53 protein-coding genes (1 of these 53 running past the window's edge) are annotated in these 57,671 nt (G+C 46.2%); 23 read left to right on the forward strand and 30 right to left on the reverse strand.

The window, feature by feature from the left end:
- Positions 1 to 322: 322 nt before the first annotated feature.
- The 6 genes from R7Z49_RS13760 to R7Z49_RS13785 form a co-directional block, all read right to left on the reverse strand.
- On the reverse strand, positions 323 to 748 hold the full coding sequence (locus R7Z49_RS13760; protein ID WP_025768316.1) for a phosphate-starvation-inducible protein PsiE: 426 nt from the start codon (positions 746 to 748) through the stop codon (positions 323 to 325).
- A 168-nt stretch (positions 749 to 916) separates the two neighbouring features.
- Positions 917 to 1,756 (reverse strand): ABC transporter ATP-binding protein, encoded by an 840-nt coding sequence (locus R7Z49_RS13765; RefSeq protein WP_005379372.1) that lies wholly within the window; start codon positions 1,754 to 1,756, stop codon positions 917 to 919.
- A 35-nt stretch (positions 1,757 to 1,791) separates the two neighbouring features.
- Positions 1,792 to 2,649, reverse strand: coding sequence for an ABC transporter ATP-binding protein (locus tag R7Z49_RS13770; RefSeq protein WP_318111749.1), 858 nt, complete (start codon positions 2,647 to 2,649; stop codon positions 1,792 to 1,794).
- 9 nt (positions 2,650 to 2,658) lie between these two features.
- Positions 2,659 to 4,485 (reverse strand): extracellular solute-binding protein, encoded by a 1,827-nt coding sequence (locus R7Z49_RS13775; RefSeq protein ID WP_017634997.1) that lies wholly within the window; start codon positions 4,483 to 4,485, stop codon positions 2,659 to 2,661.
- Between the two features lie 38 nt (positions 4,486 to 4,523).
- A complete protein-coding gene (locus R7Z49_RS13780; protein ID WP_005379369.1) occupies positions 4,524 to 5,567 on the reverse strand; it encodes an ABC transporter permease in 1,044 nt (347 codons plus the stop codon).
- A 1-nt stretch (position 5,568) separates the two neighbouring features.
- Entirely contained in the window at positions 5,569 to 6,594 is a 1,026-nt protein-coding gene (locus R7Z49_RS13785; protein WP_005384771.1) for an ABC transporter permease subunit, read from the reverse strand.
- Between the two features lie 820 nt (positions 6,595 to 7,414).
- Here R7Z49_RS13785 and R7Z49_RS13790 point away from each other — a divergent pair.
- The 13 genes from R7Z49_RS13790 (at position 7,415) to R7Z49_RS13850 (ending at position 23,428) form a co-directional block, all read left to right on the forward strand.
- A complete protein-coding gene (locus tag R7Z49_RS13790) occupies positions 7,415 to 10,015 on the forward strand; it encodes a TonB-dependent receptor plug domain-containing protein (protein ID WP_017634998.1) in 2,601 nt (866 codons plus the stop codon).
- Between the two features lie 65 nt (positions 10,016 to 10,080).
- Positions 10,081 to 10,845, forward strand: coding sequence for a DUF3450 domain-containing protein (locus R7Z49_RS13795; protein WP_318111750.1), 765 nt, complete (start codon positions 10,081 to 10,083; stop codon positions 10,843 to 10,845).
- A gap of 3 nt (positions 10,846 to 10,848) precedes the next feature.
- Complete coding sequence (locus tag R7Z49_RS13800; RefSeq protein ID WP_017634999.1) at positions 10,849 to 12,210, forward strand: MotA/TolQ/ExbB proton channel family protein; 1,362 nt, start codon at positions 10,849 to 10,851, stop codon at positions 12,208 to 12,210.
- A 9-nt stretch (positions 12,211 to 12,219) separates the two neighbouring features.
- Positions 12,220 to 12,747 (forward strand): MotA/TolQ/ExbB proton channel family protein, encoded by a 528-nt coding sequence (locus R7Z49_RS13805; protein WP_005379363.1) that lies wholly within the window; start codon positions 12,220 to 12,222, stop codon positions 12,745 to 12,747.
- A 25-nt stretch (positions 12,748 to 12,772) separates the two neighbouring features.
- Positions 12,773 to 13,180 (forward strand): ExbD/TolR family protein, encoded by a 408-nt coding sequence (locus R7Z49_RS13810; RefSeq protein WP_005379359.1) that lies wholly within the window; start codon positions 12,773 to 12,775, stop codon positions 13,178 to 13,180.
- A 4-nt stretch (positions 13,181 to 13,184) separates the two neighbouring features.
- Positions 13,185 to 13,817: an energy transducer TonB gene (locus R7Z49_RS13815; protein ID WP_005379353.1), complete on the forward strand. Its 633-nt coding sequence runs from the start codon at positions 13,185 to 13,187 to the stop codon at positions 13,815 to 13,817.
- Between the two features lie 9 nt (positions 13,818 to 13,826).
- Positions 13,827 to 15,050, forward strand: a complete 1,224-nt coding sequence (locus tag R7Z49_RS13820) for a tetratricopeptide repeat protein (protein ID WP_054579406.1) — start codon at positions 13,827 to 13,829, stop codon at positions 15,048 to 15,050.
- A 448-nt stretch (positions 15,051 to 15,498) separates the two neighbouring features.
- Positions 15,499 to 16,122 (forward strand): guanylate kinase, encoded by a 624-nt coding sequence (gmk, locus tag R7Z49_RS13825; RefSeq protein ID WP_005379347.1) that lies wholly within the window; start codon positions 15,499 to 15,501, stop codon positions 16,120 to 16,122.
- A 181-nt stretch (positions 16,123 to 16,303) separates the two neighbouring features.
- Entirely contained in the window at positions 16,304 to 16,576 is a 273-nt protein-coding gene (rpoZ, locus tag R7Z49_RS13830) for a DNA-directed RNA polymerase subunit omega (RefSeq protein ID WP_005379346.1), read from the forward strand.
- Positions 16,577 to 16,615: 39 nt separating this feature from the next.
- Positions 16,616 to 18,736 (forward strand): bifunctional GTP diphosphokinase/guanosine-3',5'-bis pyrophosphate 3'-pyrophosphohydrolase, encoded by a 2,121-nt coding sequence (gene spoT, locus R7Z49_RS13835; RefSeq protein ID WP_005379340.1) that lies wholly within the window; start codon positions 16,616 to 16,618, stop codon positions 18,734 to 18,736.
- Positions 18,737 to 18,788: 52 nt separating this feature from the next.
- Entirely contained in the window at positions 18,789 to 19,472 is a 684-nt protein-coding gene (gene trmH / locus R7Z49_RS13840) for a tRNA (guanosine(18)-2'-O)-methyltransferase TrmH (RefSeq protein ID WP_017820702.1), read from the forward strand.
- A 253-nt stretch (positions 19,473 to 19,725) separates the two neighbouring features.
- The gene (gene recG, locus R7Z49_RS13845; protein WP_238974887.1) at positions 19,726 to 21,807 is read left to right on the forward strand and encodes an ATP-dependent DNA helicase RecG; all 2,082 of its coding nucleotides are present in this window, start codon (positions 19,726 to 19,728) and stop codon (positions 21,805 to 21,807) included.
- A 232-nt stretch (positions 21,808 to 22,039) separates the two neighbouring features.
- Entirely contained in the window at positions 22,040 to 23,428 is a 1,389-nt protein-coding gene (locus R7Z49_RS13850; protein ID WP_213869975.1) for a uracil-xanthine permease family protein, read from the forward strand.
- 71 nt (positions 23,429 to 23,499) lie between these two features.
- Here R7Z49_RS13850 and envZ read toward each other — a convergent pair whose 3' ends face one another.
- The 5 genes from envZ to R7Z49_RS13875 form a co-directional block, all read right to left on the reverse strand.
- Positions 23,500 to 24,792, reverse strand: coding sequence for a two-component system sensor histidine kinase EnvZ (envZ, locus tag R7Z49_RS13855; protein WP_017820700.1), 1,293 nt, complete (start codon positions 24,790 to 24,792; stop codon positions 23,500 to 23,502).
- A gap of 102 nt (positions 24,793 to 24,894) precedes the next feature.
- Entirely contained in the window at positions 24,895 to 25,614 is a 720-nt protein-coding gene (ompR, locus tag R7Z49_RS13860) for a two-component system response regulator OmpR (protein ID WP_005379333.1), read from the reverse strand.
- Positions 25,615 to 25,743: 129 nt separating this feature from the next.
- Positions 25,744 to 26,139: a DUF1090 domain-containing protein gene (locus R7Z49_RS13865; protein ID WP_186584543.1), complete on the reverse strand. Its 396-nt coding sequence runs from the start codon at positions 26,137 to 26,139 to the stop codon at positions 25,744 to 25,746.
- A gap of 105 nt (positions 26,140 to 26,244) precedes the next feature.
- Positions 26,245 to 26,736: a transcription elongation factor GreB gene (greB, locus tag R7Z49_RS13870; protein WP_005379321.1), complete on the reverse strand. Its 492-nt coding sequence runs from the start codon at positions 26,734 to 26,736 to the stop codon at positions 26,245 to 26,247.
- Positions 26,737 to 26,853: 117 nt separating this feature from the next.
- Positions 26,854 to 28,734 carry an ATP-dependent zinc protease gene (locus R7Z49_RS13875; RefSeq protein ID WP_186584544.1) on the reverse strand — a complete coding sequence of 627 codons (1,881 nt, stop codon included), beginning with the start codon at positions 28,732 to 28,734 and terminating at the stop codon, positions 26,854 to 26,856.
- Positions 28,735 to 28,963: 229 nt separating this feature from the next.
- Here R7Z49_RS13875 and R7Z49_RS13880 point away from each other — a divergent pair, with 229 nt between their 5' ends.
- Positions 28,964 to 31,285 carry a Tex family protein gene (locus tag R7Z49_RS13880; protein WP_132936679.1) on the forward strand — a complete coding sequence of 774 codons (2,322 nt, stop codon included), beginning with the start codon at positions 28,964 to 28,966 and terminating at the stop codon, positions 31,283 to 31,285.
- A 104-nt stretch (positions 31,286 to 31,389) separates the two neighbouring features.
- Here R7Z49_RS13880 and R7Z49_RS13885 read toward each other — a convergent pair whose 3' ends face one another.
- On the reverse strand, positions 31,390 to 31,854 hold the full coding sequence (locus R7Z49_RS13885; protein WP_005379316.1) for a hypothetical protein: 465 nt from the start codon (positions 31,852 to 31,854) through the stop codon (positions 31,390 to 31,392).
- 124 nt (positions 31,855 to 31,978) lie between these two features.
- Complete coding sequence (bioH, locus tag R7Z49_RS13890; RefSeq protein ID WP_005384724.1) at positions 31,979 to 32,746, reverse strand: pimeloyl-ACP methyl ester esterase BioH; 768 nt, start codon at positions 32,744 to 32,746, stop codon at positions 31,979 to 31,981.
- A gap of 84 nt (positions 32,747 to 32,830) precedes the next feature.
- On the opposite strand from bioH, the gene R7Z49_RS13895 reads away from it, so the two are divergent.
- The 4 genes from R7Z49_RS13895 to cysQ all read left to right on the forward strand — a co-directional run bounded on the left by R7Z49_RS13895 (position 32,831) and on the right by cysQ (position 35,856).
- Positions 32,831 to 33,556 (forward strand): ComF family protein, encoded by a 726-nt coding sequence (locus R7Z49_RS13895; RefSeq protein WP_186584546.1) that lies wholly within the window; start codon positions 32,831 to 32,833, stop codon positions 33,554 to 33,556.
- Between the two features lie 97 nt (positions 33,557 to 33,653).
- Positions 33,654 to 34,238, forward strand: a complete 585-nt coding sequence (gene nfuA / locus R7Z49_RS13900; RefSeq protein WP_005379313.1) for a Fe-S biogenesis protein NfuA — start codon at positions 33,654 to 33,656, stop codon at positions 34,236 to 34,238.
- A 176-nt stretch (positions 34,239 to 34,414) separates the two neighbouring features.
- Complete coding sequence (nudE, locus tag R7Z49_RS13905; RefSeq protein WP_005379309.1) at positions 34,415 to 34,984, forward strand: ADP compounds hydrolase NudE; 570 nt, start codon at positions 34,415 to 34,417, stop codon at positions 34,982 to 34,984.
- A 44-nt stretch (positions 34,985 to 35,028) separates the two neighbouring features.
- A complete protein-coding gene (cysQ, locus tag R7Z49_RS13910) occupies positions 35,029 to 35,856 on the forward strand; it encodes a 3'(2'),5'-bisphosphate nucleotidase CysQ (RefSeq protein WP_005379308.1) in 828 nt (275 codons plus the stop codon).
- A gap of 292 nt (positions 35,857 to 36,148) precedes the next feature.
- Here cysQ and R7Z49_RS13915 read toward each other — a convergent pair whose 3' ends face one another.
- From R7Z49_RS13915 to gspC, 12 genes are read right to left on the reverse strand one after another with little or no spacing between them, the layout of a single operon-like run.
- Entirely contained in the window at positions 36,149 to 36,910 is a 762-nt protein-coding gene (locus R7Z49_RS13915; RefSeq protein ID WP_017635007.1) for a type II secretion system protein N, read from the reverse strand.
- A 1-nt stretch (position 36,911) separates the two neighbouring features.
- Positions 36,912 to 37,403 (reverse strand): type II secretion system protein M, encoded by a 492-nt coding sequence (locus R7Z49_RS13920; protein WP_005383002.1) that lies wholly within the window; start codon positions 37,401 to 37,403, stop codon positions 36,912 to 36,914.
- Positions 37,404 to 37,410: 7 nt separating this feature from the next.
- A complete protein-coding gene (gene gspL / locus R7Z49_RS13925; protein WP_053303405.1) occupies positions 37,411 to 38,613 on the reverse strand; it encodes a type II secretion system protein GspL in 1,203 nt (400 codons plus the stop codon).
- Positions 38,582 to 39,592: a type II secretion system minor pseudopilin GspK gene (gene gspK / locus R7Z49_RS13930; RefSeq protein WP_005382999.1), complete on the reverse strand. Its 1,011-nt coding sequence runs from the start codon at positions 39,590 to 39,592 to the stop codon at positions 38,582 to 38,584. The genes gspL and gspK overlap by 32 nt, the downstream gene beginning before the upstream one ends.
- Complete coding sequence (gspJ, locus tag R7Z49_RS13935; RefSeq protein WP_132936677.1) at positions 39,585 to 40,262, reverse strand: type II secretion system minor pseudopilin GspJ; 678 nt, start codon at positions 40,260 to 40,262, stop codon at positions 39,585 to 39,587. The genes gspK and gspJ overlap by 8 nt, the downstream gene beginning before the upstream one ends.
- Positions 40,249 to 40,638, reverse strand: a complete 390-nt coding sequence (gene gspI, locus R7Z49_RS13940; protein WP_017635009.1) for a type II secretion system minor pseudopilin GspI — start codon at positions 40,636 to 40,638, stop codon at positions 40,249 to 40,251. The genes gspJ and gspI overlap by 14 nt, the downstream gene beginning before the upstream one ends.
- A complete protein-coding gene (locus R7Z49_RS13945; protein WP_031779019.1) occupies positions 40,625 to 41,224 on the reverse strand; it encodes a prepilin-type N-terminal cleavage/methylation domain-containing protein in 600 nt (199 codons plus the stop codon). The genes gspI and R7Z49_RS13945 overlap by 14 nt, the downstream gene beginning before the upstream one ends.
- Positions 41,225 to 41,253: 29 nt before the next feature.
- The gene (gene gspG, locus R7Z49_RS13950) at positions 41,254 to 41,697 is read right to left on the reverse strand and encodes a type II secretion system major pseudopilin GspG (RefSeq protein ID WP_005379298.1); all 444 of its coding nucleotides are present in this window, start codon (positions 41,695 to 41,697) and stop codon (positions 41,254 to 41,256) included.
- Positions 41,698 to 41,756: 59 nt separating this feature from the next.
- Complete coding sequence (gspF, locus tag R7Z49_RS13955) at positions 41,757 to 42,974, reverse strand: type II secretion system inner membrane protein GspF (RefSeq protein WP_005382993.1); 1,218 nt, start codon at positions 42,972 to 42,974, stop codon at positions 41,757 to 41,759.
- Positions 42,974 to 44,476: a type II secretion system ATPase GspE gene (gene gspE / locus R7Z49_RS13960; RefSeq protein ID WP_005379296.1), complete on the reverse strand. Its 1,503-nt coding sequence runs from the start codon at positions 44,474 to 44,476 to the stop codon at positions 42,974 to 42,976. The genes gspF and gspE overlap by 1 nt, the downstream gene beginning before the upstream one ends.
- On the reverse strand, positions 44,476 to 46,494 hold the full coding sequence (gene gspD, locus R7Z49_RS13965; protein WP_005379295.1) for a type II secretion system secretin GspD: 2,019 nt from the start codon (positions 46,492 to 46,494) through the stop codon (positions 44,476 to 44,478). Before gspD ends, gspE begins: the two co-directional genes overlap by 1 nt.
- Positions 46,495 to 46,530: 36 nt before the next feature.
- Positions 46,531 to 47,457: a type II secretion system protein GspC gene (gene gspC / locus R7Z49_RS13970; protein WP_005379294.1), complete on the reverse strand. Its 927-nt coding sequence runs from the start codon at positions 47,455 to 47,457 to the stop codon at positions 46,531 to 46,533.
- 253 nt (positions 47,458 to 47,710) lie between these two features.
- Here gspC and hslR point away from each other — a divergent pair, with 253 nt between their 5' ends.
- The 4 genes from hslR to R7Z49_RS13990 all read left to right on the forward strand — a co-directional run bounded on the left by hslR (position 47,711) and on the right by R7Z49_RS13990 (position 53,277).
- Positions 47,711 to 48,097, forward strand: coding sequence for a ribosome-associated heat shock protein Hsp15 (hslR, locus tag R7Z49_RS13975; RefSeq protein ID WP_005379292.1), 387 nt, complete (start codon positions 47,711 to 47,713; stop codon positions 48,095 to 48,097).
- 31 nt (positions 48,098 to 48,128) lie between these two features.
- Positions 48,129 to 49,004: an Hsp33 family molecular chaperone HslO gene (gene hslO, locus R7Z49_RS13980; RefSeq protein ID WP_005379290.1), complete on the forward strand. Its 876-nt coding sequence runs from the start codon at positions 48,129 to 48,131 to the stop codon at positions 49,002 to 49,004.
- 336 nt (positions 49,005 to 49,340) lie between these two features.
- Complete coding sequence (gene pckA, locus R7Z49_RS13985) at positions 49,341 to 50,969, forward strand: phosphoenolpyruvate carboxykinase (ATP) (protein WP_017820689.1); 1,629 nt, start codon at positions 49,341 to 49,343, stop codon at positions 50,967 to 50,969.
- Positions 50,970 to 51,159: 190 nt separating this feature from the next.
- Entirely contained in the window at positions 51,160 to 53,277 is a 2,118-nt protein-coding gene (locus R7Z49_RS13990; protein WP_132936675.1) for an AsmA family protein, read from the forward strand.
- On the opposite strand, the gene R7Z49_RS13995 is transcribed toward R7Z49_RS13990, so the two are convergent.
- The 3 genes from R7Z49_RS13995 to R7Z49_RS14005 all read right to left on the reverse strand — a co-directional run bounded on the left by R7Z49_RS13995 (position 53,263) and on the right by R7Z49_RS14005 (position 55,637).
- Entirely contained in the window at positions 53,263 to 54,180 is a 918-nt protein-coding gene (locus tag R7Z49_RS13995) for a bifunctional GNAT family N-acetyltransferase/hotdog fold thioesterase (protein ID WP_005379283.1), read from the reverse strand. The two genes, R7Z49_RS13990 and R7Z49_RS13995, sit on opposite strands and share 15 nt — an antisense overlap.
- Positions 54,181 to 54,286: 106 nt before the next feature.
- Complete coding sequence (gene dtd, locus R7Z49_RS14000) at positions 54,287 to 54,721, reverse strand: D-aminoacyl-tRNA deacylase (RefSeq protein ID WP_005379282.1); 435 nt, start codon at positions 54,719 to 54,721, stop codon at positions 54,287 to 54,289.
- Positions 54,693 to 55,637 carry a virulence factor BrkB family protein gene (locus tag R7Z49_RS14005; RefSeq protein WP_318111754.1) on the reverse strand — a complete coding sequence of 315 codons (945 nt, stop codon included), beginning with the start codon at positions 55,635 to 55,637 and terminating at the stop codon, positions 54,693 to 54,695. Before R7Z49_RS14005 ends, dtd begins: the two co-directional genes overlap by 29 nt.
- Before the next feature lie 34 nt (positions 55,638 to 55,671).
- Between R7Z49_RS14005 and R7Z49_RS14010 the strand changes: the two genes are divergently transcribed.
- On the forward strand, positions 55,672 to 56,313 hold the full coding sequence (locus R7Z49_RS14010; RefSeq protein WP_005382972.1) for a DUF2959 domain-containing protein: 642 nt from the start codon (positions 55,672 to 55,674) through the stop codon (positions 56,311 to 56,313).
- A gap of 31 nt (positions 56,314 to 56,344) precedes the next feature.
- On the opposite strand, the gene R7Z49_RS14015 is transcribed toward R7Z49_RS14010, so the two are convergent.
- Together R7Z49_RS14015 and typA are read right to left on the reverse strand one after the other, a co-directional pair.
- Entirely contained in the window at positions 56,345 to 56,887 is a 543-nt protein-coding gene (locus tag R7Z49_RS14015; protein ID WP_318111755.1) for an AAA family ATPase, read from the reverse strand.
- Positions 56,888 to 56,959: 72 nt separating this feature from the next.
- Positions 56,960 to 57,671, reverse strand: partial view of a translational GTPase TypA gene (typA, locus tag R7Z49_RS14020; protein ID WP_005379276.1) — the 3' end only. Its footprint extends 1,118 nt past the window's final position; 712 of the gene's 1,830 nt are visible here — the last part of the coding sequence; the start codon falls outside the window, past its right edge; the stop codon is at positions 56,960 to 56,962.

Here is a 57,671-nt window from a genome sequence, read left to right on the forward strand (position 1 = left end):
ACCAGATAGAAGAACTTTAGTTGCAGCTAAAGTCTGGGTCTCACCTTACCCGATTGGAGTACTTATTATCCATACAATTGTTCAAGAGTGGTTCGTAATGCATTCCATTTTTTTAAGATGCACCTTCCGTAAGGCAGTTAGCCCTTGTTTGGATGATGACAAAACCGATGACACAAATCAGAACCCAATCACATGCCATAATTTAAGGCATTGTTAATTAAAAACTTTATCCTGACAATCAACATTCAGATCCAAAACATTGAATGATCTAAAAGTCATCGAGTATTGAAACAAAAAAGCCCCGCTAATACGGGGCTTTCTTTTATTCGTCTTTTTCCAAGGTACTGTTATCAACGTAGGGCCAATAATGGTGTCCAATTCTGATCAGCAAAGTAGCCGCAGCCAAAATAAACGCAGCCAGAGATAACCACACAACCAAAACCGCATCCAGTTCTTTCATTCCGAGTGTGATGTAGCGGGCGATCGCCATCATCGCGATGTAGATAGGATAGCGTACCGGAATTTTACCGTTCATCACGAACTGCTGCACCATGGCGAGCACTTCCAGATAGATAAACATCAAAAGAATATCCGTGAGTAAGACACGCTTCTCTACAAATACGTGCACAAACTCTTGCATCATGGCGTACAACGTCGCCAAGGTAATAGAGACTAATAACACCGCCTCCAAAATATGGAAGATTTTCAGGAAAGGTCGACTAAAGGATTTCGGTAAATTCGACGGCATGGTCCATTATCCAAACAAAGAAAATAGGCCTTGAGTTTAGCATGCAACGATCTTCAATCAATCAGAATAAACATCAGTGCGAATCGACTCCAAGTCCTGGCATTTGCTTATAAAAACGCTCCGCTTATTTGGCGGAGCGCTTTTGTGTTATAGGACCTGTGGCATCACTTACGCCACTTGCTGCTTTTTTTCAGCTACGCGCTTTTTCTTCCGATATTTAGGGTGAGTGATCGGAATCGCAGATAGGAGTTTTTTGGTGTATTCGTTTTGCGGGTTTGCATAAATTTCTTTAGCGCTGCCTGCTTCTACCACTTTACCAAAATACATCACGGCAACTTTGTCAGAGACATGTTTCACCACAGAGAGATCGTGAGAGATAAATATGATCGCCAAGTTCATTTCTTGTTGCAGTTGTAGCAATAGGTTCAAGATTTGCGCCTGTACCGACACATCTAACGCAGATACCGATTCATCACAAATCAGCAGTTTAGGCTTCAATGCAATCGCGCGAGCGATACCGATACGCTGCCGTTGTCCGCCTGAAAATTCATGTGGATAACGGTTTACTGCCGTTTCTGGTAATCCCACTTTGATTAAAAGCTCTTTTACCCATTGTTTACGCTCTGTTGGCGTGCCAATTTTATGAATAACAAACGGTTCTTCCAGAATCATACCGATGGTATGACGCTGATTGAGTGACTCCATTGGGTCTTGAAAGACGATTTGCATGTCTTTACGCAGCGAGCGCATCTCTTTCACAGACAATTTTGTGATGTCTTTACCTTCAAAGAAAATCTTACCTTCCGTTGGCTCGTATAACTTTAAGATCGTGCGACCAAGGGTGCTTTTACCACAACCTGACTCACCAACTAGCCCCAGTGTTTCACCTTCAGAAACAGACAGTGAAACTCCGTCTACCGCTTTGATGGTGTAGCCTTTCTTGAACAGCCCTTTACCAGAAACAAAGTGCTGCTTAAGATTTTCAATTCTTAATACTTCTTTTGCCATAACATCCTCTTTTATGACTGGTTCACTTTGCTCAGTTAACTGGCAAACATACTGGCATCAATAGGCTTGATATCGATCATCTGCTTTGGCTCATTATCTAAGCTCGGCATCAGCCCCATCAAACGCTCTGTATATGGGTGCTGTGGGTTATCAAACAACTCAAAAATTTCTGCTTTTTCGACAATACGCCCGCCATACATCACGGCAACATCATCACACACTTCTGCCACAACCCCGAGATCGTGAGTGATGAATATCATCGCCATGCCCGTTTCTTCCTGAAGATCGTTCATCAGTTCAAGGATAGACGCCTGAACCGTAACATCCAACGCTGTAGTCGGTTCATCACAAATCAGAATATCCGGCTTACAGGCCAATGCCATCGCGATCATGACACGCTGGCGCATACCACCAGATAGGTTATGGGGATACTCATTCAATCGCTTCTCTGGCATTGGAATTTTTACTTTTGCCAGCATTTCAATCGCGTACGCCTCCCGCTCCTTTTTGTCGAGCTCAGGTCGATGGAGCTCAAGCACTTCACATATTTGACGACCAATGGTGTGCACTGGGTTGAGCGCCGTCATCGGGTCTTGGAAGATGATCGAAATGCGATCGCCACGCATGGCGTACATCTCTTCCGCAGGCAAATCAACTAGGTTGGTGCCGCGATAATTCACTTCACCTTTGATAATGTTGCCATATGGCTTAGGTAATAGCCCCATGATCGACATTGAGGTTACGCTCTTACCACTACCTGACTCTCCTACCAGACCGAGTGTACGTCCAGCTCTCACATCAAAGTTCACACCATGCAGAACCTTCACTGGCCCATCATCGGTGGTAAATTCAACTTCGAGATCTTTAACACTTAGGATTACATCGTTTTCCATAACCAATCCTTACAGCTTATAAGTGTCATCTACGACAACAACAGGTTCAAAAGCTTTGCCTGACTTCATCGCTTGTTTCGTTTCTTTTTTGATATCACTATCAATCCAGTAAGTGCCATCGCCTATGATTGCACCACTGAACAGCGCCTCTGTCATGCGATTCATTGGCTTATCTGGAAACTTTAACCAGCGCCAGTGACCATAGCGGACATAAGGAACCATGTAGCCTGGGACGATAACGTGAGCATCAATGATGTCACGCTGAATCTCATGACCTAGCTGGATCTTTTTATCCATATCCATGCCAAAACGATACTCGATGATCTTTTCATCCAGTTCAGGCGTGCTGTAGTTTGTGAAAGAGTTAGTTTGCGGCTTGTTCGCATTGACTGAATGGAAGTACTCCCAATACGTTGGGATCTCAGACGTACCCATATCTAAGAAAGCCAAATCGTGCTTTTTCTCACGTACGTATTTGAACATGGATGAGCCATCAACTAACTTGAGCTCAATATCCAGCCCTGCTAGCTTGGCTTGCTCACGCAAAAATGCAATACGAGGAGTATGAACAGGTGTTCCGTAGGTCAGCTCGAAGCTTAAGCGCTCACCTTTATCATTAACACGAATACCATCAGAACCAATTTTGTTAAAGCCTGCGGCTTCGAATGCCTCGGCCGCTTTTGCGGGATCAAACTTCGGTGCCTTAGCATCTGGTAGGGTGTATTTACCATGACCATAACCGGTCGGGTTTGGTTTACGGGAGTAGTCGCCACGCATGACATTCTCTATCATGCCATCAAAGTCAATCGCGTAAGTAATGCCCTTGCGAATGTTTAAATCATCCAGCAAAGGCATCGCGGTGTTCATCCATACACCACCAGCCCCAACTGGGAATTGGTTGTAACCCCAGAACTTTTGAATGTATCCCTTTTGGTAAGGTTCCGTATTCGATTTATCATGCCATAAGCTTGGTAAAACAAGACCAAATGCGTCCAGCTTCCCTTTCTCAAAGTGCTTCATCGCGATATCACTGTCGCGAATCACTGTGATGCGGATTTTGTCGACATTATAACGATGTTGATAATACTTATTGCTGTAACCCCACCAGTCTTCACCGACATGTTTGAAGGTCACACTTTTACCTTTTTTAATGTCATCTAGGTAGTATGCACTGGTCGTTGGTTCACTTTTAAAATTGTAGTAGCGGACAAAGTTGTCATGTATACCGTCACCATTTTCATCTTTTGAAGGGTTAGCATAAAAATGTGCGGGACGTGGGCGCAGGGCCCCCATTCGTAACAGCAACTCTTCCGGATTAAACTCTTTCGCCGCCTTAACAGCAAACGTGTGAGTGTCGTACTTGATAACATCCGCAATCGTTTTGTTGTAGTAATCGTTGTACCAAGGCTCCAAGATGTCCTTGGAACGATAAAACTTCAGCATGAACACGAAATCGTCGGCAGTCACAGGTTTGCCGTCCGACCATTTGGCTTCAGGGTTGAGTTTGAAATAGACCGTTTTGTTGTCACCTGCTAACGCCCACTCGTTAGCAAGCTCAGGGATGAACTCTAAAGTATCTGGGTGGCGGACCACCAAGCCTGGTGTTTCATCTAAGATAAAAGAACGTAGCCCTGCATTAGCGTCTGGGCCAACACTACGTAACGTCTGCGGGAAACTTGACATAAAGGTGCGATAAGTCCCTCCACGTTTCGCTTCTGGCGAACCATATTGAGGCTCATCCCAGTTTGTTTGCCAGTTTAAGTCAGTCGGAAGCGTTGCTGACATTGCACCAAAACTCAGGGCGCTCAGCGTGGACGCTAAAAATAATTTCTTCATAAAACTTCCCTTTTTTATGTTTTGCTCACAATGCTCGCTTAAACATAGCGTGTGAATTTTTTCGGGTCGAAAGCCGCTCGAATGGCTTCACCAATAAAGGTCACCATTACCAGAACCAGAACAATAGAAGTCACTACTGACGCAACAATCCATGGCGAATCTAAGTTTGACTTACCTTGTTGCAGTAGTTCACCCCAACTTGGCGTTGGTGGCATCAAGCCTAAGCCTAGGTAATCGAGAGCAGTCAGTGCTGTGATGTTAGCTGCAATAGTGAAAGGCGCTAGGGTTACAATCATCACCATCGTATTTGGCAAGATGTGATTAAACAAGATACGTCCGGTCGATGCCCCTAAAGCACGAGCCGCCATTACATATTCTCGTGCCGCTTCTTTATAAGTCATGGTCCGCATGTACCATGTCATACCCATCCAAGTGAAAAGCACGTTAATAGCGACAAAGAGAGCAAACGTCGGTTGAACGATTGAGACAAGAATCATAATGACGTACAAAAACGGGACCATTGACCAGATTTCGATAAGTCGCTGTACAAACAAGTCAAATTTACCGCCCCAAAAACCCATAGCACAACCGACTGCAGTACCGATCGCGTAGGAAATGGCCATCGTAAGCAACGCAAATCCCATCGCCGTTCTGAATCCGTAGACGAGTCGCGCCAAAATATCGCGACCTATCACATCTGTACCTAAATAATGCTTATTTTCGGCACTAGGCGCTGTTGGCGGGAAATCACCACTAAAATCTTGTTCGTATGGGTTCCACGGCACAAGCGGCAAAATAACAAAGTTGTCGCCCCCTTCAGCCTCAAACGCTTTTTGCAGTACACGATAATCGGCTTCACTGGATGACTCTTGGCCGAATTCGCTACCTAAACGTACGTCACTGACAACAGGAAAATAGTAGCTACCATCGTACTTGACGACTAGCGCTTTACTGTTGATCAAAAGTTCGGCGAATAGAGAAAGGATCAACATGATAGAAAGAGCAACAAACGACCAATAGCCTCGTTTGATCTCTTTAAAGTGACGAATTTTCTTTTGAGTTAATGGACTAACTTTAATCATGTTACGCTCCAAACTTCACACGTGGGTCGACTAAAGCAACACAAATATCTGAAATGATGTTACCAATGAGCAGTAACAACGCATTAATGGCGACAATACCCATAACAACAGGGTAATCACGCTCCATGATTGATTCGTAACCCAATAAGCCAATGCCATCAATATTGAAGATAACTTCAATCAGGAAGGCACCGGTCATGAAGAACAACAAAGAGTTACCAAAGTGACTCGCGATCGGAATTAAGCTGTTACGCAACGCGTGCTTACGAACTGCTTTTTTGAAAGGTAATCCTTTCGCAATTGCGGTGCGGATGTAATCTGAGGAAAGGTTTTCCATCAGGTTATTTTTCATTGTCATCGTCAGCGTGGCAAAATCACCAATGAGGTAACAGATCAAAGGCAACACCGCATGCCACATAATGTCTTTAGCGCGTTCAAAGAAGGTTTCGTAATCGTCGAAGTCATCGCCGACAAAGCCTCCCATCGGAAACCATTCCAAGTGATAACTAAATAACGTGATCAGCAATACACCCACCACATAACCTGGTAGCGCGTAGCCTACGAAAATGAGTACTGAAGAGGCGGAATCAAACACAGAACCGTGCTTGAGCGCCTTATAGTAACCAAGAGGAATCGAGATAAAATAACTAATAAAGAAGGTCATGCCGCCATAAAACAACGACACTGGCAAACGCTCTGCGATCATATCCGAGACAGGCTCGTAGTAACGCGTCGACTCGCCAAGATCTAGCATTACCAAACGACTTAACCACTCGACGTACGCTTCCGTTACAGGTTTATCCAGGCCATAAAACGCATTCAGCTCCGCGATTTGATCGTCAGAAAGAGCCGTATTACCACCCGCAGACGTCATTGATGCGGCGCCATCTCCCTGAGACTGCATTTGTGACAACATGCGTTCAACAGGTCCGCCAGGCACGAAACGAGTGATAGCAAAGATGAGAATAGTTATCCCGAGAAACGTTGGGATAACCAACGCCAAACGGCGTAAAAAGTACGACAGCATATACAACTTGCTCCTTGTCTACTGTCCAGTTCAAACGGAGTGAAAGAGGATATTTTCCGCCCAAAATGGTGCATATTTATCTCGTAGTAACTAAAACTGTTGAAGCACACTCCCTGCGCCTCAAGAGCTAGACTTTTCTACTACTGCAATAATTTCAGCGTCATATTTATCTTGAATCCACATCAGCTTCAAGTGTTTGAAACCAAAACATGACAAACTTCCTTCGATGTCGAAAAACAGAAATGTTTTTGTAAAAAATTATAAAAAACCACAAAAATAATTCATACAGAATATCAATCTAGGCTGTTTAGAGCCAAAACCCTACATAAAAATGCACCCTACACACATAAATAGACACATAATCCAAGGTTATATTTGACCTAAAAATACGAGTGAGCCCTTTAACAGCAATGGGTATCATATTTTGATACCACCTAATAAGTTCGAGCTAACAAAGTATGGATTCGATATAAAACTCATCTCAGAACAATTCACTGGAAAAATATCTTTTTCCAGATTCAATTACCCACTAAAAAACCATAGGCAAGATAAGTCATTAAAGTTTATAAGAAACACAAAATACGGTGTTTTATTGAAATTTAATCTCGATGCATAAACCTTATTCGGTTTTTTATTCCGCCTTTTAAACAAAGCCTGGTTATTTACATCTTTTTTACATTTAAGCATCCCCGTTTACCACTGGTTTGACTTCCTTTTTTCATCTCGGTTATACATTGGCCGAACGTTAACGAAATATTAACGTCACATTTGGCCGCTATGCGGCCAGACATAGGAAATAATAATAATCGGAGCAACAAGGATGTATAAAAACACAACCGCTTTATCTGTTGCGATAAGCCTTGCTTTGGGGACAGCAGCAGTTGCAGCCCCAGCAACAGCACTGGCAGAAGAGCAGCAAGTTGAAAAACTTCAAAAGATGAAAGTTACTGGTTCGCGTATCTCCACGACGGATATGGAAGGTCCTTCACCAGTTACTGTTATTAATAGTAAAGACATTGAGTCTAAAGGCTTTAACAGCGCGCAAGACGTATTGAACAGTTTGACCCAAAACACAGGTGGTGTAATGGCTCAAACAGACTCTTTCTCGTTTACACCAGCAGCGCAGTCAGTCAACTTACGTGGCCTTGGCGCGTCACGCACATTGATTCTTATTGATGGCCGTCGTCTTCCTCAATACCCGCTAGCACAAGATGGTACATCTAACTTCCAAGATATCGGCCAAATCCCTGTCGCCGCTATTGAGCGTGTTGAAGTAATGACCGACTCAGGTTCTGCTATCTACGGCTCCGACGCAATCGGTGGTGTCGTAAACTTCATTTTAAAGAAAGACTTTGATGGCGTTTCTGTAAAAGTACGCGCGGGTGACGCGACGGATGGTGGTTACCAAAATGGTCGTTTAGACGTTGTAGCTGGCAAAAACTTTGACGACAAACGTATTCTCTTCGTTGGCCAATTTGCGGGCAACGAAATGCTAAAGCAATCTGACCGAGATGATTGGGCTGGCGATGACGGTTCTAGCCGTTCTCAGCTAAGTGGCTACTCTAGCTACGGTGCAAACTTTGAAGGCGCCAACGGAACACTTCTAACACCAGCTGATGCTGGTTCTTCCTGTAAAGAAGTCGTTGGTGATGCCGCGATTGAACGAGCGGATGGAAAGTGTGGTGTTAACCGCTCTGCATACCGAACATTAAAACCAGAAAACAAACAAGTAGACCTACTTTTACGTGGTGAAATGGACATTAACGACAATGTCACTGCCATGGCAGAAGCCCGTTTTGGCTACAAGTCTACAGAATCTGAATTCGAACCTAACCCTTACAGCGTTGAAGTTGATGCCACTCACTTCCGCGGCGAAGGCGAATACACTCGCCGTATGGTCGAATTTGGACCACGCGAAAGTAACACTGAAGCCGATTCTTTTGGCTTAACCTTAGGCTTGAACGGCCTGCTTGCTGATACGTATGATTGGGACCTATCCGCTGGTTACTCTGAGCAAAGCGTTGAAACAAGCAACCCAGCAATCTTCCTAACTCTCGACCAAGCTGTACAAAATGGTGATGTCGATCTTCTAGGGCCTATCTCTCAAGACGTTGTAGACAAATACAGCGGCACTTCAAGCAAAGAAGCTTACTCAAAGCTTTACTCTGTTAACGGCTCACTGGCTGGTGATTTGGTTGAACTTCCTGCAGGTATGTCTGGCTTTGCTGTTTATGGTGAATGGAACCGTACTGACTACAATGAGACGATTGATGCGACAACAGCAGCTGGTGGTTTCTCTGGTCTAGGTGGAACATCAGGCGGCGGTGACCGTGATCAGATTGGTCTTGGTGTTGAAGCTCTTATTCCTATCATTGAAGATTTAGAAATGACTGTCGCTGGTCGTTACGACCACTACTTCGACGACTCGGCAACTGGCGGCGCATTCACTCCTAAAGTAGCCCTAGCATACCGTCCTACTGACACCCTATTGCTACGTGGTAGCTACGGTCTAGGCTTCCGAGCTCCAGACTTGAAGCGACTATTTGGTGATCAAACTCGAGGCTTTGGTTCTGGTTTTGACCCTGTGCTTTGTGCCAACGCTGGTGGTAGCGGCCCACAAGATAAAGACAAGTACCCAGAGTGTGATACTCAGTACTTCGATACGCTTAATGGCCCTAACTCTGAGCTGAAAGAAGAAACAAGTACAAACATTAACTTGGGCCTAGCGTGGGAGCCTGTGGATGATCTTGGTGTAACTGTTGACTGGTACCACATCAAGATGGAAGACGTCGTAACAGCACCAACTTACCAAGACGTAATTAACGATCCAGGTAAATACCCGGGTACTGAAGTCGTTCGTAACCCAGATGGCACCATCAAGTCGGTATCCTATGGTCCAGTGAACCAGTCGTATGAAGAGCGTTCTGGTATTGACCTAGCGATCAAATACGCATACGACACTAATGAGTTCGGTTCATTTAACACGCGTGTTGCTGTAACGAAGATCTTGATTGCTGAATATCAAGAAAACGACAGCGAGCCTGTAACGGATGAAAGAGATTTCATGCCTGAATACACCGCAACGTTAAATCTTGGCTGGGCATATGAAGATGTCGCTATCAACCTATTTGGTAAATACCGCGACCGTATGTGTTCAAGCTACGCAAACCGTTACTACTTTGATGACTGTGATTCTGCTAAAAAAGCGGGTTACAAAGCAGAAATCGCTAGTATGACAACGTGGAACCTAACGGCTTCTTACCAATTCAACGAGAGTGGTCGTGTAACTCTTGGTGCTATCAACATGTTTGACAAAGTACCGCCTGCAGATCCTCTAAGCGATACCTCTCCATTCTATGCAACTGGGTATGACGATCCAATCGGACGTCAGCTATACGTCGAGGCATCATACGACTTCTAAAAAATATTTGGCGCGGGTTTTCCGCGCCCTTTTCGACTGACTAAAACACTGACAAGGATGCAACCATGAAATTCAAGGAATTTGGTCTCAGTGCCATAGCTGCAGCATTGCTTACTATCAGTAGTAGCTCTATAGCGGCCAACTCTGGTGCTGTCGTTTCCACACAAGCAAAAGCAAATCAATCTTCAGAAGCTTCGCAACAAAAAATCGACAATTATGCCGAAAGTACTGAAGGCATGTTGGCAGAATACAAAGGCTTACTACGTCAAATCGACAGCATGAAAGTCTACAACGAGCAAATTAACCGTATGGTTCAATCACAGCAAGGTGAATTGGACTCATTAAATAACCAAATTGCTCAGATCGATCAAACGGCAACAGAAGTAGTGCCACTAACACTTAAAATGATCGATGCACTCGATGAGTTTGTGACTCTCGATCTACCTTTCCAGAAAAAAGAACGTAATAAACGTGTCCAAGAACTGCGTCGTCTCATGGATCGCGCCGACGTAACGACTTCTGAGAAATTCCGTAAAGTGATGGAAGCCTACCAAATTGAAGAAGGTTTCTCTCGCTCAATTGAATCTTACAAAGCTAGCCTAGATAGAAATGGGGAAACCGTGACTTACGACTTCCTACGTATTGGTCGCACGGCGCTTTTATTCCAATCTCCAGACGGTGGTGAGACAGGTATGTGGAACCAACAAACACGTCAATGGGAAACATTACCGGAAAGCTACCGCATAACGGTACAGCAAGGCCTTCGTATCGCGAAGAAGCAAGCGCCACCAGCGCTAATCAAATTGCCTGTATATGCTGGGGAGGAATAAGAGATGAAAGGATTCAAAACTCTAGCCGCTGGTCTACTAGCGAGCTTATTTATGGCTTCAGGCGTACAAGCAGAAACGCCTAAAAACCTATCTGAACTACTCAAAAACGTAAAATCAGAAAGCATCGTTGAGTCAAAAGAGAACAAAGCCCGTGAAGCTGAGTTCAAGAACAACCGAGATAAGCAAGCAGCATTATTGCAACAGGCTCGTGAAGAGCTAGCTTCACAGCAAGCACTGGGCGATCAACTTAAAGCGACATTTGATGAAAACGATAAGCAGCTGACTGAACTAACAGAAACCTTACGTGTTCGCTCTGGTACTTTGGGCGAAATGTTTGGTGTGGTCCGCCAATATGCGGGCGAGTTTAAAGGCTTATTTGCAGCCTCTCAAAACGCAGTTCAGTTCCCAGAGCGTGACGCTCTACTAACGAAACTGGCTGAAAGTAAAGAACTGCCATCAACACAAGAGCTAGAAGCATTCTGGCATACCATTCTTCAACAAGTGGTTGCCTCAGGCGAGACAGCAACAACCCAAGCAACGGTTGTTTATGGCGAAGGTAAAGAAGCGGTTCGCGATGTTACTCTTGTCGGTGAATTTAACGCGATTGCCGATGGTAAGTACGTTACTTATGTACCTCAAACAGGTAAGTTCGAAGAACTCTCTCGACAGCCTCGCACCAATATTACACGTCATGTTGCGGGCTTTGAGTCAGCGTCAAACAGCTATGAGCCACTGTTTATTGACCCATCCCGTGGTGTAATTCTGTCTCTACTTGTACAAAGCCCTACCGTTCAAGAACGTATTGATCAAGGTGGCATTGTAGGTTACGTCATCCTTGGTATGGGTGCAGTTGGCGCTATCATTGCTCTAGTTTGCTTCCTACGCCTTCAAGTGATTGGCGGTAAAATGCGTAAGCAAGCGAAATCAGAAACTGTGATTCCTGGTAACCCATTGGGTGAAGTTATCCAGGCTTACCAAGAGCACAAAGGTGACAACCTTGAAGATCTGGAAGCGAAGCTGGACGAAATCATTCTACGTAACGCTCCAAGCATTGAACGCTTCATCAGTTCAATCAAGCTATTTGCTTCTGTAGCACCTCTACTTGGTCTACTGGGTACGGTAATGGGTATGATCGGCACATTCCAAGCCATTACTCTGTTCGGTACTGGCGATCCTAAACTGATGGCTGGCGGTATTTCTGAAGCTCTTGTTACAACCATGCTAGGTCTGGTTGTCGCAATTCCATTGCTGTTCCTTTACACCATCGTACACAGTAAAGGTCGTCGTTTAGTTCAAACTCTTGAAGAACAGAGTGCAGGCTTCATCGCTCGCTATCAGGAAAAACTACATAAAGCCGAAAGCTAAGGAGGCGTTATGTGGTGGTTAGTTGGAGAACTTGAATCAATTAGGCGCTTCTTGGGAATGGGTGGCGATGTACTCGTCGCCATCTTCATCCTCAGCTTTATGCTGTGGGCAGTATTGTTAGAACGTTGGTTCTATTTTGCTGCCGTCGCTCCAAAAGCCATGAAAAAAGCCGTTGGCTCATGGCAGGGGCGCTCAGAGCACCAGAGCTGGAACGCTAAGATGATCCGACAAGAAATTGTTTCTCGTCAGGACATTGAGAATAAAAAGGGCCTGCCAATCGTGAAAGTATTGATTGCGCTTTGTCCCTTACTGGGTTTGCTCGGCACCGTTGTTGGCATGATCCAAGTATTCGACATCTTAGCGGTAACAGGAACAGGAAGCCCTCGAGCAATGGCCTCGGGGATCTCAAAGGCAACAATCCCAACTTTAGCCGGGATGGTGGCTTCTCTATCAGGACTGTTCTTTAGTTCACGTCTTGATCATTTAGCCAAAGTCACAACGCAAAAGCTGGAAGATAAGCTAAAGCATATTGCCTGAGTAAATGGAATTAGAGGTATAGGTCATGAAAAGACGCTATAGCAGTGATAGCAGTGATGAAACCGCTATCGATATGACACCGATGCTCGACATCGTATTCATCATGTTGATCTTCTTTATCGTAACAACATCGTTCGTAAAAGAAGCTGGTCTAGAAGTAAACCGCCCGACGGCAAGCTCTGCGCAAACCGTGAAAAAAGGTAACATCATGGTCGCAGTTGGTGCGGCGGGTGATGTTTGGGTTGATAAACGCCGCATCGAAGTGGACGCGGTTCGCGCGAATATTGAACGTCTTCGTGCAGAAAGCCCTGATGGCGCAGTTGTTATCCAAGCCGACACAGAAGCAAATGCTGGCGTAGTCGTGAAGGTTATGGACCAGATCAAAATGGCAGGTGTAGAAAGCATCTCCATTGCCGCAACCAATAAGGATTAAGCTTATGCGGTATCTGGCCTCAATTGCACTGGCGCTCATTGTCTCCCTCGGGTTGTTCTGGGGGATGGACAAGCTAGTAAACAAAGAGCGCCACGAGTTAGTGTCGAATGATGACCTGCGTATGGTCGAGTTTATTCGCATTAAACCAGACGAAAAAATACAGGAGAAAAAACGCGAACTTCCAAAGCCACCACCGCCTAAGCGTCCGCCGCCGCCGCCAGAAATGAAAGTGACAGCGACAGTAAAACCGGTGATGGAGCAGACCCCAATGGATATGCCAAAGCTTGACCTACCCGTAAATGTTACAGGTGGTTCGGTGCTTGGACATTATAGCCAGGGTGGAGGTGCGCAACTCGCGGGTAGCGGAGGTCCAACACCTCTAGCGACATTCCAACCTCAAATGCCTAGGAAAGCTGCGAAAGCAGGAATAGAAAAAGGGGTCGTCTTATTAGAGTTTACTGTCAACGCACGTGGTGCCGTAGAGGACATCAAAGTTCTTAAAGAGCAACCACGACGCTTAGGCCTCGGTCGAGCGGCAAGAAAAACAGTCTCTAAATGGACATTTAAACCAAAATTGGTTGACGGGAAACCTGTTAGCTCGCGCCTATCGCAAGAAATAGAGTTCTCAACCAATTAAGGAGTCACGATGAAAAGTTTATGGAAAAGCAAAGTGGCTTCTTTAATTCTCTTCGTAGGAGTGGCAATGGCCGCTCCTACGATGGCAAAAGAAGCTCCTCAGTTATCAGATCGGACATTTCGAACCGTTAACAAAGTGCAAGAGTTGATCGCAACTGAAAAATATTCAGCAGCGAAAGAAAAACTAGCAAGCGCTTTAGAAAGCACAAGTTCGAAAAAATACGACCGAGCAGTTTTACTTCAGCAGACTGGCTTTTTGTATTCGCTACAAGACAATTATGTGCAAGCAGCAAAATACTTTGCCGAAGCATTACAGCTCGACGCACTTCCCGTTCCTGTTGCTCAACAAGTTCGCTACAGCTTGGCTCAGCTTTACCTAGCTGAAGAAAAGTATACGTTATCTGTAAAAACGATGAAGGAATGGTTCAAGGTTGCAGAAACAACCAAAGAGAAGCCTCAAGCTCATGCTTATATCACGTTAGCGAGCGCCTATGTTCAGTTGGAAGATTACAGAAATGCAATCCCGCCAACCAAAAAAGCCATCGCGATGAGCAAGAGCCCAAGTGAGTCTTGGTACTTAATTCTCGTTGCATCTCACTACGAGTTAGGCCAGCTGAAAAGCGTTGCCAGTGTACTCAAAACTCTGACTTCAAAGTACCCTCAGAAAAAGCGTTACTGGATGCAACTTTCTGGTGTCTACATGGAGCTAGGTCAAGAGCGAAACTCTCTAGCCACCCTAGAAATGGTTTACAAAATGGGGAAACTAGAAGGAGAGAAGGAATATTTACGCTTTGTAAACTTCTTGGCTTATCAAGGTATTCCATATAAAGCAGCCAAAACTCTTGAAAAGGAAATGGCAGCTGGAAACATTGAAAAGACGAAGGAAAACTATGACCGCCTAGCCAGTTTCTGGCAGCAAGCTAAAGAGCTAGATAAATCAATTCTCGCTTATAAAAAGTCATATAACCTCGCTCCTTCTGCTAAAACGCAAATTCAGATTGCTCGCTTAATGATACAAGACAAGCAGTATTCTGAAGCAACTCGTTTTGTAGAAAGCGCGGCATCCAGTGCCTCTAAAGAGCAAAAGGCAGAACTTGAATACATTCGCGGGATGGCCTATTTCGAGCTTAAGCAACCACAAAAGGCCTTGCAGGCGATGAAAGGCGCTGCTCAATCGCCAAAATTCAGGTCAACCGTTAGCCCTTGGATAAATTTCCTAGAGTCTCAAGGATAATTCGAAGATTAAGTGTGAGTCAGTCGCACGCCTGGGGAAGTGAAAGCTTCCCCTTTTTTCCGTTTTATCTTTATTAACCCCTATTTTTAACCAGAGTCACTCACGCAAGCCAAATCGGGACTCTAAACCTAAAATCAGCACACTAAACGGTTGTAGAAATGGTTTTAATAACAGAGTGCGCGGATGGTAAGTCCTGTACCACGCTCCTTCTTCGCTGTTTAGGAACACTCTGGCGTAAGTAACTATTTCATCTGGGACGATCACAGACAGAAAGATCAACTGGTAACAAAATAGAGATCATGATACTCTTCGCCTCCATTTTTCTGGCGGGATTATCACCAATATCCACCCCTTTGGTGGTTGATTTCTCAATGCCAGTGCTATCGTTATAAGAATGTCGAACTTTCCTTCGGCACTCAATCAATCCAATCAAAAGTGGAACAGTACAATGGGCAAAGGTACTCTCTATATCGTATCTGCACCTAGCGGCGCAGGTAAATCTAGCTTGATCTCAGCGATGTTGGAACGCAACCCAACCTACGCAATGAAAGTGTCTGTGTCTCACACCACGCGCAACATGCGACCTGGTGAAGAAAATGGTGTCCACTACCATTTTGTAGCGAAAGATGAGTTTGAAGCCCTGATCGCTAAAGGTGACTTCCTAGAATACGCAGAAGTGTTTGGTAATTATTACGGCACATCTCGTGTATGGATTGAAGAAACACTAAATAAAGGTATCGACGTTTTTCTAGATATCGACTGGCAAGGCGCACGCCAAATCCGTGAACAAATGCCAGAAGCCAAAAGCATCTTCATCCTGCCACCATCAAACGGTGAGTTAGAGCGTCGCTTGAACACTCGTGGTCAAGATAGCGATGAAGTGATCGCAAAGCGTATGGCTGAAGCCAAGTCGGAAATCTCTCATTACAACGAGTACGACTACGTGATCGTAAACGACGATTTTGATACCGCTTTGATGGATTTTAAAGCTATCTTGCGTGCTGAAAGATTGAAGGAAGAAAAGCAAGCTGCTAAATATAAAGGTATGCTTGACGCGTTGTTAGCAGAGTAACTTCAAAAAAGTCACGCTGTAAAACATAAAGAATTTCCCGTTTTTTGCCCAGTGCGAAAAACACAATAAACTACCTGAGAAAGTCCACAAACGGTGGCTTGTCTAATTGCTAGTAAATAAAGTAGTTAGGTTGTATACTTTCTCGTCATTCTAAAATTTTAGTTAACTATTTGGAGTCCTCATGGCACGCGTAACTGTTCAAGACGCTGTTGAAAAAGTTGGCAACCGTTTCGACCTAGTACTGATTGCGGCTCGCCGCGCTCGTCAAATGCAAACTGGCGGTAAAGATGCACTAGTGCCAGAAGAGAACGATAAGCCAACGGTTATCGCTCTACGCGAAATCGAAGAAGGTTTAATTACTAAAGAAGTTCTAGACGCTCGTGAACGTCAAGAACAGCAAGAGCAAGAAGCGGCAGAGCTAGCGGCAGTAAGCAGCATCGCTCACAACCGTTAATTCTGACTTTAGAATTCAACAACCTCCCGGGCCTATAATTTGTATCTATTCGATAGCCTCAAAGACGTTGCCCAAGAATACCTAACAGAGCCTCAGATTGAGGCTCTGCGTCAATCTTATGTGGTAGCGAGAGATGCCCATGAAGGGCAAACCCGCTCTAGCGGTGAACCATACATCATCCACCCTGTCGCTGTGGCTCGTATCTTGGCCGAAATGCGCCTTGATATCGAAACCCTCCAAGCTGCTTTGCTGCATGACGTCATTGAAGACTGTGATGTAACTAAAGAAGATCTCGAAGAGAAATTCGGCAACACTGTCGCAGAATTGGTTGATGGTGTATCTAAACTGGACAAACTCAAATTCCGCGATAGGAAAGAGGCTCAGGCTGAGAACTTTCGTAAGATGGTTCTGGCCATGGTGCAAGATATCCGCGTCATTCTGATCAAACTGGCTGACCGCACGCATAACATGCGCACGCTTGGCGCGCTTCGACCAGATAAAAAGCGTCGTATTGCTCGTGAAACGTTAGAAATTTACGCGCCCCTCGCTCATCGTCTTGGTATTCACAATATCAAAACCGAACTCGAAGAGTTGGGCTTTGAGGCGCTATATCCCAACCGCTACCGCGTACTGAAAGAAGTGGTTAAAGCCGCACGTGGTAATCGTAAAGAGATGATCCAACGCATTCACAGCGAAATAGAAGGCCGTCTGCAAGATTTTGGCTTGAATGCTCGCGTCGTTGGTCGTGAGAAAAACCTGTTCTCTATCTACAACAAGATGAAAACCAAAGAACAGCGCTTTCACACCATCATGGATATCTATGCGTTCCGAGTCGTTGTTGATACCGCTGATACTTGTTATCGCGTTTTAGGCCAAGTACACAGCTTGTATAAGCCACGTCCTGGTCGCATGAAAGATTACATCGCGGTACCAAAGGCGAACGGCTATCAATCGCTACACACTTCCATGGTTGGCCCACACGGCGTACCTGTTGAAGTTCAGATCCGTACTGAAGATATGGATCAAATGGCGGACAAAGGTGTCGCGGCACACTGGTCTTACAAAGACAAAGGCGACAAGTCTGGCACCACTGCGCAAGTGAAAGCTCAGCGTTGGATGCAAAGCCTGTTAGAGCTACAACAAAGCGCGGGTAACTCATTCGAATTCATTGAAAACGTAAAATCCGATCTTTTCCCAGATGAGATTTACGTCTTCACACCAAAAGGTCGTATCGTTGAATTGCCTTTAGGCGCAACGGCTGTCGACTTTGCCTATGCCGTACATACCGATGTAGGCAACTCTTGTGTTGGTGCTCGTGTTGACCGTAACCCTTACCCATTGAGTAAGGCATTGAAAAACGGTCAGACGGTGGAAATTATCAGTGCCCCTGGTGCGCGTCCGAATGCGGCATGGCTAAACTATGTCGTGACTTCTCGTGCCCGCACTAAGATTCGACAAGTACTGAAAACGATGCGTCGTGAAGAGTCGATTACTTTAGGTCGTCGCCTACTTAATCACGCACTTGGCCGTCACTCGATTGATTCAATTTATCCAGAAAATATCCAAGAAGTCTTGAATGATCTTCGCCTAGAAAGCATCGATGATTTATTGGCTGCTATTGGATTGGGTGAGTTGATGAGCATTGTGATCGCACGTCGTCTCCTTGGTGACACCGAAGAGCTCACGACAACAAGTTCAATCCCAACGGACTCGAAGAAGAAGCTTCCGATTCGTGGCGCAGAAGGCTTATTGCTGACGTTTGCAAATTGTTGTCATCCTATCCCAGATGATCACATTATTGCTCACGTATCGCCTGGTCGTGGTTTGGTTGTTCACCGAGAAACATGTCCGAACGTTCGTGGTTATCAGAAAGAGCCAGACCGTTATATGGCTGTCGCTTGGTCTGAAGACTACGATAAAGAGTTCATTGCTGAACTTAAAGTCGACATGCTTAACAACCAAGGTGCTCTTGCAGAACTGACCAACGTGATCTCGAAAACAGGATCAAACATTCATGGCCTTTCAACGGAAGAACGTGATGGTCGTTTGTACACTGTGACTGTGCTGTTGACGACGAAAGATCGTGTCCACCTTGCTGGTATCATGCGTAAGATTAAGGCAATGCCTCAAGCAACCCGAGTCAGACGCAGAAAGAACTAACCTCTATCGCCACCTACTCTGTTAGGTGGCGATTTTTTATACCTCAATAAATATGAACCTAGAACGTTACAACCGTATTCACCAAGTCCTAAAAACTCGCCAAACTGATCTGACACTTTGTCTCGAAGAAGTACATAAGCCAAACAACGTCTCTGCTGTGATCCGCACCGCTGACGCGACAGGCTTACACAAAGTTCACGCAATTTGGCCAGACAAAATGCGTACGCTGAGCCATACCTCAGCAGGCGCGCGTAACTGGGTTGAAGTGGATACTCACGATTCGATTGAAACTGCGATTACCGAACTCAAAGCGCAAGGTATGCAGGTTTTGGTGACCAATCTTTCGGACACCGCCGTCGATTTTCGCGAAATCGACTACACCAAACCAACGGCAATCATTTTAGGCAGCGAAAAGGTTGGCGCTTCGGAGCAAGCCAAACAGCTTGCCGATCAAGACATTATTATCCCGATGGTGGGTATGGTGCAGTCACTAAACGTATCGGTTGCCAGTGCCGTAATTTTGTATGAAGCGCAACGTCAACGTGAAGCCGCAGGCATGTACGACCGAGAAGAAAGCGCTCTGCCTAAAGAGACAATCAACCGTATTCTCTTTGAACGTGGTCACCCTGTTCTGGCAAAAGTCGCGAAACGAAAAGGGCTTGTTTACCCACCACTCGATGAAGAAGGTCAAATCATCGCCGATGACGCGTGGTGGCAAGAGATGCAAAGCAAGTAAAAGACTTTCGTCATTCTAAACAGCGGCGAAGGAGCGTGGTTCAGGATCTAATTCTCAAATATACAGATGCTAATAGTGTTAACTTCAGCGACATACTTGTTGGAAATAGAATCCTGATGTCACTAAAGCTCCCCGGAATGATAGGTTATCAGTCAAATCATGACACTAACTAAAGCATGACTATTTTTTCCTGTACAAAAACACAGCTCCATGGTTAACATACTGCTATGTTAACCATTTTCTTGAGCCCTCTATGTCCGCCCAAATGTTATCTGCCGTCCCATTAACCTCCCTTTCTGGAGTTGGCGCGAAAGTCGCAGAAAAACTCGCCAAAGTTGGCTTACATAGCGTTCAAGATTTGCTGTTTCACCTTCCGTTACGCTACGAAGATCGTACTCGTATTTACCCTATTGCCAAACTGCATGCTGGCCTTTGGGCGGCCGTGCAAGGTAAGGTCATGGCAGTCGACACCATCTTCGGTAAGCGCAAAATGCTAACGGTAAAAATCAGCGACGGTAATGGCACTATCACGCTGCGCTTTTTCAACTTTACCGCAGCCATGAAGAACAATTTCACGCAAGGTAAGTTAGTGCATGCTTACGGTGAAATTAAGCGCGGTGGCATGGGTTTGGAAATTGTTCATCCTGACTACAAGTTTTACGTCAGCGAGCAAAAGCCCGATGTAGAACAGAGCTTAACCCCTGTTTATCCCACCACCGATGGATTGCGTCAAATCACATTACGCAACCTTACCGAACAAGCTTTAGCCCTGCTTGATAAAACCGCAGTGCAGGAATTACTTCCAGCTGGGTTGTATGACCATCAAATCACGATGTCGCAAGCGCTGCACACCATTCATCGCCCACCACCAACCATTAATTTAGATGAGTTTGACGAAGGCAAACATCCTGCCCAAATCCGCTTGATCATGGAAGAATTGCTCGCACAAAACTTATCGATGCTGGCGGTGCGTAGCAAAGGTCAGAAGGATTCAGCGCTACCTCTCGGTCCTTGTAATAAACTAAAAACGCAGCTTTTAGCCCAACTGCCTTTCTCTCCTACAAACGCTCAAACCCGAGTCGTACAAGAGATTGAAGCCGATCTAGAAAAACCGCACCCAATGATGCGATTAGTGCAAGGCGATGTTGGTTCAGGGAAAACGTTGGTTGCCGCTTTGGCCGCAGTCAGAGCCATTGAGCATGGCCATCAGGTGGCACTCATGGCGCCAACCGAACTATTGGCCGAGCAACACGCTATCAACTTCGCAAACTGGTTTGAGAGAATGGGCATTCAAGTCGGTTGGTTAGCGGGCAAACTCAAAGGTAAGGCAAAGGAAGCCGAGCTGGCTCGTATTGCCAGTGGTGAAGCGCAAATGGTAGTGGGTACTCACGCGCTATTCCAAGAGCACGTTGAATTTCATCACCTTGCTTTGGTCATCATTGATGAACAACACCGCTTCGGTGTCCATCAGCGATTAGAATTGCGTGAAAAAGGCGCAAAACAAGGCGCTTATCCTCATCAGTTGATCATGACGGCGACGCCTATTCCTCGAACCTTAGCGATGACCGCTTACGCCGATCTGGAAACTTCCGTGATTGACGAGCTACCACCGGGTCGAACGCCGATTCAAACCGTTGCCATTCCTGATACAAAACGTGACGACATCGTCGAGCGTGTCCGAAATGCCTGCTTAAACGAAGGCAAGCAGGCATATTGGGTGTGTACCCTGATTGATGAATCGGAAGTACTAGAAGCGCAAGCCGCGGCAGATACCGCAGAAGAGCTTCAACGTAAACTGCCGGACGTAAAAATTGGTCTAGTACACGGACGAATGAAGCCGGCAGAGAAACAAGCGGTGATGCAAGATTTCAAAGACAATAAACTGCATTTGCTGGTCGCAACGACAGTGATTGAAGTTGGTGTGGATGTACCAAACTCTAGCTTGATGATCATAGAAAACCCTGAACGTCTTGGTTTGGCACAATTACACCAGTTAAGAGGTCGCGTGGGCCGAGGTTCCGTTGCTAGCCATTGTGTGCTGCTGTACCACTCTCCGCTGTCAAAAACCGCGCAAAAACGTCTCGGAGTACTACGTGAAAGTAACGATGGCTTCGTCATTGCGCAGAAAGACCTAGAAATTCGTGGCCCTGGAGAGCTATTGGGTACAAAGCAGACAGGTCTTGCTGATTTCAAAATCGCAGACTTAGTTCGAGATCAACGCCTGATTCCCGAAGTTCAGCGTATTGCGCGTCATATTCATGACAATTACCCGACTAACGCAACAGCGATTATCGATCGCTGGTTGGGTGAGCGGGATATTTACTCCAAAGCGTAATGATTGAAAGCGAGCCAAATGGCTCGTTTTTTAATGCGCCAAAAACAAAGCAAACGTTTGCTTTTTGAGTAAATCTCTCTATAATCGCGCACAAATTTTTAAGTGTGTTAGATCACACTCCACCAACCTGAGTTGACTCTGATTAACAGCAATCACAGGTAACGACGTCAACTCCACCCTGCTCTCCCATTCAGCGAGAACTAGGGAAATATTGCGACTAGCGAGACAAACAATGACAACTTCAAACCGATCTTCGGAACTGGTCTATCAACTCAACGATCGACCACCTTTGCCTCAAACTATTTTTGCCGCACTTCAGCACTTATTGGCGATGTTCGTCGCGGTTATCACTCCTTCACTGATCATCTGTCAGTCTTTGGGTGTACCAGCAGACCAAACGAATACCATCATCAGCATGTCTTTGTTTGCGTCAGGCGTGTCTTCGTTTATTCAAATTCGCACCATTGGCCCAATCGGCTCAGGTTTGCTCTCTGTTCAAGGTACCAGCTTTAACTTTTTAGGCCCTATTATTGGTGCAGGCCTATCGCTGAAAGCCGGTGGAGCAGACATCAGCACCATGATGGCTGCCATTTTTGGTACGATTTTAGTCGCATCATTTGCAGAAATTTTCCTATCTCGCGTATTGGAGCATGCCCGCCGAATCATCACTCCGCTCGTTTCAGGCATCGTCGTCACTCTTATCGGTCTCACACTGATTCAAGTCGGCTTAGTATCAATGGGCGGTGGCTACGCAGCATTAAATGAAGGAACCTTCGGCAGCTTAGACAAACTTGCTCTGGCTGGGACGGTACTTGGATTAATTGTGATTTTAAACCGCTCGAAAAACCCATACATCCGTGTGGCTTCAATAGTGATTGCGATGCTAGTGGGTTACATCATGGCGTATTTTATGGGGATGGTAGATACTTCTCAGCTAGGCGCAACCGAGATCGTAGCACTGCCCGTACCAATGCAATATGGCTTATCGTTTGACTGGTCTCTGTTCATTCCGCTGGTACTGATTTTCTTTATTACCGCACTAGAGGCCATCGGTGATATTACCGCAACATCTGAAGTGTCTGGTGAGCCAGTAAAAGGCCCAGTGTACATGAAACGTATTAAGGGCGGTGTGTTAGCAGACGGCTTAAACTCTGCAATCGCAGCCGTTTTCAACAGCTTCCCGAACTCAACGTTTAGCCAGAATAACGGCATCATCATGCTAACAGGAGTCGCGAGCCGCTACGTGGGTTACTTTATTTCTGGCATGTTAGTGATTCTTGGCTTGTTTCCTAGCGTCGCTAGCTTTGTTCAGCTGATTCCTGAGCCAGTACTTGGCGGCGCAACGATTGTTATGTTTGGTACGATTGCTGCCGCTGGTGTGCGTATTATCTCTCGTGTTGAGCTCGATCGCCGCGCAATTCTGATCATGGCCTTATCCTTCTCAATGGGACTTGGTATCGCACAAAAACCAGAGATCCTGCAATTTATGCCAGAATTTATTAAGAGTATTTTCTCAACTGGTGTTGCAGCAGGTGGCATCACAGCGATCATTTTAAATCTACTTCTGCCAGAGAAACTGGAAGACGAAGATGAACTTCCTCAGGAAGTGAAAGAGTCTTAAGATTATTGAGAATAAGAAAAGCCCAACCTATTTAGGTTGGGCTTTTTGTTTAAAGGGTGCAGGCCATCGACTTACTTGGTAGGAAAGCTGATTTGAGCGATTAAACCGCCTTCACTGCGATTACGCATCACCACAGAGCCTGAATGCTGGCTGATTATGCGCTTCACAATCGCCAACCCTAGCCCAGTGCCTTCACTACCGCGAGCGGTGTCACCACGCGTAAAGGGTTCAAATAACCTCGCGATTTGAGAATGCTCGATACCCGGTCCGTTGTCCTCTACTGAAATCCACACTAGCTGCTTATCTGCTGTCACACCAGTGCTGATTTTGACCCAGCCATTGCCATAACGTAGCGCATTCACAACTAAGTTACTGATCGCCCGCTTAATCGCAATCGCACTTCCTTTGGCTGGCGGCAAGTTAAGATTAAGATCTGTTTCAATTTCAACCTCATAACCACCTTCAGAACTGGCGACATCACTGGCAATCGTACTGATATCAACCGCTTCAAACGATTCTTGGTTCACCGGTTTGAGGTAATCCATAAACTGACTGATGATCTCATTACATTCTTCCGTATCGCTAATGATCCCCTCCGCAAGATAGCTGTCCTCAGGAGACATCATTTCTGTCGCTAGGCGAATACGCGTCAGAGGTGTTCGTAAGTCATGGCTAATCCCTGCCATTAATAAGGCTCGGTCTTCTTCTAGCTCTTGAATACCTTTCGACATTTGATTAAAGGCTCGAGTTACAGAGCGAATCTCCGATGCGCCTTTCTCTGCTAAGGGGGGCGGGATCTCACCTCGACCGACGTCTTTCGCGGCTCTCTCTAAAGCCAAAAGTGGACGGTTTTGCAAACGAATAAACAACCAACCACCTGCAATGATCAGCAGCGCCATAATCAAGCTGTTACGAAACAGCGGGGCAAAATCTTCTTCTTGCAGCTCAGATAACGGAATACGAATGATGGAGTTCGGCAACTTTTCGATGTGCATCCACAAAATGTAACTTTCATCGCCAAGCAATAAGCGCACTTCTGTGGGCGAACCCAGCTCTTGGCTCATTTCTTCAGACATCAAATCAATCGACATTGCGTGATGAAATTCAATCGCCTTATCGCTATCGAGACTATGAACCGTCACCCCTAATCTTTCTAACAATTGACGCCTTAACGGTGCATCAGACTTTAAAGGTCCTTCATCATCAAGCACCAAATTGAGCTCATGGGCGAGAATTTTATTGAACTGCTGCAAACTCGGCATCAACGCGTAGTTAAAAACGGCGTAGTAAGAGAAAACTTGGCTCGCGAGAAGCAAAGAGATGAACAGCAGAATAGATTGTGTCAGTGAACTTCGGATGCGCATGGAACGTTCCTAGTGGTCCTAATCGCGAAATTTCAGCCTTCAAAGGGAAGGTAATGAAGGCTGAAGTTGCTATAGCCAAGTGCTGGCTATGGAGTGAAGAGATTACACCTCTTTGCCGTCTGGGACGAAAACATAACCTAGGCCCCACACGGTTTGAATGTAGCGCGGCTTGCTCGGATCGTCTTCTAACATGCGACGTAAGCGTGAGATTTGTACGTCAATAGAGCGTTCCATTGCAGAATATTCACGGCCACGCGCCATGTTCATCAATTTATCTCGTGACATTGGCTCACGCGCATTCATCACGAGCGCCTTTAGGACAGCAAACTCTCCAGAGGTGAGTGGCATTGCCTCGTCACCGCGGAACATCTCGCGAGTGCCTAGATTGAGTCGGAACTCCCCGAACTCCACCACTTTTTCTTCCGTGCTTGGTGCACCCGGCAACTCTACAGTTTGGCGGCGTAATACTGCCTTGATGCGAGCCAACAATTCGCGTGGGTTAAACGGTTTTGGCAAATAATCATCCGCCCCTACCTCAAGACCTACGATGCGGTCCACTTCATCACCTTTCGCGGTGAGCATTAAGATTGGCAACATATTGTTCGCGTGGCGTAGACGACGACAAATTGACAAACCGTCTTCACCTGGCAACATTAGGTCCAGCACCATTAAGTGAAAGTTTTCGCGCGTTAGTAGGCGATCCATCTGTTCGCCATTGGCGACACTTCGTACCTGAAAACCTTGCTCAGAAAGGTAACGCTCCAATAGAGCACGTAAACGAGCATCGTCATCAACCACTAAAATTTTATGATTTTCTTGCATTGAAACATCCTTTCAGAAGCGTCTATTGTCGAAAATGTATCACTGTTTTTCCTAACGTGCTCAAGCAAATTGTTACTCTTTTTATCTTAAGCGCTTTATTCTCTCTCTAGCAGGTATTTTCAGCACCTACTATTGACCATAATTCCATTCCAGTTCACGTTTGGCCTCAAGCAGCTCTTGCTGTGCCTCTGCCAGCTTGTGACGTTTTTTCTCAATTTTGTCTGCTTTCCCTGAATGCTGAGCTTCGACTAATTCTTCCTCTCGCTCCTCAACTTCTTTAGTATTTTCTTCCACTTCTGCTTGCAGCTCTTGGCGCAGCTCACCTTCCGAGCATTCATTCTGGATAGCGGAAAGTGCTTGCTCCAAGCCTTTAATGCGATGCTCATTACCTTGCGCTTTTGCATACTCAAGCTGCTGCTCTACCGCTAACTCTTTAGCGTCACAGCCTTTCACTTCATCTTGAGCAAAAACTGAAAGTGAGAATCCTATTGTTAGTGCAGCACTACACATGACTGCTTTGTTCATTTTACTTCTCCGAGAAAGGCACCATGCCTTTATACCAAATATTCTGACGTTGAGACCCAAGTCACTTCTAGTGAACTTCATGAGACTTGAATCGGTGATAAAGCCTCAGTCTTCCGAGGCCGGTTGAGTATATTCAATTGAGTTGATGAACCACTCTTTTTCACCTTCTGGGGTGCGTACCGTGAACTCTTCATCCACTTGTTTTTTCAACATCGCTCGCGCCATAGGTGAATCGATCGAGATGTAGTCTTTCGCATCGCCGTAAATCTCTTCAGGCCCGACAATACGAAACTTTTTCACTTCTCCTGCCTCATTTTCTATTTCCACCCATGCACCAAAAAAGACTTTGCCTTCTTGTTGCGGAGAATAGTCAACGATCGTGACTTCTGGCAGGAATTTACGAAGGAAGCGGACACGACGGTCGATCTGACGGAGTAAACGTTTATTGAAGGTGTAATCCGCATTTTCTGAGCGATCGCCCAGGCTCGCCGCCCAAGTGACGATCTTGGTGATTTCCGGGCGCTTTTCATTCCAAAGGTAATCATGCTCTTGTTTGAGTTTGTTGTAACCTTCTCGTGTAATCAGCTTAGTTTTCAAATTAACTCCTATCTCAACTAAAAAATGCTGCTCTTTGGCAGCATTAAGGAGATGATATACCCAAAGATCCAATGTTGTTCAGGCTTTGGGTATCAAGGTGATAAGGCGGCCAGAGTGTTACTTTTCGTAATCCGGTTTTTGCGTCACGATGTAATTCGTATCACTCGAAACAACCGCGCCATGTTTTAGGAAGTTTTTACCTAAAATCATGCTGTAATGGAAGCGACCTCGGTCCTGTAAGTTGACTCGGATCTTCTTCTCTAATTCGCCAAGCTTAACATGCATTTCAACCACAGGGCGTACGTTCGCTTTCTCGCCTTTCTTAGCTTTAATACGCATGACATCAACAACAGGCTTGGTAAACGCCTGTTTCATGCCAAGATCGTTCTCATAGGTAAAGCTCACCATGTCTTTGCCGTCTTTCTTAAACTGCTTGATGTTCTTAGCATTGATTGAGCTTACATCTGCACCCGTGTCTAACTTCACAGGGAAAGACATCCCCTCAACTTCCGCCACTTCGATATGGCCAGCTTTGAAAAGTGGCCTTACATCTAGTAGATGGTCTGCGCGAGTGTTCAGCAACACACCACCCTTGGCTATGTCATGACCAAAGACGAAAAAGGGTTGAGTGTCACCCTCATCAAGCACATCGAGCGCAAACTTCATTGATGTGTCTCTCCTACCGAGAAGAAAGTCTCCTTCAACAACAGGGCGAACCGCGCTGCCAACCTTGAGCTTTTTCAACACTGGTTTGGTGATTTTTTCTTCTTTCCCCTCATCGTTCATTAAATAAAACGTGACGGACTCATCCTTACCTTTTTCTGTTACTTCAAACCCATTTACACGCAGTAATGGCGTTTTCACAGTAAAAGTGGGGTAAGCAGGGACGGTATAACCATCAATGGTGACCTGTTCTTCTGGTGAAACGACAAGAGGTTTTGATTTGAGTGCGCTTTTGAACGTTTTTTCTACGCCACCCAATAGATTTTCTCTGTCCGTATCAATAACAAAGTGCTGACTCGCAACGTCCCGACCTAAGCGAATTTGCGAACTGAACTTACTGCGATCACGCAGATACACCAACCAACGTTGAGTTTCATTTTCGCCGACTTTGACGGGTAAATAGACTAAAGGACGCTCGCTTTTGGTCGTTTTCAACATTCGTACCAAGGGTAATGTCATTGGATGACGCTTGCCATTCTCGCCCTCTAACATAAAAGAGACTTCGTTATGCTTTTTGTCTACCTTGATGTCCAGTGCATGGACGTTGGTATAACGGCTAGAAGTTGAGATGCTGATCTTGTATGGCACACCTTCGACTTCAACCGTCTCTTTTTTGCCAATCATTTTTGCGCTTGGCTGTTCTTGAAGATAATCGTAACCAGCGAAGACCCATGCGTTATCATCGAGATAAGTTTTACCAATCAAGATAGGAGAAGAGAATTGCGTACGCTTGGTCAGGTTCACTTCCGTATCAACGGTGTGACCAGCGATTGTCATCGGCATTTTTATTGTCGGGCGTAGGATGGGCTTTTTGCTTGTTCGACTGCGAATCGCGCTCACTCTTTCCAGATCATCGGTAATCTGTATTTCCTTCCCTGTATAAGGGTGAGGAACCGTAAAGCTAACCTTTACTTGATATGGCTTAAAGCTGTCGGCGTCCCACTTTGCCTTCGTACCACCTAAGTCATCGACAATCGCCCAAAGTAACTCGTTATCTTTCAAATCTTGGTAATCTGGGTGTGAGCTACTGACATGGATATTCTCCGCATGCATCGATGTCGTATCTGCACCAGTATCAATCTTGCCAATAAATGGCACCGCTTTTAGTTCCGGAATGTCACTGTAGTAGACGCTCTCCACACGCCCTAGTACCAATTTGTTATCGAGCTGATAAACGGGAGCTTGTGTGGTTCCTGAGATAGACTGCGCCCAACTAAGCGGGGCGGCAAGTAAGGCACTCGTAAGCGCTAACGCCAAAGACATTTTTTTCATCATGATTATCCGTATAAGCCGAGGTACATTTAGTGATATCAACAACCGTGGAATTAGGTTAGTCGATAACTGCGGATATAAGTTCTCAATTTAATTACAGTTTTGACATATATCTGACTGATGTCCACCAGCGCCCGGTAAATTTTTGCCTCGTTAATTTAAAACATTGCAAATTCTTCGAATGACCCCAATGTTCTATACAACCAAAACCGAATTAAAAGAGAAAACACGGATGAGCCAAGCTATCTGTCGCATGATTGCTCAAGAACTGAATATTCGCCCAGAGCAAGTCAACGCCGCTGTCACCCTAATTGATGATGGCAACACTGTCCCTTTTATTGCACGTTACCGCAAAGAGGTGACGGGGGGCCTTGATGATACCCAGCTGCGTACTTTGGACAGCCGTCTGTCTTACCTTCGTGAAATGGATGATCGCCGTCAAACCATCCTCAGATCAATCCAAGAGCAAGGCAAACTGACGCCAGAGCTAGAACAAGAGATCGCGCAGGCAGACAGCAAAACTCGTCTTGAAGACTTATACCTACCTTACAAACCCAAGCGTCGTACGAAAGGTCAGATCGCGATTGAGGCTGGTCTTGAGCCACTCGCAGATCAACTTTGGAATCATCCACAAACCGAGCCAGAACGCGAAGCAAGCAAATACCTTGATGCAGACAAAGGCATCGCAGACACCAAAGCTGCATTGGATGGCGCTCGCGCGATCATCATGGAGCGCATCGCAGAAGACGCAAACTTACTGGAAAAAATTCGCAACCACTTAAATCGCAATGCGGAACTGGTCTCACGAGTCGTTGAAGGTAAAGAGCAAGAAGGCGAGAAGTTTAAAGATTACTTCAACCACAACGAGCCCCTAAGCAAAGTGCCATCGCACCGCGCACTGGCGATGTTGCGTGGCCGTAACGAAGGCTTCCTGACATTGGCAATGAATGCTGATCCAGAACAGGAAGAAGGCGCTCGTCAGTCTTACTGCGAAACGATTATCGCCGACCATTATGGCGTGACGCTAAGCAGCGCACCGGCGGATACCTGGCGTAAGCAAGTGATCAGCTGGGCATGGCGCATCAAAGTATCGATGCACATGGAAACCGAGCTAATGGGCGCAATGAAAGAGCGCGCTGAAATCGAAGCGATTGAAGTATTCGCCACTAACCTAAAAGACTTGTTGATGGCAGCACCGGCTGGCCCTCGTGCAACACTTGGTCTCGATCCGGGTCTGCGTACAGGTTCAAAAATCGCGGTTGTCGACTCAACAGGTAAAGTGCTTGCAACCGAAACCATCTACCCTCACCCACCACAAAAACAATACGACAAGTCAGCACAAATCGTTGAGCAGTTGGTGCGTAAGTACAACGTGGATTTGATTGCGATTGGTAACGGTACGGCTTCACGTGAAACCGACAGCTTTGTCGCAGACGTCATCAAACGTGGCAACCTGAAAGTTCAGAAGATCATCGTAAGTGAAGCGGGGGCTTCGGTTTACTCAGCGTCTGAGCTTGCAGCAAAAGAGTTCCCGAATATGGACGTATCACTGCGTGGTGCAGTGTCGATTGCACGTCGTTTGCAAGATCCATTGGCTGAACTCGTGAAAATTGATCCGAAATCTATTGGTGTGGGTCAATACCAGCACGATGTAAGCCAATCTATGTTGGCAAAACGCCTAGATGCGATTGTGGAAGACTGTGTAAACGCGGTTGGTGTTGATGTGAACACTGCTTCTGCGGCGCTACTGACGCGCGTAGCAGGCTTATCAAGCACCATCGCGCAGAACATTGTCGACTTCCGCGATGAAAACGGTCGCTTCGAAGCACGTACAACCTTGAAGAAAGTACCTCGTTTAGGTCCTAAGGCGTTCGAGCAGTGTGCGGGCTTCCTGCGTATTATGGATGGTAAGAACCCACTTGATGCGTCTGCGGTTCACCCAGAAGCGTACCCAGTGGTCAAAGCGATTTCTGAAAAGAACAACAAAGATATCAAAGCGCTAATTGGTGATTCTAGCTTCCTAAAAGGTCTGCATGCGGTCGATTACACCGACGATAACTTCGGCGTTCCAACCATTACAGACATCATCAAAGAGCTGGATAAGCCGGGTCGTGACCCACGTCCAGAATTCAAAACGGCGACCTTTGCAGAAGGTGTAAACTCGGTATCTGACTTGGAGCCGGGCATGATTCTAGAAGGCGTGGTGTCTAACGTAGCCAACTTCGGTGCCTTCGTTGATATCGGCGTTCACCAAGATGGTCTTGTGCATATTTCTGCACTGACAGATCGTTATGTGTCTGACCCACGTGAAGTGGTGAAAGCTGGCGACATCGTCAAAGTGAAAGTGATGGAAGTTGACGTGCAGCGTAAGCGTATTGGTCTATCGATGCGTATGAACGACGAACCGGGTCAAGACAACCGCAGCCAACGCTCATCAGCAGCGCCGCGTCGTAATGACCAACCGCAGCGTCGTCAGCCTCGCCGTGATGATTCGTCATCGAACAGCGCGATGGGCGGTGCGTTTGCTGCAGCGTTTGCTAAAGCGAAAAAGTAACCTTACCTAGGCTTCACCGCTAACGAGCTTTCATAACTAAAAAGAAAACGCTCCAATCAGTCAACCTGCTTGGAGCGTTTTTGTTTGAGTAGGATATTGAGTCGTCATAATACTGCTATCACTTCTGACGGGGTATGGGGAGCGACTGCATGACCATAATGAAACTTGATCACCTTCCTGCGCTTTTCCATTAATCCTTCATTGATCGCAGCATCCAAAATGCGCTTTGGTAAGCGAAAGCGGATCGCGTAGCCTTTCCCCTGGTCTTCACTATACGATTTGAGCGCAAGCAAACTAAAAAGCCGTTCTAGTGTATCTTCCGGCTCTTCTTGATAACGCGTGTCGACTTCCGTTTCCATATCATAATCAGGATGCTCTGAAGGATCCCAAGAAGACTGACGTCGGCGCTTGTCGTCACCTTTTACTTTTCGCTCTGCATTGGTTTTGGCCAATGCGACCGTTGGCGTTACAGGCTCTCGGACTTTATTGTCGCGAGCTGCTTGTTCCGTCTGCACATTCACGGATGGGGCGATCAGTGGCACACTTACGTTGGTCGGTGACACAATCATTGCGAACCCTCCTCAGAGTCGCCCAACTCGTCAATATGGCTTAGCTTTATTGGCTAATAAAACCTCACCAGCCTTTATATCGACCACTTTTTAAACAACTTGAGGTGTTTCCGCTCGCACTTGCTCAATCGTGAGCAAACTCTCGGATTTGAACACAAAATTCGTCATGTTCGGTGATAAAAGGCGCATGAGAGGACTGATTAAAAACAAACTGCTGGGTATGAGGCAACTGTTCACTTAAATCGTTAGCTACTTTAATTGGCACCAACCCATCTAAACGGCCATAAAGACGCAACATTGGAACAGAAAGAGACGTCAACGCATCGCGCAGATCCACATCAGCAAGGATGTTTAGCCCAACCAACAGCGATTCAGGGTTTGGCTGAGGGCGCGATAGTACCGCTTGCTTGAGCTGTTTAACGTCTTTACGCGCTGATGGGCTGCCCATCGCTTGCAACGCCATAAAGCGCTCAATGGTCAGTGAGAAATCTTCTAGCAACTGAGAGGTGAACGCACTCAGTACATTCGGTTGAATGCCACGCCACGGTTTTTCTGCGGCAAATTTAGGTGAGCTGGCAACCGTAATCAACTTAGCCACGCGCTCGGGCATATTTAATGCCACATGCGTCGCCACTAAACCTCCGAGGGACCAACCAAGCCAAATCGCTTTCTCTGGCGCACCTTGCACCACCAAGTTAGCAATATGGTCTAAATCTTCAGCATGAGATTCGGCGCTATGTCCGTACCCCGGAAGGTCAACCACATGAACTCGGAAATAAGGTTGAAGAGACTCGACTGTCTGCTGCCATACCGCACCATTCATGCCCCAACCATGAAGTAACACCAAATCTGGTCCCTGACCAAATGACTGCCAGTGTAATTTCGTGCTCATGCTCTCAATCTCTCCCACTTATTTTATTCCCTACGGCTTCAGCCAAGCGTTAGGCTGAGTAAAATATCACCATGAATAAACGCTATGTTATCTCATCACTGGCAAAACATCATGCATCGCGTATTGAGCAGTCAATGCGGCCTGTGTCGGTTCCCTATTCAAACACCAAGCCACACAAATACTCTGCGCTGGTGCGAGCACTGTTTAAAATACCTAACTCCGGTAAAACGATGTCAACGCTGCGGTTTATCATTACAGAAAGAAGAAATGAGTACGGATAGTATTTGTGGTGAATGTCTTTCAAAGCCACCGCCATGGCAAAGGCTATACACGTTAGGCGATTACGACTTTCCCCTTTCACGGGAAGTACAACGCTTTAAAGATCACGGAGAGTCTTGGCATGTAAAAGCATTAACCGAGCAACTGGCACAGTGCATCACCACGCCAGCTCCAATCATTACCAGTGTGCCATTGCACTGGCAGCGTTACCTGCGCCGGGGTTTTAATCAAAGTGATGTTTTAGCCCGACACCTCGCCAAGCAATTGCAGACTAATTTTGATGCGAAGGTCTTTCGTCGAGTAAGGCTCGCCCAATCACAGCGTGGTAATACCAAAACAAGCCGTGAACAAAACTTAAAAGGCGCGTTTATTCTCAATAAGCGCCCTCACTCTTCCCATGTTGCCATCGTCGATGATGTAGTCACCACAGGCAGTACCGTCCGACAATTATGTCATTTACTACTTGAAGTTGGCGTAGAAAGCATCGATATTTACTGCATCTGCAGAACACCTGCTCCTCGTTCTCTCTAGATCGCTTCGCCATGCCTTAGCATCAAAAAGACTAGACCCATACGTCAACAAGAGTAGAATAGCAGCAGTAACCTACAAATTTACTCGGGTATTCGTCGTGTCAAATATTACTATTACAGAAACTGCGCAAACGCATTTCGCTAACCTTTTAGGTCAACAACCTGAAGGCACTAACATTCGTATTTTCGTTGTGAACCCAGGTACACAAAACGCTGAGTGTGGCGTGTCTTACTGTCCACCAGAAGCAGTAGAATCGACCGACACTGAACTCTCTTACAGCGGTTTTTCAGCTTACGTTGATGAGCTAAGCCTGCCATTCCTTGAAGACGCTGAAATCGATTTTGTTACCGATAAAATGGGCTCTCAGTTAACGCTAAAAGCACCTAACGCTAAAATGCGTAAAGTTGCGGACGACGCACCACTGGTTGAGCGCGTTGAGTACGTTATCCAAACTCAAGTGAACCCACAACTTGCTGGCCACGGTGGTCACGTAAACTTGGTTGAGATCACTGAAGACGGTGTTGCGATTGTTGCATTTGGTGGCGGTTGTAATGGCTGTTCTATGGTTGACGTAACACTAAAAGAAGGCATCGAGAAAGAGCTGCTAAACCAGTTCATTGGTGAACTAACCGCAGTTCGTGATGCTACAGAACATGACCGTGGTGATCACTCTTACTACTAAGAGTAAACACTGTCAGAAAATGGGAGGCTTCGGTCTCCCATTTTTGTATCGATACTGAGGTGATGCTGAGATGCTTAGCTCGACTCGTAAAATCCGCTAGAAACTCAGGCGGAGTTCTCATATATTAAGAATCTTACGCATCTCGTAAACGCCAACGACACCAAGGAGCCAGCGTCATGCCGAAACGAACCCCACCAGAGATACTCTCATGCCAGACGGTTGCAAAATCCAAACTGTTTGCTGTGGAAGCGCTCGACCTTCGTTTTTCCAATGGTGAGCATCGTACTTATGAGCGTATGAAGCCAAGTGGACGAGATGCTGTAATGGTAGTCCCTGTAACAGAACAAGGCGATTTATTACTGGTGCGTGAATACGCCGCTGGAACTGAACGTTACGAGCTAGGTTTCCCAAAAGGGCTGATTGACCCAGGAGAAACACCACACCAAGCTGCGGATCGTGAGTTAAAAGAAGAAATCGGCTTTGGCTGTAATCAGTTAACCCCGTTGAAACAAGTTATCCTCGCGCCATCTTACTTTTCGAGCAAAATGACTCTATTTTTAGGACAGGCGCTTTATCCAGAGAAGCAAGAAGGCGATGAGCCTGAACCACTGGAAATTGTGCGTTGGCCACTTGCGCAAGCCGAAGAGTTATTAACTCACATGGATTTCTGTGAAGCACGAAGCATCACAGCGCTAATGTTGGCACTGAAACACTTACCAAACACCACTCACAAGCATAACCAATAACGGTCATTAGAACCGAATAACACTGTGAGTAAGGACTATCACTTATGCCAATGACAAAAGATCTATCTCACCTACTTCCTCAAGTCATCGAGATTGCCCGCAGTGCTGGGCAAATGATCCTCGAAATATATGAAAAGAAGCAATACGAGGCCTACACCAAAAGTGACGAAACTCCCGTAACAAGTGCGGATATTGCAGCTCACAAGTTCATCACTGAACGCTTGAGTGATCTGACGCCTGACATTCCCGTGTTGTCAGAAGAAGACGCAGACATAAGCTTAGAGCAACGCGCTCAGTGGGAACGTTATTGGTTAGTCGACCCTCTTGATGGTACTCAAGAATTCATCGCTCGCAGTGGTGACTTTGCCACTATTATTGCGTTGGTCGACAACAATCGACCAACCATGGGCGTCGTTTACGGCCCTGTATCTGGCGTGACTTACTACGCTTATAATGGCAAAGGCGCCTGGAAAATTCCCGACATGTCGGACAGCGTCAAAATCCATACACACAAACACGAACAGCCAGAGCAAAGCATCGCAATTGCTATTAGTCGTCGCCAAGACATCAATCGTATTACTAACCGTATGAGCAGCGCCTGGAATTACGACTTAATACCGCTCGGTTCTGCAGCATTGAAAGCATGCCTCGTCGCGGAAGGGGCGGTAGATTGCTATCTCCGACTAGGTCCAACAGGTGAGTGGGACACCGCTGCGACACAATGCATTGTTGAAGAAGCTGGCGGACGTATTCTCAGCACGCAATTAGAACCGCTGTCATATAACGAGCGGGAAACACTAGAAAACCCGAACTTTATTGTTCTTGGTGATGCGGATTTACCTTGGAATGAGATTTTACAACGCAAAGATTAAGCGCCCTATCGGTAAAATTTAGAGCACAAAATTCTAGCAATAGAAAGGCCACGAATATCTTCGTGGCCTTTTCTTTTTGACCTTCTGTACAGCACTTGGAGTATTTGGCCTACTATGTTCCAATTGCCTGTAAAGCTGAACGAAAGAAAACAAATCAATTAAAAATCATGGTTTTAAATTTCCATTCATTCCCAATGTACAGCGAATAGAGGTTTTAGCTTACGATGATCCAAAAGCAAAAAGAGCTGCACAATAGCAGCTCTTTTAAGATATTGGATTTTGTCACGATAGGTTAGAAGCGCCCTTGGTAATTAAACTCATATTGACCTTGAGCATTCGGCTTACCCAACCATTTCAGTTGCTCCCCCATGCTGGATGGGAACTCTGCACCAGGTTTGAACCACGCTTTGGTTGAGTACCGTTGATTAGGCATCAGTTCAGCGGAAAACGCCGCAGAGACTTGTTTGCTGCTCTGCTCACCAGTTGCCGTCAATACACTATCCTGACAGTTTATATCGGCAATCACAGGACCGAGATCTAAGCTGCCAACGGGGCTTTGAATACCACTGGCATTCCATACTAAAGTGCCTTCACCGTTCTTACACCAAGGCGCAGCATAAGTCGCATGACGAATATTCAGCTCAAGCTGCCCATCAACACCAACAGGCACAGGGAGGCGCGCTTGCTCAACAACTTTTACCGCCGGAATCGAGGCAACTAAGTTTTTGGCATAAGGGCCATCACTTAAGCTATAGCCGACAAAACCGCGCCCACGAACGTCCATTTCACTACCACGACCAAAGCGCACAGCAAACTCAGCTTTACCTGTCAGTAGACTCGACCATTGGAAATCCCAATTAACTTCTCCAAGGTTCTGGCGCTGCCAACGAATACTAGCAGCTTGACCTTGCCATACCGAACCGTTGGCTCCTTGAATGTCCAGGCCTCTCACTGTTGGTGCTTGTTGTAACACCCAAGAGACTGGTAATCCCATTAAAAGACTGACTGAAAAAAAGACGATAAAGATAACAACGTAAAGTACTGCTCGCTTCACCTTAACCTCGCTTAAACTGAAGGCGGTTTACATCGATCATGCCCGCTTGCTCTGTTCGGTCGATATCTAAAAATTCGACTTCAATACCCTGTTGCTCTTTCAAGTAACGTAACCAATCCACTAGTTGATTAAACGCGAGTGGTTTGATCCACACTTGAACGCTCTCATTACGAGGTTGTACTCGAATCAACTCAACTTTATAACGACGAGCTGAAGAAGAAACTAACTGATTCAACGGTTGACTAGAGTAGCTCACACCGCTGCTTTTTCGCAGTGCAGTGATGCCATCCGCTTTATCTTGTACCCAAGCTAGCAACTGCTTTTCACTTTGAATACGTGACTGAGCTAGCTCCGCACGTTGACTCATTGGTTGTAATAAACCCCAATAAATAATACCGATAACGGCAATAGCGCCACATCCCATGACCAAACGCTGCTCACGCTGCGAGATGCTGCTCCACCAAACCTGAGCTTGAGAAATTAAATTTTTCATCATCACCTCACAAACGCTTCAAAACAAAGCTGCCAACCACAACGTTATCGCTACGGTTCAACTGACCTTGCTCAACATTAAACTTCTCTGCCAATTTCACACGAGCCTGCTCAAAAGGTTGGAAGTCTGAACTACGAGCCTGAATACGTACTTCGCCACGTTGTCCGTCGTATTTAAAGCTAGTGATCTCCAAGTCGCTGACCTGACCAAGCGTCGCGGGTAATGCCGCCAACCATGACAACATTGCCTGCTGACCACCTCCACCAGATAAGCGGCGCTCTTCATCATCCATTTGTCGTTTGAGGTAACTAACGGTAGGAATGCGTCTTTTATTTGGGAACACTTGGCGGAAAATACGCTCACTCTCCTCACGATACGCTTGAGCTTGTGCTTCGTACTTGTGGACCACGAGCAACTGCTGCGCAACCATGACAACGATAAGCACCCCCGCAGCAATGGTGGCTTTTTGCCAGAGCTTCCAGTATTTACCCCAAGAAGATTTCGGCTTGAAGATCCCAGTCAGCAAATTGACTTTGCTTTCTGTCACCCCCTTCGCCAGTAAAGCCATCGTCATTTCCTCTGGTTGCGGCTCCCATATTTCAGGTAACGCAGATTCCGGGACCGAGCTATAGCAATCGAGCTTCCAACCTTCATGATTTTGTAGATAAGAAGAGAGGTAAAGGTCTAACCAAGAAGCGTCGACAACCGCGCCCTCTGTCACAGAGTGACGAATTAGCCATTGCTCGCCAATCATTGCAGCACTGCTGTGATCTCCACGAACCGGTAACGCAAGCACATCGGGTAAAATGCGTTTAATGGCGATACCTTGGCTTGAGAAACGTTGCAGTACAGTCTGAATCCAAGCACGTTCAACTGCGCAAATCTGCGCTTTATCCGCTTGTTTACCCAACACGCTAAAGTGCAGGCCATCAACGTCCTGAGCAACTTCGTCTTCCACTAAGTACGGTAACATCGCCTCGAATTGGCGTGTTGCACCAGGCGGTATATCCACTTGCGTCAGGACCACATCATTACTCGCCAACAGCGCCACAACTTGGCGCTGACCAGCATATGAGACCAATTCATCTAAGTGTTCCCACCCGGCGATTTCACCGCTAGCAATCACTTCCTGTTGATCTGTCGACCACACCACCCAAGGAATGGTACTTTGTTGTTCGCTACTCAGCCGAACGGTCAGAAACTCGCTCACTGATCCCTCCAAAACGACGGCGAACTACGGTCACCGTTTCTCTATTTGTACTTTGCAAAAGGCTTCGGATACGTACACGTGATTCATCCACCAACACTTGTGCATCCAATTCAAAAAAGGCGCTATCCACACCCAAATAGCCTTTGGCGTTTTTCTTTACATCTTCACTTAAGCCAGCCATTTCTGACTCTGCTAAAAATTCATCAATGCTATCCCACCCATCAAATGGGCGTTTTTCAATTAGCTGAATCGCATCACTACTGCTTAAGTTTGGTGAGAACATTGCCACCAAAATCGGAGTTTGCTCAACATCAATCGTATTCACGTTTAAACGCCAGTCATCACTTGGCAATGCACAGACCAACGGCTCCAATTTTTGGAAAATTTCACCACTCACCTGATAGACAGCCCGTAACTCGGAAGCATCTGCCATCCAACCATTTGATGCCAAATAGGAAGGTTTCATCGCTTCATATGTGCTGTCTTCAACCCCAGTAGTCGAACGGACAGAGTCATCAGCATCAATGTATTCCCAAGTAGAGTCTGCAATGATTTCTGCTTGATATGGCTCGACATCCAACTCTTCTAATAGGCGCTGCAATACATTCACTAAATATGGTCTTGTAATTTGCTGACCCGTTGGTTGCACACGACTCAATACATTTAGATTAAAGCACGCTTGCTTGTCTCTAATTCGTCCCGCCGCTTGACCATAATCTAACGGATAGACTTGCTCTTTTATCGCCCACGGTTGACTCATATTAATCGTGTCGGTGTCTTTATAACTTTGTTCGATACCCACTTTTGCTAGCGCCTCGACGCCAAGGCTGTACCAGTACGCTTGCTGGTAATTGATTTGATTAGCGCCTCGCTGAAACTGTAAGAACAAACGTTCCGACATGCTGGCGGCAACCGTCGCCATAATCGCCAGCAACATCAACACTATAATCAAAGCAACACCGCGCTGACGGTTAACCATTATTGCTGTCTCCTGAACTTTCCTCTTTCTGACTCAATGTGCCATCAGGAGTGAGATAAGTGCGGGCAATTTCTCCATAGTCTTTGAGAGTGAGAACAACAGAAACCGCTTTCGGCAGCGCTTTTTCTTCAGCCCACTCTTTTTTCCATTGCTTACCATCATAGAAACGCATATCAAATGACTCGACCTGCGTTAGCAATGGAGTAACAGTACCTTGTTGCCCAACCGGCGTATCAGGATAGCGCCACCATACTCGCTGCAGTGTTTCTTCTTTTAAGCGATAGCCAACCTTGGTTACTTCTCCACGAGGGAACTGCTGCTGAGGATTGTGCCAACCTAAACGGGCAAACATCAGCCCTTTAGTATCGGAGTCCAACAGGTAATCGGACCAAAAAATTAGCCGGCTAGCAGGCTCTTCACCATTAGTACGTGTTTGACGCATCGCCATTTGACGAAAATCGTTATCCATCATAACCATGGCACGCTGAATTTCGTTTAAGCGTTGGGTTCGTTCTTGTGATAGCGCATTGCTACGCTGTACTTGCGATACCACTTGGTACGCTGCGACACTTAAACTGGCAAAGATGGCAATCGATACCAACACTTCAATAAGTGTAAAACCTTTTACCCTTTGGCGCGTGTTTGCGCGGAGATGATTATTGCGCCACATAGCTTCGTACCGTTACTACAGGGCTCGCGCTTTTCTCTACCGAGACGCTCACATCAAATGCTTTCAGCAATGGCTGCGTCGTGGCGACTGGCGTGACTTTCCAGAACCAAGTGCGTCCTGCCAGCTCTTCTGTGCCGTTTTTCGCTTTGAGTTCTCCGGTATTCAACATCACATTTGCCATCTGATTATCCACAACCATGGCTGCAAACATTTTTTCTTCTAGATAACTGATTGTATTAATATGCTGGCTCACAGAGCGAATGACACTGATGGCAGCGGTAGCGAAAATTGCCAGTGCGACCAATACTTCCAGTAAGGTCATGCCTCTCGTCCGGCGATGACTCAAATTTGGGCGAGCTTGCTTAAAATTGCGCATTCTCATCCTCTTTCACTTCTTCGCCCGGAGCTAATAACAAAATTTGTCCACTTTCTTTGCCAATGACTCGCCAACCGTCATTAAAGGCATCACCATTTTGCGGAAAAAAAGACAGGGTAAATGGCGTGACTTCGGCGCTGGAAAAGATAAACACTTGCGGTGGCTGAATTTTCTTTTCGTCCTCTTCTTCTGCGAACATGTCTTCATCAAAAAGAGAACCTGGTTTGAATAAGCGCTCATCATTATCCCAAGCACCACCTCCGAGCTCGAGTTGTAGCGTAATATCTTCTTCTAGCTTGGTTTTGCTCGGAATCTGCTTTAATTTCAGAGGCTGCCAACCTTCTGAGGTTAAACTCAGTAGAGCGTAGGTCGATTTGGTATCATCCACTCGAACGCCAAAATCTTTACCGCTCAGCACCGCTTCTTCATTGAGCAGCTGTAAACGCTGAAAAAAGCTTTGAGCATACTGTTTGGAAAGATCTTTTTGGCTAGTCGGTAACGTCGAGATCACGGCCACAGCCGTAAGAGATAGCAAAACCAGCACCAATAGAATTTCTATCAATGTAAAACCGTTATGTTTTCGCATTTGTTTCATTAGTGCTGGCTTAGGCTCAATTATTGGAAGTCTTGCATGTTCCAGTTGCCAATATCTGCAGCTGGACCTTCTCCACCCTCTTGGCCATCTGCGCCGAGAGTGAAGATATCGATTGTACCGTTATCACCTGGGCTTAAGTATTGGTACTGGTTGCCCCAAGGGTCATTAGGAAGACGTTTGATGTAACCACCATCACGGTAGTTGCGTGGCTCTGGGTTAGATGGCTTACTAACCAATGCTTCTAGACCTTGGTCCGTTGTTGGGTAAACGCTGTTATCCAACTTGTACATATCTAGGGCATTTTCCAACGCGACAATGTCCGTAATCGCTTTTTGTTGGTCAGCCTTCTCTTTGTTACCCAATAGGTTTGGAACAACAAAACTTGCCAAAATACCTAGGATAACCACAACAACCATCACTTCTAAAAGTGTAAAACCCTGTTGTTTACTACGCTTAAACTTCATTTTTTTCTCCGAAAGTTAGATTAAAGCCATGCCGTTAGTAGACACGTCTTAATTCGAAATTATCCACTCATCAAGTTATTCATTTCTAGCATTGGCATCAAGGTCGCCATCACAATGAACAACACTAATCCAGCCATTAATGCAATCAGCGCAGGAGTAAACACACCCAGAGCAATATTGACTGTTGATTCAAAGTTTTGATCTTGGTTATCGGCAGCCCGCGTCAACATGCTCTCTAATTCACCACTTTGCTCACCACTGGCGATCATGTGTAGCATCATTGGTGGAAACAAGCGAGTTTGATCCAACGCCTTACGCAGACTAGCCCCCTCTCGAACGTTATCCGCTGCAAGCAAGACTTGCTGCTTCACATAACGGTTAGACATAACATCTACCGCAACGCGCATACCCTCTAGAATTGGAATCGCACTGGAAGTACAGATCGAAAGCGTTCGTGCGAATCGTGCGGTATTCAAACCTCGAGAGATCTTACCTATTAGCGGTAAGCTCAAGATTTTTCTGTCCCAAGCTAAGCGAAAGTCTGGCTTTTGCAACGCCAGTTTGAGGCCATAGAAAAGCGCCACCAGCACAACGAAAATAATCAGCCCCCAATCTTGCACAAACTCACTGGCTGCCAGTAAAAATTGCGTCGATTGAGGTAACTCTTGGCCCATCTGAATGATGGGTTCAATGATTTTAGGAACAACTGTCGCCAATAAGAACGAAACGATGACAACCGCGAATACCACCAAAACTACAGGATAAATCATGGCTTGAAGCAATTTAGATCGCATCTTTTGGCGGTTTTCGACGTAGTCTGCCAAACGCTCTAATACGGTATCGAGGTGACCTGATTTTTCGCCCGCCGCAACCATGGAGCGGTACAGTTCATCAAACACATGTGGGTAATCGGCAAAACTGTCGGCAAGCGGATAACCCTCTGTTACTTTCGAGCGAACCGCAGCCAACATAGAACGAATCCTCGGCTTTTCAGCCTGCTCAGAGACCGCACGCAAACACTCTTCCAAAGGCATTCCTGATTGGACTAGCGTAGACAATTGCCGTGTGATGAGTGCCAGCTCAGATGTCGAGATGCCGCGCTTAAAGCTGACTGAACCTGAAGACTTAGCCGATTTAGCTTTCGTCTCGACCACTTCAATCGGGATCATCCCTTGCTCTTTGAGTCGCTGGCGCACTTGTCGGGCGTTGTCCCCTTCTATCGTGCCTTTTTTATGCTTGCCTTTTGCATCTAGCGCTTTGTACTCAAATGCCGCCATTAGGTTTCCTTCGTCACTCGCATCACTTCTTCAAGTGACGTAATGCCACGACGCACTTTGCTTAAACCATCGCTGCGAATACTTGGCGTATGGGCGCGAACGGCTCTCTCAATTTCTTGCTCACCAGACTCTCGGTGAATCAACTCTTGCACTTGCTCATCAACCATAATGAGCTCGTGGATACCTGTTCGACCTCGGTAACCTTTTTGGTTACACGCTTCGCAGCCTTTAGCACGGTGTAGCTCTAGTGGTTCATGCGCTTCCATACCAAACAGTTTTTTCTGTTCAGCATCGGCTTCATACGGCTCTTTACAGCTTGGACAAAGCGTTCGAACTAAGCGCTGCGCTAGCACCCCTAATAACGAAGAAGAAATAAGGAATGGCTCAATACCCATATCACGTAGACGCGTAATCGCACCCACTGCGGTGTTGGTGTGGAGAGTAGACATTACCAAGTGACCCGTTAAGGACGCTTGCACTGCAATTTGTGCGGTTTCTAAGTCACGGATCTCACCGACCATCACCACATCCGGGTCCTGACGCAGAATGGCACGCAAACCACGCGCAAAAGTCATGTCGACCTTTGGGTTCACCTGAGTTTGACCGATGCCATCAATATCAAATTCGATCGGGTCTTCAACCGTTAAAATGTTGCGTTCGTTGCTATTGATCTCTTGCAAGCCAGCGTACAAGGTGGTTGATTTACCAGAACCTGTCGGGCCCGTCACCAAGATGATACCGTGAGGGCGGCCAATCAAGTGACGGAAGTTGTCATGCACTGAAGGTGTCATGCCCAAACTATGTAAATCAAGACGAGTCGCGTTTTTATCCAACAAACGCATTACCACGCGCTCACCATGTGAGGACGGCATCGTAGATACACGCACGTCCACCGCACGACCACCGATACGCAACGAAATACGGCCATCTTGAGGCACACGCTTTTCTGCGATATCTAGTTTAGCCATAACCTTCACACGAGAAACTAGCAAGGGCGCTAGCTTACGGCTTGGAGTCAGGACTTCACGCAATACGCCATCGACACGGAAACGAATCGAAAGGGTTTTCTCGAACGTCTCAATATGAATATCCGACGCACCTTCTTTGATCGCTTCGCCCAACATGGCGTTGATCAATTTGATGATTGGCGCATCGTCTTCCGATTCTAATAAGTCTTCATCGTGCGGCAGTTCTTCAGCCAAAGAGAAGAAATCATCGCTATCAGCACCAATATCTTCCATCAACTGACGCGCTTCAGACGAGTCGCGTTGATATGCTTCGGTCAGCTTTTTATCAAAGGCTTCTTTATCGATAGGTTGCGGTACGAAGCTTTTCTTTAATACACGACGGACTTCAACCAGAGCCGCAGGGTTAAGCGGCTCGACATAGTAAAGAATAGGTGGACGCTCAGGATGCTCTGTCTCCAGCACCAGTTTAAAGCGGTTGGCAAAACTGAATGGCAGACGACGCATACTTGGCGCTGTGTCTAACATATCAACCATTAGTTGTTTTCCATTTGATCAATAAACGCTTGAATCTCTGTTGGGTGCTGACGCTCCTGGCCAAAGGCTGGCATAACCGGGATCTTCTCGTCTGCCATCAACTTCAACCCTTGATCCGCTTTATAAAGCTGTTCTGCGCGAATAAAGTTGTATTTACGCTGCGTAATACCGTCAGCCGTCACACCATCGCGAATAATCGTCGGCTTGATGAACACCATCAAGTTACGTTTTTCTGTTTGCGTGCTAGTTGACTTGAACAGATGGCCAAGTACCGGAATGTCACCCAATAGCGGCACTTTAGACTCACTTTCAAGTGCGCGTTCATCGACCAAACCACCAAGAACCAACATCTGACCATCTTGGATCATGACAGAGGTGTTTAACTGTCGTTTAGCAAAGCGAACGTCAACCGCACCGTTTGCGCCTAATACGTTGGAAACTTCTTGTTCAATATTTAACTGTACAGAGTCACCTTCGTTAATTTGTGGCACTACTTTGAGTTTGATACCGACTTCTTTACGGTCAACCGTTTGGAATGGGTTGTCGTTGTTTGAGCCAGCCGTAGAGCCCGTAATAACCGGAACCTCTTCACCCACAATAAATGATGCTTCGCCATTATCCATTACGGTAATACTCGGAGAAGATAGAATGTTTGAGTTGGAGTCAGAAGCAACAGCACTAATTAGCGCTGTCCAGTCACCCATAACAATACTCATTGCCGCACCATTTACTCCGCTAAGCGCTGACGCTAGCGTAGAGTAGTCACCTGATTCAGTAACATCATATGGCGTTCGTTCGCCATTAGAGTTGGTATAGTATTCAGTGCGGGTTTGATCTTTTGCTTCTTCTAGACCAACCATCACCTGACCAATCGGGGCTCCTGAGTTACCGTACTGAATTACAGCACCCGTTTCTAATGAACCCCACTGAACACCTAGGTTAATACCATCACCTTCAGACATTTCGACAATTAACGCTTCAATAAGAACCTGAGCACGACGAATATCGAGTTGAGAAATGACGTCTTGTAATGCCATCATAATATCTGGTGGCGCTGTTAAAACTAACGAGTTAGTTGCAGCGTGAGCAGCAATGACGACCTCACCACGCGATGCACCTGATGTTTTCTGACCAGCTTGCTTTTCAGCTTGCAGGTTATCGGAAACACCTTTCAATACATCCACCAAGTCTTCAGCTTTCGCATTTTTCAGGTACACAACTCGGTTGTTACCTTTTGTCGCCATTTCAACATCAAGTTGACGAATCAAACGTTTCAAGCGGGCTCTTACTTTTGGATCACCAGAAATTAAAATCGCGTTAGTACGTTCATCGGCCACAATTTTAGGTTCAAGGAACTCTGGCGTGCTTTTCTGATTCGCACTTTTATTCAGTGCTTCGACAATGCGTACCATTTCAGCAGCAGATGCATTACGCAGCTCCACCAATTCAATTTCTTTATCGCCGGCTTGGTCAACACGCTTGATGATCTCTGCTAAGCGATTCACTACTGCCGCACGACCAGTAATCAAGATAATATTCGCTGGATCATAATGAACCACGTTACCGGCACCGGCATTATCAATCAGTTGACGAAGTAGAGGAGACAACTCACGGACCGACACATTACGCACCGCGACAACTCGAGTGATAACACTATCGCCTTGCGCGCTGCCATCACCTAACACAGGGATTGCTGAGGTTTTTGAGTCTTTTGCTTTGATAACCTTAAGTACCCCATTGTCCATCTCTACGACTGCGTAACCGTATACTTCAAGGACATTAAGGAAAAAGCTGTAATATTGCTCTTCGTTAAGTACGTCATAGCTGCGGACATCGATCTTACCGCGTACTGAAGGATCAACAATGATGGTCTTTTCGAGGTTACGACCCACTATGTTGATGAATTCTTGAATATCAGTGCCTTTAAAGCTCGCACTAAATTCGTTTGCCATTGCACCTGGTACGCAGAGTAAACTTCCTGCTAGTAGCCAAGCACTTTTGCTGAACCAATGTTTCACGTATGTCTCCCTGAACTTACGCCGGTTGCCTAAGTCTTACAATTGGATATAGATATCGTACTGTTGGCCGTCTCGCTCAACAGTTAAATTTAATTCTTGCGGATCGCTCATCACTTGCATCAGTTGTACTGAAGAAGACGGATCACTTAAATCGATCCCGTTCAGTTGAACCGCAATATCGCCAGGTTGTAGTCCTACATCATTAAATAATGCGGCATCACGACCAGGTGATACTCGATAACCAACAATGTCTCCGTCTTTTTTGACGGGTGAAATGGTGATGTATTTAAAAACGCTTTGTGGATCTTTCGCAATTTCCTCGCGGATTTGCTCTAATTTCTCTCCAACGTCAGACGTCGCTGCTTCTGCTCGCTGAGCTTGCGCCCTAGCTACCTGCGGCGATTCAGATAGCTTCTTATATTCTATACCTTCCATCATTAAGGTCTCGTCTCGACCTTGGTTATCAATGATGACGCGATCCACCAACACCGCTTTTAGTGTCGCACGTGTCCCTTCGATTTCTTCACCCAAACCGTACGTAGCTTGCTTACCTCGGTTAGCAATAACAGCAAGGCTGGTGTTGGCATCACTACTTGCAACCGCACCGACCAGCGTAAGGTTAAGGCGCGTCTTAGGGGCGTCTTTAACAATAGGCTGTTCTACAACCGCCGCTTTTTGCTCAGTGTATTTACCGAATAGGTTGGCATTCTGAAGGGCATTAAAATCTATCGCGTCGCCTTTATTGCTCGCAGCAACGCTACTCGCCGATGGACGCCATTGCGGCACTTCCGACGATTGAGGTATGGCTAACCACACAATTTTGCCAAGTATCCATCCGGTTATCGCAATAAACAGACAGGTAAGCAACAAGCTAAGTTTGGCTTGAATGGTATAATGATTGGACTTGATCTGAGCCAGTAGCGGTCTGCTTGATAATCCTGCACTTAGCTCTAAACGTTTCACTGAATGGATTCCTTTATTCTAACGTCCGTCATTTAAGCTATAACGATAGCTATCGACTTTAAATTGCTAAATTTGCAATAAAATTATTACTCAACAAAGAGCAGTGAACTATATCACAAGTTGTCTTTCATACCTTTTTCTTATGCAGTTTTTGCCAACTCCCTTGAAAAAAATACGCCTTGACTCCATCTGTAGGTGAATAATCCATCACTCATTGCTGTATTCGGGCAGTGATTAGATAGCGTAGTGTTCTATGAGTTCCCTAAATGAAGCCGTTAGGCTAGATAAATGGCTATGGGCCGCAAGATTTTACAAAACCCGCTCCATCGCGCGTAACATGGTCGATGGCGGTAAAGTCCACTATAATGGCCAACGAAGCAAGCCGAGTAAAATCGTTGAAGTGGGCGCTGAAGTCAGACTTCGTCAAGGCAACGAAGAAAAAATCGTGATAATCGAACAAATCTCAGATCAACGCCGAGGCGCTCCCATCGCACAAACCTTATATCGCGAAACCAATGAGAGTATCGCGAAACGTGAGGAACACGCGACTCAACGTAAGCTTAATGCCCACAACCCAAGTCCGGAACGCCGCCCAGATAAAAAGCAGCGCCGAGACATCATTAAGTTCAAACACCAATAAAAGCCGGAATTACCAACGAGGAAAACACTCCATGGCAAATAATGTTTTAAACCGCTACCTATTCGAAGATCTTTCAGTACGTGGCGAGTTGGTACAATTGGATGAAGCGTACCAACGTGTTATCTCCAGCAAGGAATATCCGGCAGCAATAGAGAAACTGCTGGGTGAGCTACTCGTTTCAACTACTCTTTTAACTGCCACTCTTAAGTTCGAAGGTTCGATCACCATCCAGCTACAAGGCGACGGTCCTGTGTCTCTTGCCGTTATCAACGGTGACCATAACCAACGTGTTCGTGGCGTAGCTCGCTGGGAAGGCGATGTTGCCGATGACGCAAATATTCACGATCTAATGGGTAAGGGCTACCTTGTGATCACCATCGAACCGAAAAACGGCGAGCGTTACCAAGGCGTCGTTGGACTAGAAGGTGACACTTTAGCAGAAGTGCTAGAAGGCTACTTTGCAAACTCAGAGCAGTTAAAAACGCGCCTATGGATCCGCACTGGTGAGCATGAGGGCAAAGCACACGCAGCAGGTATGTTGATTCAAGTGATCCCTGACGGCACTGGCTCTCCAGATGATTTCGAACATCTAGAGCAGCTCACTGATACAGTAAAAGATGAAGAATTGTTTGGTTTAGAAGCGAACGAGTTATTGTATCGACTATATAACCAAGACAAAGTACGTCTGTACGAGCCGCAACCTGTCGAGTTCCATTGTGGCTGTTCTCGTGAGCGTAGCGGTGCAGCAATCATCACCGTTGAGAAAGCTGAAATTTATGACATTTTGGCAGAAGTTGGATCAGTTTCTTTACATTGTGATTACTGTGGCACAACTTATACGTTCGACGAATCTGAAGTCACTGAACTGTATGCACAAGCTTCTACGGACAAGAAAACCCTGCATTAATTTACATAGCTTATCAAGCACGTAATTTACCCTACAAAAGGCCAGCTTAATGCTGGCCTTTTTGTGATCAACCCCTCGTAATAACTAGCCTCAAGCGTAATAAAACAACTGCTTAATTTTAAACAATTAATAATGATTTTGCCCTAGCGCAAAGGATTGCGTGCACGATAGACTATTCCCACCAATATGTGACGGGTTACCTAAAACCTTATTGAAATCATGGGCAAATTTTGAGCTATCTCCCTGTTTTCTCCCCGCCCCGTTGCTAGCATGGTGAGCAGATTAAAATTAAAACATTCTTACAAAATCCCTACAAAATCCTTATAAGGAGCACCTATGACCGTTATGGAACATACTAAGGCTGCAACACTTGATCTAACCAAGCACGGACTGCATAACGTAAAAGAGGTTATTCGCAACCCAAGCTACGAAATGTTGTTTGAGGAAGAAACGCGTGAAGACCTAACCGGTTATGAGCGCGGCGTGGTTACTGAACTAGGTGCGGTTGCCGTTGACACTGGCATCTTTACTGGTCGCTCACCAAAAGATAAATACATCGTCAAAGACGCTACGACAGAAGAACATATGTGGTGGACGTCTGATCAAGTGAAAAATGATAACAAGCCAATCACTCCTGAAGTGTGGGACGAGCTAAAAGAACTGGTCACAAACCAGCTTTCTAACAAACGCTTGTTTGTTGTTGACGGTTACTGTGGTGCAAACCCAGATACACGTTTGAGCATTCGTGTTATCACAGAAGTCGCATGGCAAGCGCACTTCGTTAAAAACATGTTTATTCGCCCGACAGAAGAAGAGTTAGCGACATTTGAACCAGACTTCGTAGTAATGAATGGCGCAAAATGCACTAATCCAAAATGGGAAGAGCAAGGCCTGAACTCAGAAAACTTCACCGTATTTAACCTAACTGAGCGCATGCAACTTATCGGTGGCACTTGGTACGGCGGTGAAATGAAGAAAGGTATGTTCGCCATGATGAACTACTTCCTTCCACTAAAAGACATCGCATCAATGCACTGTAGCGCTAACATGGGCAAAGATGGCGATGTAGCGGTATTCTTCGGTCTATCTGGTACGGGTAAAACGACCCTGTCGACTGATCCTAAACGTGCGCTAATTGGTGATGATGAGCACGGCTGGGATGATGACGGTGTCTTCAACTTCGAAGGTGGTTGTTACGCAAAAACCATCAAACTTTCGAAAGAAGCGGAGCCGGACATCTACAACGCAATTCGTCGTGATGCACTGCTAGAAAACGTAACAGTACGTGGCGATGGCTCTATCGACTTTGATGATGGTTCGAAAACAGAAAACACACGTGTTTCTTACCCTATCTACCATATCGATAATATCGTTAAGCCAGTATCAAAAGGCGGTCACGCGAATAAAGTGATCTTCCTATCAGCCGATGCATTTGGCGTACTGCCTCCAGTATCTAAATTGACACCCGAGCAAACTAAGTACCACTTCCTATCAGGCTTTACCGCCAAACTAGCGGGAACAGAGCGCGGTATTACTGAGCCAACACCAACTTTCTCTGCTTGTTTCGGCGCGGCGTTCCTAACGCTTCACCCAACTAAATACGCAGAAGTACTGGTTAAACGCATGGAAGCAGCGGGCGCTGAGGCTTACCTAGTGAATACTGGTTGGAACGGCACTGGCAAACGTATCTCTATTCAAGATACACGCGGAATTATTGATGCAATTCTTGATGGTTCGATTGAAGATGCACCAACTAAGCACATTCCTATCTTCAATCTTGAAGTACCAACGTCACTACCAGGTGTGGATCCAAGCATTCTAGACCCTCGCGACACGTACGTTGACCCACTTCAGTGGGAAAGCAAAGCGAAAGATTTAGCAGCGCGCTTTATCAATAACTTTGATAAGTACACAGACAACGCTGAAGGTAAATCTCTGGTTGCGGCTGGTCCTCAGATTGATTAAATCGAGTAACAGCGACGTCGCGTAAACTCAGTGAAAAGTTGGCATTAACTTATCACCTTTACGTAGGCCAAGTTACAAAAATTGCTTCAAGCCCCTCTTTTGAGGGGCTTTTTATTGAATACCACAGAATATTGATACAAGCTAAAGCCTATCTAGTTTTATTTAATAACACACGTAGGTTCTAGCAAAGATGAAAACAGCGCGTCGAGTTCTACTTCTGTTACTGGTTATCTTAGTTACCATTCCGGCCGCTACGATTGCGCTGCTAACAACATCTTACGCGGACGCAACCTGGCGCTTGCTGTCAAACACCTTTTCTCTTCCCTTCCGGGCCGAAAGCGTGCGTTATGGCTTTCCCTATCACCTAACTTTACAACGCGTGAACACCAGCGGAGACGATGCGTCTTACATCGAGCAAGTCGATTTATGGATGAATCCCGATGTTTATCGCGATGGTAAATGGATCGTTGATAGTTTATTGATTGATGGTATGAGCTTGCAGTATGGCGCACCAAAGCTCCCACCTTTAGACAACGTTTTATTCCATCAAATCGCGCTCAAAAATATTGATTACGCCGACGAGCAGTACTCTGCCAATGGCATTGACCTTCAAATTCAATCACCACAATGGAATGGTCAATTAATACCATATGGCGAAGTTCAACTTGCGGCCGACCAACTCTATTGGAATGGCGAAGCCTTTAATCAAGTCTTAGTCGATATAGACTACAAACCGCAAGACAGTACGCTTTATGGCACCTCTTTTAACTGGCGTAACAGTCAAATATCTGGGCAAGGGGAGCAGTATCCTCAAGGCTGGTCTTTAGTAAATGTGACCATCAACAAGCTGAAACTGAGTAATACGCAGCGCCAATCACTGCTTGCAAAACCTTGGCACGATCTACCATTTAGCATTAATCATATTAATAGCTTAGATTTGCTTAACGCCGATATTGAATGGGGCGACTGGCACTGGCAGAACTTGGATCTTTCTGTGGAAAACGCCACACTGCCACTGTCTCTCTGGAAGACAAAAGCTCAAGTGTCATTGCAGGCGGATAGCGTTCGATTCCAGCAGCAAACCGCAATAGAGCCACGTTTGAGTGCCGCTATCGAGCCAGGAGTAATCCAGCTCAACGAGCTCAGCTTAGATTGGCAGCAAGGTCGAGTGCAAGTTTCTGGATTGTTCACGCCAACACAATGGAAGCTCAAAGAAGCCTCTATTCAAGGCCTCAAGTGGGCAACACAGCCAGAAGACAACCTAAATTGGTGGCACGCCGCCACCAGCGAGTTAGAGCATGTTGCAATCGAACGACTCGACATTGAGCGCAGCCAAATTATCCAGCTATCTCACGAACCTTATTGGCAACTTTCCGGTTTAAATATCGAAGGGCAACAGCTTGATATTAAACAGTCGGCTCAACGTTGGGGCCTTTGGCAAGGCGAATTGGAAGTCAGCGTTGTCAACGCCAGCTATGACCAAATACTCACGTCTCACGCAGCACTTGCCATGCAAAGCAAAGATGGCTTTTGGCAATTGACTCGCCTTTTTGCGCCACTCGAGCAAGGCTACGTAGAAGGCATCGGACAAATAGATTTGAGTACCCCGAGCCAACCTTGGGCGCTCAACGTCAATGCTGATGGTATTCCCTTATCGCTCTTCCACGATTATTTTTTACCCGACACACTGGCTATTGATGGTTTTTCCGATCTCAGCCTCGATCTACAAGGGTTATCAGGTGATCGCAACATGCTGGCCTACAGCTTATCGGGTGAAGTGGAAGCCAATCTCCGAGATACCCGCTTGAAGTCCCAAGCGGATCATTCGCTCAAAGCCATTACCTTAAGTCCACTGCGTTTAAGCGCGCAACGAGGGGAAGTTGCCATAAAGCCGGTCACCATCTCAGGAAAAGCCATAAGTGGTAAGGTTTGGGGAACATTTGATATGGCCAACAACCCGCTAAGTGGCATTACTTATCAATTGGAAGAGTCGTGCGGAAACATTGAAGGCGATCTACTAAGTGGCGAAACCCACCGTAATGAGTGCGTGAACGCATCAAAACTGGCCGAGCCTACTGATATTGAGACTCCACAGAAAAATGAACCTTCCATCGAGCAGCCAATCGTAATTGATAACATCAATTTGGAGACTCAAGAGGAAGAGCTTTACGAAGAAGTTATCGAAGAAGATGAAGTACCCGACACGAATTCCGCAGCAGAACAAACCCTCTCACCGACAGAGCAAGAAGGTGAAACAGATAAGCGCCCAGCAGATCAGTCGGCGCTTACCCCATCAGCAACTGAGTAACTGCGAGTAGTTCGGTATCAGCATATAGGTACCGACAAAATCAACAGCTGGCGTGTCACCACTATAAATCACTACGTGAATAACGATGCGTGCTTTGCGTCCCGACTCCAATCGGTCTAGGTCACCACTGATCCCATCCAACGAAGTACTCGCCACGGGGTTTTGTTCGACTGGTTGACGATAGCGAATCGAGCTGTCGGCCAACACAATATCACCGTGCAGCCCACGCTCTTTAAGCAGCAGCCACGTCATCCCCCACCCTGTCAGGGTTGCTAAGGTAAAAGCTGACCCAGCGAACATGGTGTTATGCGGATTAAGGTTAGGATTAAGCTGCGCACAGCATTCAAACTGGTAACCCGTGTACTGGTTAATCTTGATCCCCATTTTGTCGCTAATTGGGATTTGTTGCTCCCAGCGCTGTTGAAGCTCAGTACACCATTCAGGGCGACGTAACACATTGGCCATCGGATCCAGTTGCTTCACCATTTGCTGATGGCGCACAGGGCCACGCTCATCGGTCAGCTCACCTCGACGCTCAAAGCCATTTTTTTCATAAAAGGCGATGGCATCTTCACGGGCATTACACACCAAGCGTTTCGCTCCTTCCTGGCGTGCTAACGACTCTAGTGCAACCAAAACCAGCGAACCCATCCCTTTGCTACGGCGATTATTTTTAACCGCCATATAGCGGATCTGGCCATCATTGTCTGGCGTAATGTATAAACGGCCAATCGCCATAGGACGACCTCGACCATCAACAATCATGCGGTGATGACTCATTTCGTCGTATTCATCGCGCTCTGAGCCGATCGGCATACGCCATGGCTCACGAAGCAGTTGCCAGCGAAACTGATAATACTTGTTTATCTGATTATCGGTTTTGGGAGTAATGAGTTTGAACATATCAATCCTTTGAAAGCACAACACTAATCAGTGTCGGAAAAATTACTCCAAGCCAATTCCATGAGCTTGGAGTTAAAGCTTAGACTATGGCGCCTGTGTTACCAGATTAGACCTGCAACCAAAACGTCACAGGACCGTCATTCACCAAGGACACTTTCATATCGGCAGCGAAGCGGCCACGCTGTGTGGGTAAGACTTCTTCACACAAGTCAGAAAAGTAATCATACAAGCGCTCTGCATCAACAGGATGCGCACCGCGAGAAAAGCCAGCTCGCGTGCCTTTTTTTGTATCCGCAGGCAGCGTAAATTGAGAAACCACCAGCACTTTACCTTCCACCTGTTTAACGTTCAGGTTCATCTTGCCTTCGTCATCTTCGAACACACGGTAGGTTGTAACACGCTCCATTAAACGCTTTGCTTTAGCTTCATCGTCGTCCTTCTCTACGCCCAATAAGACCAGCAGACCACGATCAATTTCTCCTACGACTTCACCATCCACGCGGACGGCTGCTTCACTGACTCGTTGAATTAGCGCTATCACTACTCTCGCTTCCTTCATCTGTTAACTGAGATTCAGCGGTCGAGTGTATCATGTCTAAATCTTCACTCCAGTGCTCTCGCTCACCAAGCGCAGCCGTAACTTCCGCCCCCAATAACACGATCATCCAGCATAAATACACCCAAACAAATAAGATAGGAATCGCCGCTAACGCGCCGTAGATGAGCTGATAAGACGGAAACTGAGTGATGTAAAGCGCAAAGCCTTTTTTACTCAACTCGAACAGTATCGCGGCGACTGCTGCCCCCATGGCACCATGAGCGAGGTGTACTTTTTTATTCGGCACTAGAATATACAAGCCAAGAAAAGCAAAAAAGGACAGCAACAACGGTAGCCAACGCAGAAATAAATTAAACGCACCAAATAATGTCTCGTTCTCTAAAATTTGCAGCGAAGTCACGTACGACGTCGCCGCAATACTCGCACCGACCATGATCGGCCCTAACGTGAGTACCATCCAATACATAGAGAATGAAAAGACTAAACGGCGCTTGTCTTTAACTCGCCAAATGTAGTTTAAGTTCTTATCAATGTTGGAAATCAGCATGACCGCTGCGATGAATAAAAACCCACCGCCAACCGCGCTCATTTTGCCCGTATTCGCCACAAATTCCTGTAATGCCGTATGTACAGCTTCTCCAGAAGCTGGCACAAAATTCTCAATAATGTAGCCTTGCAGCACCTCACCAACGTTCGCAAAAACGGGAAATTTCGACAATATTGATAACAATACCGTCAGCATTGGCACGATGGATAACAAGGTAATGTAGGCAAGATAGCCCGCGTTCACATTCACACGATCATGCGTTAATCGCTTAAGAAGATACTTAAAAAACGCGACGCAACTTGGCAGTAGATTGATTAATCTCGCCTTGTAACTCTCTGATAACTGGTTCATAGTTCATCCCATAATTAGCGCCGAGGACATAAGAATGCCTTATTTATTAGCAATTGTACTATCAATTTTCACTTTAACAGGGTGTCAATCTGCTTATTACTCAGCAATGGAGCAGGTTGGGTATCATAAACGAGATATTATGGTCGACCGCGTCGAAGATGCCAAAGAATCTCAACAAGATGCACAAGAAGAATTCACCAGTGCACTTGAAGCCTTGTCTGCGATCACCAACTTTGATGGTGGTGAGCTAGAAAATGTCTACAACAACATCAATGACAAATACGAAGATAGCGAAAAAGCGGCTCAAGACGTACGTGACCGTATTGCTGCGATTGAAGACGTATCCGGCGCACTGTTTGATGAGTGGCAAGATGAGCTAGAGCTGTACTCGAGTGCGAAACTGCGTCGTTCAAGCGAGCAAAAACTACGTGAAACCAAAGCCTCGTACAAAACCATGCTTAGCGCTATGAAGCGTGCAGAGAAAAAGATGACACCGGTACTGGATACGCTACGTGACAACACGTTGTACTTAAAACACAACCTTAACGCCAGTGCGATTGGTTCTTTGCAAGGTGAGTTCTCTAGCTTAGAGAAAGACATTCAGTTTGCGATCAAACAAATGAACGAAGCGATTGCAGAGTCCGATAAATTCCTACAAAAGCTCAATCAAAAGTAAATGATTTAGACCTCCTCCTAGTGAGGAGGTTTTAGTCGGCGACCTTACCGAGTAAACCGATGACTCTTCGAACAAAGCCTACTCTCTCTGGCACAGTTCCCCATGGTACTTCTATCACTTCATAACCCAAATCAGTATAGACACTCACTAACGACTGATGAATCTCCAATGCTTCTTCAAAGCTGTGCGGACGCACTTCATCTTGTACGTAAATGGATGCTTCAGGTCGACAAGTAAACACCTGACTATGGTACCCAGCGCTTTCGGTTAAGAAAGCTTGGTCAACCTTACAGCCGCCCACTTGTAGGTATGCAATGATGTCGGGGATGGCGCGATCAACAAACGCAACATCATGACAACGCGCATCACTCTTTTGTTTGTCCATCAACCCAAGGCATAACTTGGCAAACTCAGGTAAATTCGTCCACGGCAAAATACCATTTTCTAACTGGCTTTGCTGCTCAATCAAGTCGCGAGACCCTTCAGGAAACGTGGCGTAACCACACGCGTCTAGCGCATTCAGCAGTGTTGTTTTTCCCGCACCAGGCCCACCGGTGATAATAATCGGGTTCATATTCAACTCCAGAAAACAAAAAGCCCCGAGCATAACTCGAGGCTTCTTCTTAATTGAATCGCTTAACGAAAATTATTTCGCGCCACGAGAAGCACGCTTACGGTCGCTTTCCGTTAGGAACTTCTTACGGATACGGATGCTTTCAGGCGTTACTTCTACTAGCTCGTCGTCATCGATGAATTCTAGTGCTTGCTCAAGAGTCATCTTGATTGGCGGAGTAAGAACCTGTGCGTCATCTGTACCTGATGCACGAACGTTGGTTAGCTGCTTACCTTTCAGTGCGTTTACCGTTAGGTCGTTGTCACGGCTGTGAATACCGATAACCATACCTTCGTAAACTTCAACACCGTGACCGATAAATAGACGACCACGCTCTTGAAGGTTGAACAGTGCGTTAGTTAGCGCTTTACCCATCGCGTTCGCGATTAGTACACCGTTTACACGTTGACCGATGTTACCGCCTTTGTGAGGGCCGTAGTGATCAAACGTATGGTAAAGAAGACCTGAACCTGAAGTCAGTGTCATGAATTCCGTTTGGAAACCGATCAGACCACGTGATGGCATAACGAAGTCCATACGCACACGACCTTTACCGTCTGGAGACATGTCTTTCAGCTCACCTTTACGTAGGCCGATGTTCTCCATGATGCCGCCTTGGTGCTCTTCCATTACGTCGATAGTTACCGTTTCGAACGGTTCCATCAACTGACCATCTTCTTCTTTGATGATTACTTCTGGACGAGATACCGCAAGCTCAAAGCCTTCACGACGCATGTTTTCGATC

The organism is Vibrio sp. 1562, from assembly GCF_033340155.1.
Taxonomy (GTDB): Bacteria; Pseudomonadota; Gammaproteobacteria; order Enterobacterales; family Vibrionaceae; genus Vibrio; species Vibrio alginolyticus.

Coding starts and splice junctions, on each gene's coding strand:
- gspG (WP_005379298.1), bottom strand. CDS start 41,697: ATGAAGTTTAAGCGTAGTAAACAACAGGGTTTTACACTTTTAGAAGTG.
- R7Z49_RS13865 (WP_186584543.1), bottom strand. CDS start 26,139: ATGAACAAAGCAGTCATGTGTAGTGCTGCACTAACAATAGGATTCTCA.
- gmk (WP_005379347.1), top strand. CDS start 15,499: ATGGGCAAAGGTACTCTCTATATCGTATCTGCACCTAGCGGCGCAGGT.
- R7Z49_RS13795 (WP_318111750.1), top strand. CDS start 10,081: ATGAAATTCAAGGAATTTGGTCTCAGTGCCATAGCTGCAGCATTGCTT.
- gspF (WP_005382993.1), bottom strand. CDS start 42,974: ATGGCGGCATTTGAGTACAAAGCGCTAGATGCAAAAGGCAAGCATAAA.
- R7Z49_RS13810 (WP_005379359.1), top strand. CDS start 12,773: ATGAAAAGACGCTATAGCAGTGATAGCAGTGATGAAACCGCTATCGAT.
- hslR (WP_005379292.1), top strand. CDS start 47,711: ATGAGTTCCCTAAATGAAGCCGTTAGGCTAGATAAATGGCTATGGGCC.
- gspK (WP_005382999.1), bottom strand. CDS start 39,592: ATGGTTAACCGTCAGCGCGGTGTTGCTTTGATTATAGTGTTGATGTTG.
- gspI (WP_017635009.1), bottom strand. CDS start 40,638: ATGCGCAATTTTAAGCAAGCTCGCCCAAATTTGAGTCATCGCCGGACG.
- R7Z49_RS13805 (WP_005379363.1), top strand. CDS start 12,220: ATGTGGTGGTTAGTTGGAGAACTTGAATCAATTAGGCGCTTCTTGGGA.
- R7Z49_RS13800 (WP_017634999.1), top strand. CDS start 10,849: ATGAAAGGATTCAAAACTCTAGCCGCTGGTCTACTAGCGAGCTTATTT.
- R7Z49_RS13885 (WP_005379316.1), bottom strand. CDS start 31,854: ATGATTGTGTCACCGACCAACGTAAGTGTGCCACTGATCGCCCCATCC.
- gspJ (WP_132936677.1), bottom strand. CDS start 40,262: ATGTGGCGCAATAATCATCTCCGCGCAAACACGCGCCAAAGGGTAAAA.
- R7Z49_RS13875 (WP_186584544.1), bottom strand. CDS start 28,734: ATGATGAAAAAAATGTCTTTGGCGTTAGCGCTTACGAGTGCCTTACTT.
- R7Z49_RS13765 (WP_005379372.1), bottom strand. CDS start 1,756: ATGGCAAAAGAAGTATTAAGAATTGAAAATCTTAAGCAGCACTTTGTT.
- R7Z49_RS13990 (WP_132936675.1), top strand. CDS start 51,160: ATGAAAACAGCGCGTCGAGTTCTACTTCTGTTACTGGTTATCTTAGTT.
- recG (WP_238974887.1), top strand. CDS start 19,726: ATGTCCGCCCAAATGTTATCTGCCGTCCCATTAACCTCCCTTTCTGGA.
- R7Z49_RS13920 (WP_005383002.1), bottom strand. CDS start 37,403: ATGAAAAATTTAATTTCTCAAGCTCAGGTTTGGTGGAGCAGCATCTCG.
- R7Z49_RS13815 (WP_005379353.1), top strand. CDS start 13,185: ATGCGGTATCTGGCCTCAATTGCACTGGCGCTCATTGTCTCCCTCGGG.
- R7Z49_RS13770 (WP_318111749.1), bottom strand. CDS start 2,649: ATGGAAAACGATGTAATCCTAAGTGTTAAAGATCTCGAAGTTGAATTT.
- R7Z49_RS13760 (WP_025768316.1), bottom strand. CDS start 748: ATGCCGTCGAATTTACCGAAATCCTTTAGTCGACCTTTCCTGAAAATC.
- rpoZ (WP_005379346.1), top strand. CDS start 16,304: ATGGCACGCGTAACTGTTCAAGACGCTGTTGAAAAAGTTGGCAACCGT.
- R7Z49_RS14005 (WP_318111754.1), bottom strand. CDS start 55,637: ATGAACCAGTTATCAGAGAGTTACAAGGCGAGATTAATCAATCTACTG.
- bioH (WP_005384724.1), bottom strand. CDS start 32,746: ATGAGCACGAAATTACACTGGCAGTCATTTGGTCAGGGACCAGATTTG.
- ompR (WP_005379333.1), bottom strand. CDS start 25,614: ATGCAAGAAAATCATAAAATTTTAGTGGTTGATGACGATGCTCGTTTA.
- R7Z49_RS13820 (WP_054579406.1), top strand. CDS start 13,827: ATGAAAAGTTTATGGAAAAGCAAAGTGGCTTCTTTAATTCTCTTCGTA.
- envZ (WP_017820700.1), bottom strand. CDS start 24,792: ATGCGCATCCGAAGTTCACTGACACAATCTATTCTGCTGTTCATCTCT.
- trmH (WP_017820702.1), top strand. CDS start 18,789: ATGAACCTAGAACGTTACAACCGTATTCACCAAGTCCTAAAAACTCGC.
- R7Z49_RS13995 (WP_005379283.1), bottom strand. CDS start 54,180: ATGTTCAAACTCATTACTCCCAAAACCGATAATCAGATAAACAAGTAT.
- pckA (WP_017820689.1), top strand. CDS start 49,341: ATGACCGTTATGGAACATACTAAGGCTGCAACACTTGATCTAACCAAG.
- gspE (WP_005379296.1), bottom strand. CDS start 44,476: ATGGTTGATATGTTAGACACAGCGCCAAGTATGCGTCGTCTGCCATTC.
- R7Z49_RS13785 (WP_005384771.1), bottom strand. CDS start 6,594: ATGCTGTCGTACTTTTTACGCCGTTTGGCGTTGGTTATCCCAACGTTT.
- R7Z49_RS13775 (WP_017634997.1), bottom strand. CDS start 4,485: ATGAAGAAATTATTTTTAGCGTCCACGCTGAGCGCCCTGAGTTTTGGT.
- R7Z49_RS13850 (WP_213869975.1), top strand. CDS start 22,040: ATGACAACTTCAAACCGATCTTCGGAACTGGTCTATCAACTCAACGAT.
- R7Z49_RS14010 (WP_005382972.1), top strand. CDS start 55,672: ATGCCTTATTTATTAGCAATTGTACTATCAATTTTCACTTTAACAGGG.
- R7Z49_RS13780 (WP_005379369.1), bottom strand. CDS start 5,567: ATGATTAAAGTTAGTCCATTAACTCAAAAGAAAATTCGTCACTTTAAA.
- R7Z49_RS13945 (WP_031779019.1), bottom strand. CDS start 41,224: ATGCGAAAACATAACGGTTTTACATTGATAGAAATTCTATTGGTGCTG.
- R7Z49_RS13895 (WP_186584546.1), top strand. CDS start 32,831: ATGTTATCTCATCACTGGCAAAACATCATGCATCGCGTATTGAGCAGT.
- R7Z49_RS13790 (WP_017634998.1), top strand. CDS start 7,415: ATGTATAAAAACACAACCGCTTTATCTGTTGCGATAAGCCTTGCTTTG.
- nudE (WP_005379309.1), top strand. CDS start 34,415: ATGCCGAAACGAACCCCACCAGAGATACTCTCATGCCAGACGGTTGCA.
- R7Z49_RS14015 (WP_318111755.1), bottom strand. CDS start 56,887: ATGAACCCGATTATTATCACCGGTGGGCCTGGTGCGGGAAAAACAACA.
- cysQ (WP_005379308.1), top strand. CDS start 35,029: ATGCCAATGACAAAAGATCTATCTCACCTACTTCCTCAAGTCATCGAG.
- hslO (WP_005379290.1), top strand. CDS start 48,129: ATGGCAAATAATGTTTTAAACCGCTACCTATTCGAAGATCTTTCAGTA.
- R7Z49_RS13880 (WP_132936679.1), top strand. CDS start 28,964: ATGAGCCAAGCTATCTGTCGCATGATTGCTCAAGAACTGAATATTCGC.